At 65.6% G+C, this 57,671-nt stretch carries 47 protein-coding genes and 3 tRNA genes (2 of these 50 running past the window's edge); 20 read left to right on the top strand and 30 right to left on the bottom strand.

The features are described 5' to 3' along the window. Positions 1-3,331 carry the 5' portion of a phosphoribosylformylglycinamidine synthase gene (gene purL / locus AC56LN_RS11510; protein ID WP_499571814.1) on the bottom strand. It extends 701 nt beyond the left edge of the window, so the window shows 3,331 of its 4,032 coding nt (coding positions 1-3,331); its start codon is at positions 3,329-3,331; the stop codon falls past the left edge of the window. A 234-nt stretch (positions 3,332-3,565) separates the two neighbouring features. On the opposite strand from purL, the gene AC56LN_RS11505 reads away from it, so the two are divergent. The 3 genes from AC56LN_RS11505 to AC56LN_RS11495 all read left to right on the top strand — a co-directional run bounded on the left by AC56LN_RS11505 (position 3,566) and on the right by AC56LN_RS11495 (position 7,668). After that, entirely contained in the window at positions 3,566-5,197 is a 1,632-nt protein-coding gene (locus AC56LN_RS11505) for a response regulator (protein WP_499571813.1), read from the top strand. A gap of 5 nt (positions 5,198-5,202) precedes the next feature. Continuing rightward, a complete protein-coding gene (locus tag AC56LN_RS11500; protein ID WP_499571812.1) occupies positions 5,203-6,516 on the top strand; it encodes a TonB family protein in 1,314 nt (437 codons plus the stop codon). A 183-nt stretch (positions 6,517-6,699) separates the two neighbouring features. Next, on the top strand, positions 6,700-7,668 hold the full coding sequence (locus AC56LN_RS11495) for a YdcF family protein (RefSeq protein ID WP_499571810.1): 969 nt from the start codon (positions 6,700-6,702) through the stop codon (positions 7,666-7,668). Here AC56LN_RS11495 and AC56LN_RS11490 read toward each other — a convergent pair. Together AC56LN_RS11490 and AC56LN_RS11485 are read right to left on the bottom strand one after the other, a co-directional pair. Next, entirely contained in the window at positions 7,665-8,132 is a 468-nt protein-coding gene (locus tag AC56LN_RS11490) for an FKBP-type peptidyl-prolyl cis-trans isomerase (protein WP_499571808.1), read from the bottom strand. The two genes, AC56LN_RS11495 and AC56LN_RS11490, sit on opposite strands and share 4 nt — an antisense overlap. Positions 8,133-8,215: 83 nt before the next feature. Then, positions 8,216-11,815 (bottom strand): hydantoinase B/oxoprolinase family protein, encoded by a 3,600-nt coding sequence (locus AC56LN_RS11485; RefSeq protein WP_499571807.1) that lies wholly within the window; start codon positions 11,813-11,815, stop codon positions 8,216-8,218. A gap of 109 nt (positions 11,816-11,924) precedes the next feature. Here AC56LN_RS11485 and AC56LN_RS11480 point away from each other — a divergent pair, with 109 nt between their 5' ends. Beyond that, complete coding sequence (locus tag AC56LN_RS11480; RefSeq protein WP_499571805.1) at positions 11,925-13,433, top strand: NAD(P)H-hydrate dehydratase; 1,509 nt, start codon at positions 11,925-11,927, stop codon at positions 13,431-13,433. Between the two features lie 4 nt (positions 13,434-13,437). On the opposite strand, the gene AC56LN_RS11475 is transcribed toward AC56LN_RS11480, so the two are convergent. After that, positions 13,438-14,115: an ABC transporter ATP-binding protein gene (locus AC56LN_RS11475; protein WP_482900217.1), complete on the bottom strand. Its 678-nt coding sequence runs from the start codon at positions 14,113-14,115 to the stop codon at positions 13,438-13,440. A 49-nt stretch (positions 14,116-14,164) separates the two neighbouring features. Between AC56LN_RS11475 and AC56LN_RS11470 the strand changes: the two genes are divergently transcribed. Together AC56LN_RS11470 and mnmH are read left to right on the top strand one after the other, a co-directional pair. Continuing rightward, positions 14,165-14,821, top strand: coding sequence for an arylesterase (locus AC56LN_RS11470; protein ID WP_499571803.1), 657 nt, complete (start codon positions 14,165-14,167; stop codon positions 14,819-14,821). Then, positions 14,818-15,879: a tRNA 2-selenouridine(34) synthase MnmH gene (gene mnmH / locus AC56LN_RS11465; protein ID WP_499571802.1), complete on the top strand. Its 1,062-nt coding sequence runs from the start codon at positions 14,818-14,820 to the stop codon at positions 15,877-15,879. The genes AC56LN_RS11470 and mnmH overlap by 4 nt, the downstream gene beginning before the upstream one ends. Positions 15,880-15,881: 2 nt before the next feature. Here mnmH and AC56LN_RS11460 read toward each other — a convergent pair whose 3' ends face one another. The 12 genes from AC56LN_RS11460 to AC56LN_RS11405 form a co-directional block, all read right to left on the bottom strand. Continuing rightward, entirely contained in the window at positions 15,882-18,026 is a 2,145-nt protein-coding gene (locus tag AC56LN_RS11460; protein ID WP_499571800.1) for a beta-glucosidase, read from the bottom strand. A 143-nt stretch (positions 18,027-18,169) separates the two neighbouring features. Continuing rightward, on the bottom strand, positions 18,170-20,089 hold the full coding sequence (locus tag AC56LN_RS11455) for a SurA N-terminal domain-containing protein (protein WP_499571798.1): 1,920 nt from the start codon (positions 20,087-20,089) through the stop codon (positions 18,170-18,172). Positions 20,090-20,205: 116 nt separating this feature from the next. Next, a tRNA-Asp gene (locus AC56LN_RS11450) sits at positions 20,206-20,282 on the bottom strand. 25 nt (positions 20,283-20,307) lie between these two features. Then, positions 20,308-20,384 (bottom strand) — tRNA-Asp (locus AC56LN_RS11445). 81 nt (positions 20,385-20,465) lie between these two features. After that, positions 20,466-20,738 (bottom strand): HU family DNA-binding protein, encoded by a 273-nt coding sequence (locus AC56LN_RS11440; RefSeq protein ID WP_499572484.1) that lies wholly within the window; start codon positions 20,736-20,738, stop codon positions 20,466-20,468. Between the two features lie 208 nt (positions 20,739-20,946). Next, on the bottom strand, positions 20,947-23,361 hold the full coding sequence (gene lon, locus AC56LN_RS11435; protein ID WP_499571796.1) for an endopeptidase La: 2,415 nt from the start codon (positions 23,359-23,361) through the stop codon (positions 20,947-20,949). A 269-nt stretch (positions 23,362-23,630) separates the two neighbouring features. Further along, on the bottom strand, positions 23,631-24,899 hold the full coding sequence (clpX, locus tag AC56LN_RS11430; protein ID WP_343028154.1) for an ATP-dependent Clp protease ATP-binding subunit ClpX: 1,269 nt from the start codon (positions 24,897-24,899) through the stop codon (positions 23,631-23,633). A 181-nt stretch (positions 24,900-25,080) separates the two neighbouring features. Beyond that, entirely contained in the window at positions 25,081-25,698 is a 618-nt protein-coding gene (gene clpP / locus AC56LN_RS11425; RefSeq protein ID WP_499571794.1) for an ATP-dependent Clp endopeptidase proteolytic subunit ClpP, read from the bottom strand. Positions 25,699-25,776: 78 nt separating this feature from the next. Then, positions 25,777-27,117 carry a trigger factor gene (tig, locus tag AC56LN_RS11420; RefSeq protein ID WP_499571793.1) on the bottom strand — a complete coding sequence of 447 codons (1,341 nt, stop codon included), beginning with the start codon at positions 27,115-27,117 and terminating at the stop codon, positions 25,777-25,779. A 31-nt stretch (positions 27,118-27,148) separates the two neighbouring features. Beyond that, positions 27,149-27,235: transfer RNA gene (locus AC56LN_RS11415), tRNA-Leu, on the bottom strand. Positions 27,236-27,393: 158 nt separating this feature from the next. Beyond that, positions 27,394-30,492, bottom strand: a complete 3,099-nt coding sequence (locus AC56LN_RS11410) for an efflux RND transporter permease subunit (RefSeq protein WP_499571791.1) — start codon at positions 30,490-30,492, stop codon at positions 27,394-27,396. Next, positions 30,489-31,634 (bottom strand): efflux RND transporter periplasmic adaptor subunit, encoded by a 1,146-nt coding sequence (locus AC56LN_RS11405; RefSeq protein ID WP_499571790.1) that lies wholly within the window; start codon positions 31,632-31,634, stop codon positions 30,489-30,491. Before AC56LN_RS11405 ends, AC56LN_RS11410 begins: the two co-directional genes overlap by 4 nt. Before the next feature lie 143 nt (positions 31,635-31,777). Here AC56LN_RS11405 and hpnC point away from each other — a divergent pair, with 143 nt between their 5' ends. The 6 genes from hpnC to AC56LN_RS11375 all read left to right on the top strand — a co-directional run bounded on the left by hpnC (position 31,778) and on the right by AC56LN_RS11375 (position 36,750). Then, on the top strand, positions 31,778-32,587 hold the full coding sequence (gene hpnC / locus AC56LN_RS11400; RefSeq protein WP_499571788.1) for a squalene synthase HpnC: 810 nt from the start codon (positions 31,778-31,780) through the stop codon (positions 32,585-32,587). Between the two features lie 105 nt (positions 32,588-32,692). Beyond that, the gene (gene hpnD, locus AC56LN_RS11395) at positions 32,693-33,526 is read left to right on the top strand and encodes a presqualene diphosphate synthase HpnD (RefSeq protein ID WP_499571786.1); all 834 of its coding nucleotides are present in this window, start codon (positions 32,693-32,695) and stop codon (positions 33,524-33,526) included. Next, a complete protein-coding gene (gene hpnE / locus AC56LN_RS11390) occupies positions 33,513-34,916 on the top strand; it encodes a hydroxysqualene dehydroxylase HpnE (protein WP_499571785.1) in 1,404 nt (467 codons plus the stop codon). The genes hpnD and hpnE overlap by 14 nt, the downstream gene beginning before the upstream one ends. A 32-nt stretch (positions 34,917-34,948) precedes the next feature. Continuing rightward, on the top strand, positions 34,949-35,098 hold the full coding sequence (locus tag AC56LN_RS11385) for a hypothetical protein (RefSeq protein WP_482898672.1): 150 nt from the start codon (positions 34,949-34,951) through the stop codon (positions 35,096-35,098). Between the two features lie 15 nt (positions 35,099-35,113). Then, positions 35,114-35,938, top strand: coding sequence for a DUF1700 domain-containing protein (locus AC56LN_RS11380; RefSeq protein WP_499571783.1), 825 nt, complete (start codon positions 35,114-35,116; stop codon positions 35,936-35,938). A gap of 5 nt (positions 35,939-35,943) precedes the next feature. Beyond that, entirely contained in the window at positions 35,944-36,750 is an 807-nt protein-coding gene (locus AC56LN_RS11375; protein WP_499571781.1) for a GIN domain-containing protein, read from the top strand. Between the two features lie 184 nt (positions 36,751-36,934). Here the strand turns inward: AC56LN_RS11375 and AC56LN_RS11370 are convergent, their stop codons facing one another. Next, a complete protein-coding gene (locus AC56LN_RS11370; RefSeq protein WP_499571780.1) occupies positions 36,935-38,152 on the bottom strand; it encodes a YeeE/YedE family protein in 1,218 nt (405 codons plus the stop codon). Positions 38,153-38,327: 175 nt separating this feature from the next. On the opposite strand from AC56LN_RS11370, the gene arfB reads away from it, so the two are divergent. Continuing rightward, positions 38,328-38,735, top strand: a complete 408-nt coding sequence (gene arfB, locus AC56LN_RS11365) for an alternative ribosome rescue aminoacyl-tRNA hydrolase ArfB (RefSeq protein ID WP_482898668.1) — start codon at positions 38,328-38,330, stop codon at positions 38,733-38,735. Between the two features lie 3 nt (positions 38,736-38,738). Here the strand turns inward: arfB and AC56LN_RS11360 are convergent, their stop codons facing one another. The 3 genes from AC56LN_RS11360 to AC56LN_RS11350 form a co-directional block, all read right to left on the bottom strand. Beyond that, entirely contained in the window at positions 38,739-39,086 is a 348-nt protein-coding gene (locus tag AC56LN_RS11360; protein WP_499571778.1) for a hypothetical protein, read from the bottom strand. A gap of 52 nt (positions 39,087-39,138) precedes the next feature. After that, positions 39,139-40,329, bottom strand: a complete 1,191-nt coding sequence (locus tag AC56LN_RS11355; RefSeq protein ID WP_499571776.1) for a tetratricopeptide repeat protein — start codon at positions 40,327-40,329, stop codon at positions 39,139-39,141. A 64-nt stretch (positions 40,330-40,393) separates the two neighbouring features. Beyond that, positions 40,394-41,650 carry a TIGR03862 family flavoprotein gene (locus tag AC56LN_RS11350; protein WP_499571774.1) on the bottom strand — a complete coding sequence of 419 codons (1,257 nt, stop codon included), beginning with the start codon at positions 41,648-41,650 and terminating at the stop codon, positions 40,394-40,396. A gap of 137 nt (positions 41,651-41,787) precedes the next feature. Between AC56LN_RS11350 and AC56LN_RS11345 the strand changes: the two genes are divergently transcribed. The 5 genes from AC56LN_RS11345 (at position 41,788) to dctP (ending at position 44,779) form a co-directional block, all read left to right on the top strand. Beyond that, positions 41,788-42,198, top strand: a complete 411-nt coding sequence (locus AC56LN_RS11345; protein WP_499571772.1) for a hypothetical protein — start codon at positions 41,788-41,790, stop codon at positions 42,196-42,198. Further along, a complete protein-coding gene (locus AC56LN_RS11340; protein ID WP_482898663.1) occupies positions 42,195-42,398 on the top strand; it encodes a helix-turn-helix transcriptional regulator in 204 nt (67 codons plus the stop codon). The genes AC56LN_RS11345 and AC56LN_RS11340 overlap by 4 nt, the downstream gene beginning before the upstream one ends. Continuing rightward, positions 42,395-43,330: an alpha/beta fold hydrolase gene (locus AC56LN_RS11335; protein WP_499571770.1), complete on the top strand. Its 936-nt coding sequence runs from the start codon at positions 42,395-42,397 to the stop codon at positions 43,328-43,330. The genes AC56LN_RS11340 and AC56LN_RS11335 overlap by 4 nt, the downstream gene beginning before the upstream one ends. 14 nt (positions 43,331-43,344) lie before the next feature. Further along, positions 43,345-43,569 carry a hypothetical protein gene (locus tag AC56LN_RS11330; RefSeq protein WP_499571769.1) on the top strand — a complete coding sequence of 75 codons (225 nt, stop codon included), beginning with the start codon at positions 43,345-43,347 and terminating at the stop codon, positions 43,567-43,569. A gap of 169 nt (positions 43,570-43,738) precedes the next feature. Further along, positions 43,739-44,779 (top strand): TRAP transporter substrate-binding protein DctP, encoded by a 1,041-nt coding sequence (dctP, locus tag AC56LN_RS11325; protein ID WP_499571767.1) that lies wholly within the window; start codon positions 43,739-43,741, stop codon positions 44,777-44,779. A 14-nt stretch (positions 44,780-44,793) separates the two neighbouring features. Here dctP and moaD read toward each other — a convergent pair whose 3' ends face one another. From moaD to kbl, 6 genes are all read right to left on the bottom strand, one after another. Then, complete coding sequence (moaD, locus tag AC56LN_RS11320; protein ID WP_499571765.1) at positions 44,794-45,051, bottom strand: molybdopterin converting factor subunit 1; 258 nt, start codon at positions 45,049-45,051, stop codon at positions 44,794-44,796. Positions 45,052-45,058: 7 nt separating this feature from the next. Further along, on the bottom strand, positions 45,059-46,306 hold the full coding sequence (locus tag AC56LN_RS11315) for a molybdopterin molybdotransferase MoeA (protein ID WP_499571764.1): 1,248 nt from the start codon (positions 46,304-46,306) through the stop codon (positions 45,059-45,061). Between the two features lies 1 nt (position 46,307). Beyond that, positions 46,308-47,783, bottom strand: coding sequence for a threonine synthase (gene thrC, locus AC56LN_RS11310; RefSeq protein ID WP_499571762.1), 1,476 nt, complete (start codon positions 47,781-47,783; stop codon positions 46,308-46,310). A gap of 148 nt (positions 47,784-47,931) precedes the next feature. Next, positions 47,932-49,314, bottom strand: a complete 1,383-nt coding sequence (locus AC56LN_RS11305; protein ID WP_499571760.1) for an L-serine ammonia-lyase — start codon at positions 49,312-49,314, stop codon at positions 47,932-47,934. A gap of 36 nt (positions 49,315-49,350) precedes the next feature. After that, positions 49,351-50,313, bottom strand: coding sequence for an NAD-dependent epimerase/dehydratase family protein (locus AC56LN_RS11300; RefSeq protein WP_499571758.1), 963 nt, complete (start codon positions 50,311-50,313; stop codon positions 49,351-49,353). 26 nt (positions 50,314-50,339) lie between these two features. Further along, positions 50,340-51,545 carry a glycine C-acetyltransferase gene (kbl, locus tag AC56LN_RS11295; RefSeq protein WP_332532680.1) on the bottom strand — a complete coding sequence of 402 codons (1,206 nt, stop codon included), beginning with the start codon at positions 51,543-51,545 and terminating at the stop codon, positions 50,340-50,342. Positions 51,546-51,719: 174 nt separating this feature from the next. Here kbl and AC56LN_RS11290 point away from each other — a divergent pair, with 174 nt between their 5' ends. Next, entirely contained in the window at positions 51,720-52,295 is a 576-nt protein-coding gene (locus AC56LN_RS11290) for a helix-turn-helix domain-containing protein (protein WP_482898654.1), read from the top strand. Between the two features lie 78 nt (positions 52,296-52,373). Here the strand turns inward: AC56LN_RS11290 and AC56LN_RS11285 are convergent, their stop codons facing one another. The 4 genes from AC56LN_RS11285 to AC56LN_RS11270 all read right to left on the bottom strand — a co-directional run bounded on the left by AC56LN_RS11285 (position 52,374) and on the right by AC56LN_RS11270 (position 57,389). Further along, a complete protein-coding gene (locus tag AC56LN_RS11285) occupies positions 52,374-54,539 on the bottom strand; it encodes a prolyl oligopeptidase family serine peptidase (protein WP_499572482.1) in 2,166 nt (721 codons plus the stop codon). A 99-nt stretch (positions 54,540-54,638) separates the two neighbouring features. After that, positions 54,639-55,286 (bottom strand): tetratricopeptide repeat protein, encoded by a 648-nt coding sequence (locus tag AC56LN_RS11280; RefSeq protein WP_499571756.1) that lies wholly within the window; start codon positions 55,284-55,286, stop codon positions 54,639-54,641. A gap of 138 nt (positions 55,287-55,424) precedes the next feature. Continuing rightward, positions 55,425-56,084 carry a 3'-5' exonuclease gene (locus AC56LN_RS11275; RefSeq protein ID WP_499572480.1) on the bottom strand — a complete coding sequence of 220 codons (660 nt, stop codon included), beginning with the start codon at positions 56,082-56,084 and terminating at the stop codon, positions 55,425-55,427. Between the two features lie 39 nt (positions 56,085-56,123). Further along, the gene (locus AC56LN_RS11270) at positions 56,124-57,389 is read right to left on the bottom strand and encodes an Hsp70 family protein (RefSeq protein ID WP_499571754.1); all 1,266 of its coding nucleotides are present in this window, start codon (positions 57,387-57,389) and stop codon (positions 56,124-56,126) included. Positions 57,390-57,627: 238 nt separating this feature from the next. On the opposite strand from AC56LN_RS11270, the gene AC56LN_RS11265 reads away from it, so the two are divergent. Further along, positions 57,628-57,671, top strand: the 5' portion of a protein-coding gene (locus AC56LN_RS11265) for an isoaspartyl peptidase/L-asparaginase (protein WP_499571752.1). 868 nt of this gene lie beyond the right edge of the window; 44 of the gene's 912 nt are visible here — the first part of the coding sequence; the start codon lies at positions 57,628-57,630; its stop codon lies off the right edge, out of view.

Below are 57,671 nucleotides of genomic sequence, written 5' to 3'. Positions count from 1 at the left end.
CCCAGGCCGTCTCGATGTGCGAGTTGACGCCCTGCTCGCGCAGGATCGCCACGCGCGGACGCTTGCCGGTCGCGATGAACGGTGAAGCGACATCCTCGTCCAGGTTGAAGCTGATCTTCGGCGTCATGCCGATATCGTGCTCGTCCAGCAGACGATCGTATTCGGCGTCTGCGCATTCCGGATTGTCGCGCAGGCGCGCGATGCGCCAGCTGGTCTCGCTCCACAGGCGGTGCAGGCTGCTGCGCTTTTCGTTGTAGATGACTTTCGCGTCGCGCGTGAATTCGATCGCGCCACGGTCATTCAGCTTGCCGATGATATGGCTGCAGGCACCCAGACCGGCTTCGCGCAGCACGTTCATGACGGCCGTCTTGTCATCCGTACGCACCTGGAATACGGCGCCCAGTTCTTCACTGAACAGCGCGCGCAGCGTCATTTCGTTGCGGCGCTCGGCCACCTGGCCGGTCCAGTTCTTGGCATCGCCCCAGTCGGCGCCATGCCCGCTCTCCATCGTCAGGATGTCGAGGTTGACCGACACGCCGGTACGGCCGGCGAAGGCCATCTCGGCCAGCGTCGCGAACAGGCCGCCGTCCGAGCGGTCGTGGTAGGCCAGCAGCTTGCTGTCCTTGTTCAGCGCCTGAATCGCACCGAACAGCGCCTTCAGGTCGTCCGCCGAATCGACGTCCGGCACCGAGTCACCCAGTTGCTGCGTGACTTGCGCCAGGATCGACGCGCCCAGGCGGTTCTTGCCCCGGCCCAGGTCGACCAGGATCAGGGCCGTCTCGCCCGCGTCCGTACGCAGTTGTGGCGTCAGCGAGCGGCGGATATCCGCCACCGGTGCGAATGCCGAGACGATCAGCGATACCGGCGAGATCACGGCTTTCGATTCGCCAGCGTCGTTCCAGGTGGTGCGCATCGACAGCGAATCCTTGCCGACCGGGATCGACACACCCAGCGCCGGGCACAGTTGCATGCCGACGGCTTTCACGGTGTCAAACAGTGCGGCGTCCTGGCCCGGCTGGCCGCAGGCGGCCATCCAGTTGGCCGACAGCTTGATGTCCGAGATGTCGTTGATCGCGGCGGCCGCGATATTCATGATCGACTCGGCCACAGCCATCCGGCCCGATGCAGCGGCGTCGATGACGGCCAGCGGCGTGCGCTCGCCCATCGCCATCGCTTCGCCGAGGAAGCCTTCGTAGGCCATTGCCGTGACGGCGCAATCGGCCACCGGCACCTGCCACGGGCCGACCATCTGGTCGCGCACCGTCATGCCGCCGACCGTGCGGTCACCGATCGTGACCAGGAACGATTTGTCGCCCACCGTGGGATTCTGCAGCACGCGGCGCGCCGCTTCGACCAGCTCGATGCCGGTCAGGTCCACCGGCGGGAACGTGTTCTGCACGTGCTGCACGTCGCGCGTCATCTTCGGCGGCTTGCCGAGCAGGACGTCCATCGGCATGTCGACCGGCGACGCATTCGGGCCACCGGCCTGCTCGTCGTCGAGCAGGCGCAGCTGACGCTCTTCGGTCGCGGTGCCGACGACGGCAAACGGGCAGCGCTCGCGCTCGCACAGCGCGGCGAACTTCGCCAGACTTTCAGGCGCGATCGCCAGCACGTAGCGTTCCTGCGATTCGTTCGACCAGATTTCTTTCGGCGCCAGGCCGCTTTCTTCCAGCGGCACCTTGCGCAGATTGAAGATCGCGCCGCGCTTGGCGTCGTTGACGATTTCCGGGAAGGCGTTCGACAAGCCGCCCGCGCCCACGTCGTGGATCGAGATGATCGGATTGTGCGCGCCCAGCTGCCAGCAGCCGTTGATCACTTCCTGTGCGCGGCGTTCCATCTCCGGGTTGCCGCGCTGGACCGAGTCGAAGTCCAGGTCGGCCGTGTTGGTGCCGGTGGCCATCGACGACGCGGCGCTGCCGCCCATGCCGATACGCATGCCGGGGCCACCCAACTGGATCAGCAGGCTGCCGACCGGGATCTCGTCCTTGTGCGTGTGCGCGGCCGAGATGCTGCCGATGCCGCCGGCGATCATGATCGGCTTGTGATAGCCGTAGACCGCGCCTGCTGCGCCGACGTTCTGTTCATAGGTGCGGAAATAACCGCCCAGGACCGGCCGGCCGAATTCATTGGAAAACGCAGCGCCGCCGATCGGACCATCGATCATGATCTGCAGGGGCGAAGCAATGCGTTCCGGCTTGCCGTACAGGGCGTCCGAGCGCACCTGGCCCGTCACGTCCGACGCGTTTTCCCACGGCCGCACGGCATCGGGGATCACCAGGTTCGACACCGTGAAACCGGTCAGGCCGGCCTTCGGCTTGGCGCCGCGGCCCGTTGCGCCTTCGTCGCGGATTTCGCCGCCGGCGCCGGTGGAGGCCCCCGGGAATGGCGAGATCGCGGTCGGGTGATTGTGCGTCTCCACCTTCATCAGCGTGTGCACGAGCTCCGTCGACGGGCCGTATTCTTCGCCGTCGCGCGGGAAGAACCGGGTCACGGTCGCACCTTCGATGATCGACGAGTTGTCGCTGTAGGCGACGACGGTGCCGCGCGGGTTCAGCTGGTGCGTGTTCTTGATCATGCCGAACAGCGAGATGCACTGCTTTTCGCCGTCGATGACCCAGTCGGCATTGAAGATCTTGTGGCGGCAGTGCTCCGAGTTCGCCTGGGCGAACATCATCAGCTCGACGTCGGTCGGGTTGCGCTGCGCCTTCGTAAACGCGTCGTTCAGGTAATCGACTTCGTCGTCCGACATCGCCAGACCGAGTTCGGTGTTGGCGCGCTCCAGTGCGGCGCGGCCAAGACCCAGCACGTCGATGCTCTCGAGCTGCTTGCCCTCGAGTTCATTGAACAGGTGCTGCGCATCGTCGGCATTGCGCAGGACCGTATCGGTCATGCGGTCGTGCAGCAGGCCGATGACTGCCTGCAGCTCGTCGTCTGCCAGCTTCTTGGGCGCGCCGAAGCTGCTGCCGAGGATGCCGGTCTTGAGCACGACGGTGTAGCCGATGCCGCGCTCGATGCGGTGGACATGGCCCATGCCGCAGTTGCGGGCGATATCGGTCGCTTTCGAGGCCCATGGCGAAATCGTGCCAAGGCGCGGGATGACGAAGAATGCTTCGGTCACGCCGTCGTACAGGGTCTCCGGCGCAGGCTCGCCATAGGTGAGCATGGCCGACAGGCGCGACGTGTCGTCGATGGACAGTGGCGCGCTGGTGTCGATGAAATGGTAGAAACGGCCCTGGACGGCAGCGATCGACGGGGCGACAGCTTGCAGTTGGCTCAGGAGACGTTGGCTACGGAAGGCGGACAGGGCATTGGAACCCGGCAGAATCAACATGGCTTGGACAGTCGGTTGATGCAGCGTCGCTGCTAGGGTGGAAGATAGGCCGGTATTATACAGCCTCGCCCCTCTGGCCGGGCCGCCATCGACGACCGGCTGGCAGCGCGCGCACGCAGCGCACCGGTTTCCTTGATCGATTCGGCACTTGCCGGTATCTTAACGCTGAACAATCTTGCGATGTGCGCCGTCCGGTGCACGCGGCCAGGACAGACAAGAGCGACGAGAGCGACGATGCAAGAAAACGCGAACCTGGCAGTGCTGGTGATCGATCCGAATCCGGGCATGCGCACCAGCCTGCAAAACATGCTGGGCCTGGCCGGCATCACGAAGGTCGAACACGCGGTCAACGCTGGCACGGCCATCCGTCAGCTGCAGCAGCGCGCCTTCGACATCATCCTGTGCGAATACGACCTGGCCAGCGGCGCCGGCGAAGGCCAGGACGGCCAGCAACTGCTGGAAGACCTGCGCCAGCATCGCTTGACCACGCCCTCGACCATTTTCATCATGCTCACGTCCGAGGCCGAGCGCGACAAGGTCGTCAGCGCCGCCGAACTGGCGCCGACCGACTACATCCTCAAACCATTTACGGTCGACCTGATCAGCACGCGCATCAAGCGCGCCCTTGACCGGCGCGGCGCCCTGCTCCCGGCCTGGCAACTGGCGGCGCAAGGCAGGCTGCGCGAAGCAATCACCGCATGCGCCGACGGCGCACAGGCGCAGCCGCGCTTTGCCGCCGACTTCGCGCGTGTGCGCGCCGAACTGCACACGACGCTGGGCGACCATCCCGAGGCGGCCGCCGTCTACCGCGACGTGCTGGCCGAACGCCCGGTCGGCTGGGCGGCCCTGGGCCTGGCGCGCGCGCTGCTCGCGCTGGGCCAGCCGGACGACGCCCGCGCAATCCTCGAAGAACTGCTGGCGGCCAACCCGCGCCTGATGGCCGCCTACGATCTGCTGGCGCACTGTCTCGCGTCGAGCGGCGAGCCGGCACTGGCCCAGAGCGTGCTGGCCGACGCGGTGGCCATCTCGCCGCACGTTGTAAAGCGCCTGCGCACGCTGGGCGACCTTGCGCTGGCCACCGGCGACATGGCCGTGGCCGAGACGTCGTTCCGCCAGGTCGTCGCCAGGGCGCGCTACTCGGCGTTTCGCGATCCCGAAGACCACGTCAGCCTGGTCAGGACGCTGGTAGCGCGCGGCGAACTGCTGCAGGCCGCCGGCGTGATCCGCGACCTCGAACGCTCGCTGCGCGCCGCGCCGGGCTACGAGGCTTGCCATGCCTATGCGAACGCGCTCCTGTTCGACCGGTCTGGCAACGACGGCGCGGCCGTGGCCGGCCTGCAGAACGCCGTGTCGGCGGTGCGCGCCAACAATGCGCTGTCCTCCGGCCTCAAGGTCGAACTGGCGCGCTCCTGCCTGGCGCACCGGCTCGACGACCAGGCGGCCGGCGTGATGCTGACGGTGGTGAACGACGCCGGCAGCGGCCTGTCGCCCGACCAGGCGATGACGGTGTTCGTCGACGCCGGCCGTGCCGACCTGCTCGAGAACATGGGCCAGCAACTCAAGGCGCAGGCGCAGATCCTGCTGGGCGTGGCCGACGAAAAACGCAATATGGGCGACGTGCGTGGCGCGGTCCAGACGCTGCGCGAAGCGCTGCACCTCGCGCCGCGCAACCTGCAGGTGATGGTGGCCACCGCCGGCGGCATCCTCCGCCAGATCAATGAGCTGGGCTGGGACCATCCGCTGGGCCAGACCGCCGCCGGGCTGCTCGACGAGATACGGGCCCAGGATGCGCAGCATCCGCGGCTGGCCACGCTGACCGAAGAATACCAGGCGGCGCGGCGCAAGTACGGGATTGCGGCGGGCTGAACGACGTGCTCACGCCCCGCATCCAGGCCATCCTGCGCCATATCGCCATCGGCGCCGCTGCCATCACGGGATGCGGCACGGCCTGCGCCGCCGACGCGCAGTCCGCCCTCAAGTTCGATTTGTACGCCTGCCAGCGCCCCGTGTGGCCCGCCGCCGCGCTGGCACAGCATGCCAGCGGCACGACCACGCTCGAAGCACGCATCCATGAACAAGGCTATCTCCTCGAAGCGCGCGTCACCGGTTCCGCGGGCCGCGCCGACCTGGATGACGCTGCGCTCGACAGCCTGCGCGGCTGCACCTATCACGCAGTGGTGTCCACGGGCGAGGCGCCGGGCGGGTGGCTCAAGACGCAGTTCAGATGGTTTCACACTGGCGCATTCCCAGCGCCCGATCCGGCGCGCCTTGTCACCACCACGGCGCAGGCGACCGGCGGCGATCCGGTGGCCCAGAACCGGCTCGGCGCCTGGTACGAGCGCGGCACCCACGTCCGGACCGACCTTGCACAAGCCGCGCTCTGGTACGAACGGGCGGCGCGGGCCGGCAATGCGCATGCACAGAACAATCTGGGCGTCCTGTTCTGGCGCGGTGCCGGCGTGCCGCGCGACCCATACAGGGCAACCTGGTGGTACGCACAGGCTGCGGCGCAGGGACATGGCTGGGCGCAGGCCAACCTGGCCTGGAGCTACCAGCACGGCCTTGGCAACGACCCCGACCCCAAACTGGCCCTTGACTGGCTGACGCAAGCCGCCGAGGGTGGCCTGCCTGACGCCCAGGTCCGGCTCGGCACCATGCTGATGCGCAGCGCAGTCAACGACGATGAACGCCATACCGCTGCCGGCTGGCTGGCGCGCGCTGCGGCGCAGGATGACCCGTCCGGGCTGTACCTGCTGGGCCGCACGTTCGAACTGGGGCTCGGCAATGTACAGGATGATGTGGAGGCGGCTGCGCTGTACCGCAGGGCGCTGGGCCGCAGCGCAGGGCGCGCCGAGACTGCCCTCGGCATCCTGCTTGATACGCTGCGCGCGCAGCCGCAGCATGCCGATGAAGCGGCGCACCTGTACGAGCGCGCCATGAGCGCGCGGCACCCGGCCGCGTTCTACCGGTATGGGCTGCTGATGGAACAGCGCGGCGAGGACGCACTGGCGCTTGCCCTGTACCAGCATGCCGCCGCGCAGCGCAACTTCGATGCCGTGCTCAAATATGTGCAATTGCGGCCCGCGGCGCTGCTGGCCGATCCCCGGGACAGCCATCCGCCGCGTTGGGCGCAGCAACAACGCGGGTGCAGCACCGACCCCGCCATGCAGCCGCGCTTCGAATGATCCTGCAACCGTACCACGACCACCTGCCATGGCACTGCTCTGCCTCGTTCTGACGCTGCTGTTGGTGCTGGCCTTCTGGCTCGCGGTCCCGACCGCGTCCCGGGCCGTCAACTTGACGCACTGCACAAGTTACGGTCTACTGTCGGTGTCATTATTACTACAGCGCCCCGATCGCCTTCCATTTTGCTCGATCTAATCAACGCCCTTCCCCGCAATCTCTTCCTGCCTCCCACCAGCCTGTTCCTGATCATCGCGCTGGGTTTACTGGTGTGGCGTTTCCGGCCTCGCGCCGGTCGCATCGTCGCCGGCACTGGCCTGGCCTTGCTGACCTTAATGTCGAGTAACGCCGGATCGAGCTTCCTGGTCGGACCGCTGGAGCAAAGGACCAAACCACTCGCGCGGCCCGAAAGTGCCGGCGCCGAGGCCATCGTCGTGCTGGCGGCGGGCCGTTTGAGCAGCGCAGGCGAATACGACAACCGGGACATTCCCGACCACACGGCGCTGGCGCGGCTGCGCTACGGCGCGCATCTGCAGCGGCGCACCGGCCTGCCGATCCTCGTCACCGGCGGCAATGGCGGCAGCGGCGCCGATCCGGCCACGATCGACATGGGGTACACCAAGGCCGACGCCATGGCACGGGCACTGCGCGAGGATTTCGGGGTGCCGGTCAAGTGGATCGAACGGCGCTCCCGCGATACGGGCGAGAATGCCATCTACAGCAATGTGATGCTGCGCAAAGCCGGCGTGAAACGAATCTTGCTGGTGACCGATGCGATGCACATGCACCGTGCACGCAATGTGTTCCAGCGCGAAGGTCTCGATGTGGTCGAGGCGCCGACGATGTTCGTGTACAACCCGCACTACGGATTCGATGCCTGGCTGCCGAGCGCGGAAGGCATGCGGCGCTCGTGGTATGCCACTTATGAATTGCTGGGCCTTGCCTGGTACCGCATCCGGGATCGCGAAGCGCCGGGCGCGAAACAGGACCCGGTGGCCGCGCCGCCGCGCCGCGTGGCGCTGCCACCGGCATTGACGCCAACGCTGGCACCGGCATTGACACCGGCACCAGCACAGGCACCCGCACCGTCACAAGCGCCAGCGCCAGCGCCAGCAAAAGCCCCGGCAACCGCGCCGGCGCCAGTCGCGGATTAACGCACGTCGAGCAGCTCGACCTCGAACACCAGCGTGGCGTTCGGTGGAATCGGGCCTGCGCCGCCGGCGCCATAGCCCATGTCGGCCGGCACGATCAGCGTGCGCTTGCCGCCGACCTTCATGCCCTGCACGCCCACGTCCCAACCCTTGATGACCTGGCCGGCGCCAACCTGGAAGCTGAACGGCTCGCGGCCGATCGACGAATCGAACTCTTTGCCGCGCTGCTGCGTGGCGGCCGGCTCGTACAGCCAGCCGGTGTAGTTGACGACGGCAGTCGAGCCGGACGTGGCTTCCTTGCCGGTGCCGATGACAGTGTCGATCTGTTGCGAGGCAACGGCCGGAGCGGTAGCGGCCGCGCTGCTGGTTTCAGCAGCCGGCGTGGCCGGGGCTTCGGCGCGCTTGCAGGCGGTTACCGTCAGCAGCATTGCCGCCACCAGGGCGGAGCAGGTCAGTACACGTTTCATGGTTTCTCTCGTGGTTAGTGGTAAAAAGCGATGCTGGTGCAGCATACAGGGCGCGCGGGCGGGCCACAATATGCTGCCCCGTGCTAGGGCTTGCCGTAACCCCCGCCGCCCGGCGTCTCGATGACGAACACGTCGCCGGCGGCCATGTCGATCTTGCCGATATGCCCCAGTGGCTCGACGCGGCCGTCGGCGCGCTCGACGCTGTTCCTGCCGCGCGCTGCTTCGCCGCCACCGGCCATGCCGAACGGCGCGTGGATGCGGTTGTTCGACAGGATCGCCGCCGTCATCGGCTCCAGAAAGCGTACCCGCCGCACGCCGCCATTCCCGCCGTGCCAGCGCCCTGCCCCGCCGGAACCGGGCCGGATCTCGTACCGTTCGAGCCGCACCGGGAAGCGGAATTCGAGGATTTCGGGATCGGTCAGGCGCGAGTTGGTCATATTGGTCTGGACCACGTCGGTGCCGTCGAAACCATCGCCAGCGCCGGAGCCGCCCGAGATGGTCTCGTAGTACTGATAGCGGTCATTGCCGAACGTGAAGTTGTTCATGGTGCCCTGCGCCGCTGCCATCACGCCCAGCGCGCCATACAGCGCGTTGGTGATGCAGGTCGAGGTCTCGACATTGCCCGACACGACCGACGCCGGATAATGCGGATTGAGCATCGAGCCAGGCGGGATGATGACCTCCAGCGGTTTCAGGCACCCGGCGTTCAGCGGAATCTCGTCGTCGACCAGCGTGCGGAACACGTACAGCACCGCCGCCATGCACACGGCCGACGGCGCATTGAAGTTGTTCGGCAGCTGGCCGGACGTGCCGGTGAAGTCGATCTGCGCGCTGCGCGCCGCGGCGTCCACGCGGATCGCGACGTCGATGTGCGCGCCATTATCGAGCTGGTAGTGGAAGCTGCCATCCTTGAGCGCCGAAATCACGCGCCGCACCGCTTCTTCTGCATTGTCCTGCACGTGCCCCATGTAGGCCCGCACGACCTCCAGGCCAAAGTGCGCGACCATCTTGTGCAGCTCTTCGACGCCCTTCTGGTTGGCTGCCACCTGCGCGCGCAAATCGGCCAGGTTCTGGTCCGGATTGCGCGCCGGGTAGCGCGCGCCCAGCAGCATGGCCCGCAGCGCCTCTTCGCGCAGCACGCCGTCCTGCCCGTCGATCAGTTTGAAGTTGTTGATCAGGACACCCTCCTGCTCGATGTGGCTCGAGTCGGGCGGCATCGAACCCGGCGTGGTGCCGCCGATGTCGGCGTGGTGGCCGCGCGAGCCGACGTAGAACAGGATCTCGGCGCCCGCTGCGTCGAACACGGGCGAGATCACCGTCACGTCGGGCAGGTGCGTGCCGCCGTTGTACGGGTCGTTCAGGATGTACACGTCGCCCGCGTGCATGCGGCCCGCGTTCTCGCGCATCACGGTCTTGATGCTCTCGCCCATCGAGCCCAGGTGCACCGGCATGTGCGGCGCGTTGGCCACCAGGTTGCCGTCCTGGTCGAAGATCGCGCAGCTGAAGTCCAGGCGCTCCTTGATGTCGACTGAGTGCGCCGTGTTCTGCAGGCGCAGGCCCATCTGCTCGGCAATCGACATGAACAGGTTGTTGAAAATCTCGAGCATCACCGGATCGGCCGTGGTGCCGATCGCGCGGCGTTCCGGCAGCGCTTCCACCCGCTGCAGCACCAGATGGTTGAAGGGCGTCACGCGCGCTTCCCAGCCCGGCTCGATGACGGTGGTCGCATTGTCTTCGGCGATGATCGCCGGGCCGCGCACAGCGTGCCCCGGCTGCAGCGCAGCGCGTGCGTAGACACCGGTGTCGTGCCAGCAGCCCGCGCTGTACATGCGCACGCTGTCCTGCGGGGCCGCTTCACCGACCGGCGTCGTGGTGGCCACCACCTGCTCCGGCGGTGCATCGGACTGGCCGATGGCCTCGACTGACACCGCTTCGACGATCAGCGCGCGCGCCGGCATCAGGAACGAATAGCGCCGTTTGTAGGCTTGCTCGAACTGTGCGGTCATCGCCGCCATGTCGCCCGCAAGCACAACCAGCGCCGAATCGGTGCCTTCGTAGCGCAGGTGCACCCGTTCGACGAGCGTGATGCGCGCCGGCGCCACGCCCTGTGCCAGCAACTGCGCGCGTGCAGCTTCCCCCAGCACCCCGAGGCGCGCGGCCAGCGCCGGCAGCACCGCATCGGCGAGGCGTTCTTCGACGGCCTGCTCGCGCATCGCGCTCTGGTCGGCCAGGCCCATGCCGTAGGCCGACAGCACGCCAGCCAGCGAGTGGATGAACACCGTCTGCATGCCCAGGGCGTCGGCCACGAGGCAGGCGTGCTGGCCGCCGGCGCCGCCAAAGCTGGTGAGCACGTAGTCGGTCACGTCGTGCCCGCGCTGCACCGAGATCTGCTTGATCGCGTTGGCCATATTGCCCACTGCGATGGCGATGAAGCCTTCAGCCACGGCTTCCGGTGCGGGACGCTCGCCGGTGGCGGCGCCGATCTCGCCCGCCAGCGTATCGAAACGGCGGCGCACGGTGATGACGTCCAGCGCTTCATTGCCGCGCGGGCCAAACAGGTGCGGGAAGTAATTGGGCTGCACCTTGCCGAGCATGACGTTGCAGTCGGTGACGGCCAGCGGGCCGCCGCGCCGGTAGCTGGCCGGACCGGGATTGGCGCCGGCACTGTCGGGCCCCACGCGATAGCGGCTGCCGTCGAAATGCAGGATCGAGCCGCCGCCGGCAGCGACGGTGTGGATGCTCATCATCGGCGCACGCATGCGCACGCCGGCCACCTGGGTTTCGAAGACGCGTTCAAACTCGCCCGCGAAGTGCGAGACGTCGGTGGACGTGCCGCCCATGTCGAAGCCGATCACGCGCTCGAAGCCGGCCTGCCGGCTCGCGCGCACCATGCCGACGATGCCGCCGGCGGGGCCGGACAGGATGCTGTCCTTGCCCTGGAACGCGCGCGCATCGGTCAGGCCGCCATTGGACTGCATGAACTGCAGGTTCACGCCAGGCAGTTCGTCGGCCACCTGGTCGACGTAGCGGCGCAGGATCGGCGACAAATAAGCGTCGACGACCGTCGTGTCGCCACGCGCGACCAGCTTCATCATCGGGCTTACTTCATGCGAGACCGACACCTGCGTGAAGCCGATGGCGCGCGCGATGCGGGCCACCGCGGCTTCGTGCGCGGTGTAGCGGTAGCCGTGCATGAAGACGATGGCCAGCGAACGCAGGCCAGCGTCGAACGCCCCCTGCAAGCTGGCCTGCGTGGCGGCTTCGTCGAGCGCCTGCACGATGTCGCCATGCGCGCCGATCCGTTCGTCGATCTCGATTACCTGTGCGTACAGCAGCTCGGGCAGCACGATGTGGCGGTCGAACAGGCGTGGCCGGTTCTGGTAGGCGATGCGCAGCGCGTCGCGGTAGCCGCGCGTGATGGCCAGCACCGTCGGCTCGCCCTTGCGTTCGAGCAGCGCATTGGTGGCCACGGTGGTGCCCATCTTGACGGCCTCGATGCCGGCCGCCGGCAGCGGCGCATCCGGCGCAACGCCCAGCAGGTGACGGATGCCGGCGACGGCCGCATCGCGGTATTGTTCGGGGTGCTCGGACAAGAGCTTGTGCGTGACGAGTTGTCCATCCGGGCGGCGCCCGACGATATCGGTGAATGTGCCGCCACGGTCGATCCAGAACTGCCAATCCATACTCACTCCCTGTGCTGACCAGATGATGGCAGCCATTGTAGTGCGGACGGCGCGCCAACGTTGGCGCGAATGCACGACAATGGGGGCATTCTCATTCACGCAAACGACCATGGCACACCCTCTCTACACCGTCGCGCAGCTGCGCGCCATCGAACACGCGGCCAGCAGCACGCTGGCGCCGGGCAGCCTGATGACCCGCGCCGGCAAGGCCGCTGCCGACTACGCGCTTCAAATTCTGGGCGAATCAGGGACTGACCTGCGTGGCGCGCCGGTGCTGGTGCTGGCCGGTCCCGGCAACAATGGCGGCGATGCGCTGGAGGTGGCGGCCAACCTGGCCGAAGCGGGCGTCAACGCCACCGTGCTGCACTTGCCGGGCGACGGCAATGACGACGCCTCGAGCGAAACCGCTGCCGCCTATGAACGCGCGCGTTCCGGCACCGTGGGCTGGCTCGACATGCTGCCGCCCGATGGCGAGTGGGCGCTCGTCGTCGACGGCTTGTTCGGGATCGGCCTGACCCGCCCGCTCGCGGGCGACTACCGTGACGTCGTCGCGGGCCTCGACGGCCTGCGCTGCCCGGTCCTGGCGCTGGACGTGCCAAGTGGCCTGGACGCCGATACGGGCGCCGTGATCGGCCCCGATGGCGTCGCCGTGCGCGCCACGCACACGATCACGTTCATCGCCGACAAGCCAGGCCTGCACACGGCCGACGGGCGCGATCACGCCGGCGTGGTGCGCGTGGACACGCTCGGCGTGGATGCAGCGGCCACGCCGGCATCGGCAGCCATGAATGGGTTGCCGACGTTTGCGCACTGCTTCGCGGCGCGCCGCCAGAACTCGCACAAGGGCAACTTCGGTGACGTCGCCGTCATCGGTGGCGCGCACGGCATGGCCGGTGCACCGGTGCTCGCCGCGCGCGGCGCGCTGTATGCCGGCGCGGGCCGCGTGTATGTCGCGGCATTGAACACGCCGCCCGGCTACGACAGCAGCCAGCCCGAAATCATGTTCCGCGCCGCCGACGACCTGGATTTCTTTGGCCGCACGCTGGTGCTCGGGCCGGGCATGGGCGACTCGGTCGACGCGATGCGGCTGGTGGCCAAGGCACTCGACAGCGACAGCCCGCTGGTGCTCGACGCCGACGCATTGAACCTGGTCGGCGCCAGCCCGGACCTGCAGGCGCGCCTGGCGCAGCGCAGCGCCCCGGCGGTGCTCACGCCGCACCCGCTGGAAGCAGCGCGCATGCTGGGCATGACGGTCTCGGTGGTGCAGGCCGACCGCCTGGCCAGCGCGCGCGAACTGGCGCAGCGCATGCATGCGGTCGTGATTCTGAAGGGCTCGGGCACCGTGATCGCCGGGCCGGATGGCGCGGTGCTGATCAATCCGACCGGCAACGCAGGTCTCGCTACCGCGGGCAGTGGCGACGTATTGGCGGGGATCTGCGGCGCGCTGCTGGCGCAGGGGTGGCCGGGCAAGGAGGCGGCAGCGGCGGCGGCCTGGCTGCATGGCGCAGCCGCTGACGCGCTGGTCGACGATGGCGTGGGGCCGATCGGCCTGACCGCCGGCGAGCTGCCAGCGGCGGTGCGCAAGGTACTCAACGCGCAGGTGCGCGCAAGTAGCTGATTAATCAGCCGACGAGGCGGCCGGCGGCGATCGTGATCGTGCGGCCGCAACGCGCGGCCATGCCCGGATCGTGCGTGACCAGCACCAGCGTCGAGCCGCGTTCGCGATTGAGTTCGAACATCAGCCCGATGATGGATTCACCGGTGGCCGCATCGAGGCTGCCGGTCGGCTCGTCGGCAAACAGCAGTGGCGGCTGCGTGACGAAGGCGCGGGCCAGCGCCACGCGCTGCTGCTCGCCACCCGACAGAAACTTGGGATAGTGCTTCAGGCGGCTACCCAGGCCAACGCGGCCCAGCATGTCGGCGGCCTTTTCGCGTGCACCGGATTCGCCCCGCAATTCGAGGGGCAGCATCACGTTCTCGAGCGCGTTCAGGTGCGTCAGCAGCTGGAACGACTGGAACACGAAGCCCAGCTTGGCCTTGCGAAACGCCGCGCGGCCGTCTTCATCGAGCGCGAAGATGTCGGTGCCATCGAGGCGCACGGTGCCGGACGATGGCGTGTCCAGACCTGCCAGCAGGCCAAGCAGCGTCGACTTGCCCGAGCCGGAAGCGCCGACGAGCGCGAGCGTCTCTGCCGGTTGCACGGTAAAATCAATCTCTTGCAGGATGGTCAGCTCGCCGCTGGCGTCAGCGACCTTCTTCGACAAGCCGCTGACCTGGATCGCGGGCGGCCGGCCTGTCATTACATTGACGTCAGTGACGTCATTTTTGAATGCCTCGGGATGATCACGCATGCTTGCTTTTCTTAAGAACGCAGTTCTCGGTAAATTGATTGTCGGCGCTGCACTGGGCGCGAGTCTCACGCTGGCCGCGACGGCGAACGCTTATTCTGCACCAAAAACCGTTCTCGTGGTGGGCGACAGCCTGTCGGCCGAATACGGCATCGCACGTGGCGCCGGCTGGGTCGCGCTGCTCGAACAAAAAATGAAGCTTGAGAAAATCGACGCGAAGGTCGTCAACGCGAGCATCAGCGGCGAGACCACCAGCGGCGGCAAGGCGCGCCTGCCCGCCCTTCTGGGCCAGCACAAGCCGGACCTGGTCGTGATCGAACTGGGCGCCAACGACGGCCTGCGCGGCCTGCCGGTGCCGTCGGCCGAAGCGAACCTGCGCGCGATGATCGCCGCAGCGCAGGCGCAGAAAGCGCGCGTGCTGCTGGTGGGCATGCGCATGCCGCCGAACTACGGGCGCGCCTACACCGAGCGCTTCTTCGGCATGTTCAAGACCGTGGCGACATCGACGAAGTCACCGCTGGTGCCGTTCATGCTGGAGGGCGTGGCCGACAAGCCGGCGCTGTTCCAGCAAGACCGCCTGCACCCGACCGCGCAGGCGCATCCGATCATCCTGAACAATATCTGGCCAACGTTTGAAAAAATGGTGAAACAACCATGAAGTATCCGGAAGTCGCAGGGTTCGACGCCCTGCTCCCGCGCCTCGGTGAATTCGATGCGATCATCGACGTGCGCAGCGAAGCCGAATTCGCACTGGACCACATCCCCGGCGCGATCAACTGCCCGGTCCTGAACAACGACGAGCGCATCCTGGTCGGCACGCTGTACAAGCAGACCAGCGCATTCGACGCCAAGAAGGCCGGCGCGCCGATCATCGCGCGCAATATCGCGCACCATATCGACACGCTGTTCCACGACAAGCCGCGCGACTGGCGCCCGCTCGTGTACTGCTGGCGCGGCGGCAACCGCAGCGGCGCGATGGCGCTGATCATGGCGCGCATCGGCTGGCCGGTGGCGCAGCTGGAAGGCGGCTACAAGAATTACCGGGCCTGGGTCAGCGCGGCGCTGGCCGAACCGCCCGCTGTCGATTTCCGGGTCGTCTGCGGCCCCACCGGCAGCGGCAAGAGCCGCCTGCTGGAAACGCTCGACGGCATCGGTGCGCAGGTGCTCGACCTGGAGCAACTGGCCGCGCACCGGGGTTCGGTACTGGGCCACTTGCCGAACGAACCGCAGCCAAGCCAGAAACTGTTCGAGACACTGGTGCTGGCAAAGCTGCGCAGCTTCGACCTCGCGCGCCCCGTGTTCGTCGAGGCCGAAAGCAAGAAGGTCGGCAACCTGCGCGTGCCGGATGCCGTGATGACGCGCATGCGCGCCGCGCCCTGCATCGACCTGCAACTGGCGCGCCCCGAGCGCGTGCGCCTGCTGATGGAAGACTACCGGCACTTCTGCGCCGATCCGTCGGTGCTGGCCGATCAGCTGGTGCACCTGACGCTGGTGCATGGCCGCGCCAAGATCGCCGACTGGCAGGCGATGGCGCAAGGCGGCGCGCTGCCGGCGCTGGTCGACGAACTGCTGGTGCAGCACTATGACCCGGCCTACCTGCGCTCGATCGACCGCAACTTCGTCCAGTATCCGCAGGCGCAGGTGGTGGAACTGGCCGATATCGGCACCGAGGATTTCCTGGCCGCAGCACGCCGCCTGCACGACGCGCCGGCCTGACGCTATGGCGTGAGCTGGCGCAAGTCGTCGATCTCGATATCCTGCCAGAGCGCGTCGTCGCCCGCGTGCTGCGCCGCCCACACGCGGTACACGCCGGGTTCGATGGCAAAGCCTGGCGCGTCGCCACCCACCCGGTAGCGTGCCAGGATGCGCGGCTCGAGGCCGATCTTGACGCTGCTGCGCTCTCCGGCGGCCAGCGTTGTTTTGGCGAAGCCTGCCAGGCGCCTGACGAAACCGTCCGCGCCCGGTCTGGCGACATAAATCTGCACCACGACCGAGCCAGCGCGCGTGCCGGTATTGGCTACCTCAATGCTCGCCGTGTAACGCCCGTCGACATGCACGCGCAGACCGCTCAAGGCGAATGTCGTGTACGACAAGCCGAACCCGAACGGGAACAGCGGCTGATGCCCTTCACGCGCGAACCAGCGGTAACCGACATCCGACCCGTCGATATCGTAGTCGAGCGGGATGATGCCGCCCTTGCGCGGCGTGGCCGGGTTCGACGTTGTGGTCTCCGGATCGATCTGCACGGGACGCGGCAACTGCGCTTCGCTGGCCGGGAACGTCACGGGCAAACGGCCGGACGGATTGACGCGTCCGAACAGCACGCCTGCCACGGCCGGCCCGCCGCCGGATCCCGGGTACCAGGCCGCCAGGATCGCGGCCACGTCATCACGCCATGGCATCGTGACGGGACCACCTGACTGGATGACGACGATCGTCGCCGGGTTGACGCCGGCAATCGCCGCGATCAGCGCATCCTGGTCGTCGGGCAGCGCGAGGCCAACGGCGTCGAGGCCTTCCGAGCGCCATTCCTGCGCGAACACGATCACCGCATCGGCCTTGCGCGCTTCGGCGAGCACCTGTTGCCGATCGGTGCCGCCGACGAACACGACGTCGTGGGCGCCGCTTTCTTCTTCGATAGCGGAGACGAGCGACGACGGCTGGACGACCTTGGCCACGTCCATCCCCATGATGCTGGTGCCGGGCAGTTGCAGGCTGCCGATCGGCGTCACGGCCGACGAACCGCCGCCACACAGCACGCCATGGTCGACATGCTCGCCGACGATCAGCAGGCGGTCCAGGCGCTGTGGCAGCGGCAGCGTGGCGTCCCGGTTCGCGAGCAGCACGATGCCTTCTTCGGCCTGGCGCTGCGCAATCAGCTTGTGCTGGCTGAAGTCGATCGGCTGCCTGCGCTCGTCAAGCGGCGCTGCATCCAGCGCGCCGACGTCGATCAGGCCCGTGAGGATGCGCGCAACCATATTGTCGATGCGCGATTGCGGCACCTGGCCGTCGCGCACGGCATCGCGCAGGGCCTGGCCAAAGTAATGCGCGTCGTCGAGATTGGCGCCTGATTGCACGTCCAGTCCGGCCAGCGCTGCCTTGACGGTCGAATGGGTGGCGCCCCAGTCCGACATGACCCAGCCGGGATAACCCCATTCGTCCTTGAGCACCTGCTGCAGCAGGAACGCGTTCTCGGACGCGTAGTGGCCATTGACCAGGTTATAGCCGGGCATGACGGCGCCCGGCTTGCCGGTTTCGATCGCGATCTGGAACGCCAGCAGGTCCGATTCGCGCAGCGCCGCTTCGGCCAGGTTCGCACTGACCATCACACGCCCCGTTTCCTGGCCGTTGGCGACGAAATGCTTGACGGTCGAGACCACACCCTGCGCCTGGATGCCGGCGACCGAGTGGCCGGCCAGCACGCCAGTGAGCAGCGGGTCTTCGCTGATGTATTCGAAATTGCGCCCGCCGCGCGGTTCGCGGATCAGGTTGGCGCCACCCGCGAGCTGCACATTGAAGCCCTTGGCGCGGGCCTCGCGCCCGACCAGTGCGCCGCTGTCGTGGGCGAGCTGGCGGTTGAAGGTTGCGCCCAGCAGCAGCGAGCTGGGCAACCCCGTCGCATGGTCGCCCGGACGCACGCCGCCGATATTGCTGATCCCGAGACTGGCATCGGCCTGCTGCATCGCGGGGATGCCCAGGCGCGGGATGCCGGGATAGAACGCGGCCGAACCGATGGCGCCCTGCGCTGCCAGTTCATCGGTCAGGGGGATGGCCATCGGGCCGGACAGCCAGGCGAACTTTTCGTCTCCGGTCATGCGCGCGACGAGGTCCCGGGCGCGCTGACGGCTCGTGGTGGTGGTCATTGGAACGATCCCTTCGTGGTTGGCAGCAGTCAATACCGCCAGTGTTCCAGATGTCACGTCCCACGTCGGTTAAGCACATCGCAAAAAAGCCCGGCTGCTTGCGCAGCCGGGCTTTCCCAGGTCAGGTAACGGTACGCGACGACTTATTGCGCGTCGGTGTTCCCGCTCAGCTGCGACGGCGTGGCCGTCACCTTGGCCTTGGCCTTGACCTTCAGCGCTTCGACATAATCGACCATCTGCTGCTGGCCCATCATGCTGCCGATCTGGTCGGCTTCCTGCTTGCGACGCGCCGCATCGAGCTGCGCCGGCTGCGAGACCTTGTTGATGCGGTAGACGGCGTAGCCCTGGCCCGGGACATCGACACCGACATACGCCGGCAGTTTGGTCGCATCCGCCTTGAGTACGGCAATGGCGCCGGGCTGGTTGATCGTCGGCTGCTTGGTCCGCGACACCACGACCGGTGCGCCGAAACCGGTCGCATCGCCTGCTGCCTTGGCCGCAGCCAGCTTGGCTTCACCCGCCTGGCGTGCCAGGCGCACGGCTTCTTCAATCGTTACGCGCTGACGAATCTGCGCCTCGACGTCGGCCAGCGGACGCTTGGCAGCCGGACGCAGTTCAACCACGCGACCTGCCACCAGCACGCTTGGCGCCACTTCCACGGCTTCGGTATTGCGCTTGTTCTTCAGCGCGTCATTGCCGAACAGCGCAGTCAGGAACTTGGCGTTGTTGAACGGTGCATCGCCCAGCGCCGGATTCGGGGTACGGGTCAGGTTGTCGACGGTCTGGATCTGCAGCTTGAGCTTGTCAGCCACTGGCTTCAGGCTATCGGACTGGTCATACGCCGTCTCGGTGAACACGCCAGCCAGTTCGGTGTACTTGGCGGCCATCTTCTGCTTTTTGAGGTCGCCTGCGATCTGTTCGCGTGCCGTGTCCAGCGACTTTTGGGTCGCCGGCTTGACCGAGTTCAGCTTGATGATGTGCCAGCCGAATTCCGACTGCACCAGGCCGCTCGTTTCGCCCTCTTTCAACGCGTAGATCGCGTCTTCGACCGACTTGACGAACAGGCCCTTCTCGACCACGCCCAGATCGCCGCCGGCCTGGGCCGAGCCCGGATCCTGCGAGTTGGCTTTGGCAATGGCGGCAAAATTGGCCGGCGCTGCGCGCACTTGCGCCAGCACAGCTTCCGCTTTCGTCTTGGCCGCAGCCTGGTCGGCTGGCTTTGCATCCTTGGCCACCGTGATCAGGATGTGGCTGGCGCTGCGCTGCTCGGGCGTCGTGTAGTTCTTCAGGTTCTTGTTATAGAAGTCGCTGATTTCGGCGTCCGACACCTGCACCTGGTTTTCGACGGTGGCGGCGTTGAAGACGACATACTCGGCCTTGACCTGTTCCGGGATCTGGAACAGCGTCGCGTTCTTGTCATAGTAGGCCTTGACCATCGCGTCGGTGACTTTCACCTGCGGCAGGTAGGTCGCGATCGGGAACACGATCTCCTGCACTTCACGCTCCTGGTCATTGATGTTCGACAGGCGCGTTGCGACGCTGCGCGGTGCAAATGCGGTGGCCTGGATCGAACCGGTCAGCTGCTGCACGGTGAGGTCACGGCGCAGGCGCTGGTCGAACATCGCCGGCGTCATGCCTTGCGCTGCCAGGGCGGCCTTGTAGCCTTCCATGTCGAAGCCACCGTCCGGCTGGCGGAACTGCTGGATCTCCATGATGGTCTTTTGCAGCGTTGCATCGCTGACGTTCATGTGCGAGCGGGCGATCTCGGTGCTGATGGCGCGTTCGCCGACCAGATTGTTGAGGATCGTTTTTTTCGCTTCGGCGGTTTCGAACATCTTCTGGTCGAACTGGGCGCCCATCATCTGGCGCGCCTGGTCGATCTGGCGGCGCTGCGCGTCTTCCCATTCCTGGCGCGAGATCTTTTCGCCGCCAACGGTGGCGACGTGCGTTCCCGCATCATTACTCTGGTAACTCTCCATCCCGACAAACACAAACGATGGGACGATCAAAAGAAGCAGGATCCCGTACATCCAACGCTTGTTGTTCCGAATAAATTCAAACATGGTCAGCCATTCAAGGTTGAGAATGCAATAACAGCACAAGTTAAAAAAAAAGGCGAACTCGCGTTCGCCTCTTCTGGCGGAGCTACCCCGAAGGGCACTCCATACTACTCGAATTCTGGCGGAGCGGACGGGACTCGAACCCGCGACCCCCGGCGTGACAGGCCGGTATTCTAACCAACTGAACTACCGCTCCAGACATACTGTCTGTGCGTTTTTTGTGGCGGAGCGGACGGGGCTCGAACCCGCGACCCCCGGCGTGACAGGCCGGTATTCTAACCAACTGAACTACCGCTCCAGCAAAAAACACACCAACGAACATCAGGGACTACACAACAACCCCTGTTGCTTTCCTTCGCTTGTCACCGCGAAGAAGGCATTAGTTTACAGCATCTTTCAGCGCTTTACCAGCCTTAAATTTCGGGACGCGTGCGGCCTTGATTTTGATGGGCTCCTTGGTGCGCGGATCGCGGCCCGTGCGTGCGGCGCGTTCACCGACCGAGAACGTGCCAAAACCGACCAGCGTGACGCTGTCGTTCTTTTTCAGGGTCTCGGTCACGGCGTCGATCACGGCGTCGAGGGCACGCGCTGCCGATGCCTTGGTAATATCCGCGGACTTCGCGATTTCTTCGATCAGTTCTGTCTTGTTCACTCGTTCCCTCGTTTCCCGTTCGTGACGCACGCGCGCCGCTGCTGCAAAAGTGCAGGCCGTATTAAACAAGGGCAACATGGCGCTGTCAAGCGAGGCCGCTTCAACGCAGGTTCATCTGTGGCATATGGCGCGCCAACACGACGCCGCAAAAAAAAACAGGCGCCACACGGGCGCCTGTTTCAGGAAGCTGCAAGCAGCTCCATACTATTTAATGCTTGACCACTTCGGGCTTGGCTTCCACCGGCGCTGGCGCAACGGCCACCGCAGGATCGTCCACCAATGGCTGCGGCTGGCGTTCCAGTGCGATCTCCAGCACTTTCTCGATCCAGCGCACCGGCACGATCTCGAGCTTGTTCTTGACGTTGTCCGGAATCTCGGCCAGGTCCTTCACGTTCTGCTCGGGGATCAACACCGTCTTGATGCCACCGCGATGCGCTGCCAGCAGCTTTTCTTTCAGGCCGCCGATCGGCAGGACTTCACCGCGCAGCGTGATCTCGCCCGTCATTGCCACATCGGCGCGCACCGGGATGCCCGTAAAGGCCGACACCAGCGCCGTCGTCATGCCGATACCAGCCGACGGTCCATCCTTCGGCGTCGCGCCTTCCGGCACGTGGATGTGGATATCGGTCTTCTCGAACGCCTCGTTCTTGATACCGAGGCGCGCGGCGCGGCTGCGCACCACGGTGCGGGCAGCTTCGATCGATTCCTTCATCACGTCGCCCAGCGTACCGGTGCGGATGATGGCGCCCTTGCCCGGCACGTTGACGGCTTCGATCGTCAGCAGATCACCACCGACTTCGGTCCACGCCAGACCCACCACCTGGCCGACCTGGTTGTCTTTCTCGGCCACGCCAAAGTCATAGCGACGCACGCCCAGGAACTTGTCCAGGTTCTTGCCGTTGACGATGACGCGCTTGTCGACGCCCGTGCCCGGCTTCTTGAGCAGCAGCATCTTGACGACCTTGCGGCAGATCTTCGAGACTTCGCGCTCGAGCGAACGCACGCCGGCTTCCCGGGTGTAGTAACGGATGATGTCGCGGATCGCCGTCTCTTCGACCTTGATTTCCTCTTCCTTCAGGCCGTTGTTCTTCAACTGCTTCGGCAACAGGTAGCGCAGCGCAATGCTGGTCTTTTCATCTTCGGTGTAACCCGACAGGCGAATGACTTCCATGCGGTCCAGCAGCGCCGGCGGGATGTTGTACGAGTTCGAGGTCGCCACGAACATCACGTCCGACAGGTCGAAGTCCACTTCCAGGTAATGGTCCGAGAACGTGTGGTTCTGTTCGGGGTCCAGCACCTCGAGCAGGGCCGACGACGGATCGCCACGGAAATCGGCGCCCATCTTGTCGATCTCGTCGAGCAGGAACAGCGGGTTGCGGACGCCGACTTTCGCCAGCGATTGCAGGACCTTGCCCGGCATCGAACCGATGTACGTGCGGCGGTGACCGCGGATCTCGGCTTCGTCACGCACGCCACCCAGGGCCATGCGCACGAACTTGCGGTTCGTCGCGCGGGCGATGGACTGGCCAAGCGAGGTCTTGCCGACGCCCGGAGGACCGACGAAGCACAGGATCGGTGCTTTCAGCTTCTCGACGCGCTGTTGCACTGCGAGGTATTCCAGGATGCGTTCCTTGATCTTGTCCAGGCCATAGTGGTCCTGCTCGAGGACGGCTTCGGCATTGGCCAGGTCGATGGCGACCTTCGACTTCTTGCGCCATGGGAGCGACACCAGTGTGTCGATGTAGTTGCGCACGACGGTAGCCTCGGCCGACATCGGCGACATCAGCTTGAGCTTGCGAATTTCAGCCTGGGCTTTTTCCATGGCTTCTTTCGGCATCTTGGCGGCGACGACCTTCTTCTCGAGTTCCTCGATGTCGGCGCCCTCTTCCCCTTCGCCCAGCTCTTTCTGGATCGCCTTGACCTGCTCGTTCAGGTAGTACTCGCGCTGCGACTTTTCCATCTGGCGCTTGACGCGGCCACGGATGCGCTTTTCGACCTGCAGGATGTCCAGCTCGCCTTCGAGCTGGCCGAGCAGGTGCTCGAGGCGCTTGGCGACGTTGAAGATCTCCAGGATCACCTGCTTCTGCTCGAGCTTGAGCGGCAGGTGCGCCGCGACGGTATCAGCCAGGCGGCCTGCATCATCGATGCCGGCGAGCGACGCCAGGATTTCTGGCGGAATCTTTTTATTGAGTTTGACGTACTGGTCGAACTGCTGGACGATCGCGCGGCGCATTGCCTCGACTTCGGAGTCGTCGCCGACTTCCGATTCGACTGGCGTCAGTTGCGCCGTGAAGTGGGTGGCGCCGTCATTGATCGTATCGATGCGTGCGCGCTGCGAACCCTCGACCAGGACCTTGACGGTGCCGTCGGGGAGTTTCAGCATCTGCAGAATATTGGCAACGCAGCCGATCTCGTAGATGTCTGCGGCGGACGGTTCGTCCTTGGCGGCGGCCTTCTGGGCGGCCAGCATGATGCTCTTGCCCTGCTCCATCGCGGCTTCCAGAGCCTTGATCGATTTAGGGCGGCCAACGAACAGAGGTATCACCATATGCGGGAACACAACCACATCGCGCAACGGCAGAAGTGGCAGCGTCGTTTGCTCGGTTAATTTCGAAGTTGTCATGGCATACCTTATAAAAAGCGTGTTCTGAACTTGGGCACTGGACGGCCAAAACACAAGACCGGCCGGTAAAAATATATTCTGTAAGTAAAAGAAAAGTGACTTGTCAGAGCATATAGCCGTTCCAATAAAAAACCCGCTGAAAATGAAAAAGCCACCGCGCGGCGTACCGCGAGTGGCTTTTCGAATGAAGCCGGGATCTCTTATTGAGATTGATTGTACCGAGTTGAATCCGTGCGGCAAGCAATTTGTCGCTTGCGCCCGGATTTTTTTCAGTTTTCTCCCGATGCTTTCGCCGTTTCGCTATAAATCAGCAAAGGTTTCGCGCCGTTCGTGATCGTATTTTCATCGATCACGACTTTCACGACATTCGTCTGGCCTGGCAATTCATACATCACGTCAAGCAGCGCATGTTCGAGAATCGAACGCAGACCACGCGCACCCGTTTTGCGTGCCAATGCCTTCTTGGCAATTGCGTGCAATGCTGCCGGACGAATCTCCAGTTCGGCGCCTTCCATTTCGAGCAATTTCGAATATTGCTTGATCAGCGCATTCTTTGGCTCGATCAGAATCTGGATCAGCGCTTCTTCAGTCAGCTCGGACAAGGCAGCCACCACCGGCAGACGACCGACCAGTTCGGGAATCAGGCCGAACTTGATCAGGTCTTCGGGTTCGGCCTCGAGCAGAATCTCGGCGTTGTAGCCGGAATCGAGACTCTTGACCGTGGCGCCGAACCCGATGCCGCTCTTGACCGAACGGTTCTGGATCACCTTGGCCAGGCCGTCGAACGCGCCGCCGCAGATGAACATGATGTTGGTCGTGTCGATCTGGACGAAGTCCTGGTTCGGGTGCTTGCGACCGCCCTGCGGCGGCACCGATGCCATCGTGCCTTCGATCAGCTTGAGCAGCGCCTGCTGCACGCCCTCGCCCGACACGTCGCGCGTGATCGACGGGTTGTCGGACTTGCGCGAAATCTTGTCGATCTCGTCGATGTAGACGATGCCGCGCTGCGCCTTTTCGACTTCGTAGTTGCAGCTCTGGAGCAGCTTCTGGATGATGTTCTCGACGTCTTCGCCCACATAACCGGCTTCGGTCAGCGTGGTCGCATCGGCAATCACGAACGGCACGTTCAGCATGCGCGCAAGCGTCTGGGCCAGCAGCGTCTTGCCGGAACCGGTGGGGCCGACCAGAAGGATATTGCTCTTGGCCAGTTCGACTTCGTCTTTCTTGCCCAGGTGCTTGAGGCGCTTGTAATGGTTGTACACCGCCACCGACAGGATGCGCTTGGCCGTTTGCTGGCCGATCACGTACTGATCGAGCAGTTCAGTGATTTCAAGAGGCGTCGGCAGGTCGGACTTGGTGCCCGTCACTGTTTCGACGTTCGAAGTTTCATCGCGGATAATGTCGTTGCACAGGTCGATGCATTCGTCGCAGATGAAGACCGACGGTCCTGCGATCAGCTTCTTGACTTCGTGCTGGCTCTTTCCACAGAACGAGCAGTACAACAGTTTTTCGCCGCTGGAGGATTTTTTCTCTGACATGGGGGCAGGACTCTATTGAATTGCTATGAATATAACGCTTAACCGGAGACGCAACAAGAGCGAATCCAAGGGCGCAACTGGCGCGCATGCGAACATGCTACCCGAAATAAAAAACAAACGCCCGAACGTGTTCGCGTCCGGGCGTTTTTTCCAACATCACGCTGGATGCTCGGGCAATTTCTTAGGCGCGGTGGGTCAGTACCTTGTCGATCAGCCCATACTCCACCGACTCTTCAGCCGACATGAAGCGGTCACGGTCGGTGTCGCGGTGGATCTGCTCGATGCTCTGGCCGGTGTTATCCGACATGATGCGTGCCAGACGCTCGCGCAGGTACAGGATTTCCTTGGCCTGGATTTCGATATCCGAGGCCATGCCCTGCGAGCCGCCCGATGGCTGGTGAATCATGACGCGCGAGTTCGGCAGCGAGAAACGCTTGCCCTTGGCGCCGGCTGCCAGCAGGAAGGCGCCCATCGAGGCCGCCAGACCCGTGCACAGCGTCGAGACGTCGGGCTTGATGAAGTTCATCGTGTCGAGGATCGCGAGACCGGCCGAAACCGAGCCACCCGGCGAGTTGATGTAGAGCGAGATATCCTTGTCAGGATTTTCGCTTTCCAGGAACAGCATCTGGGCGACGATCAGGTTGGCCATCTGGTCGTTGACGGGACCGACCAGGAAAATCACGCGTTCTTTCAAGAGGCGCGAGTAAATGTCGTAGGCGCGCTCGCCGCGACCACTTTGCTCGACGACCATCGGCACCAAGCCGAGTGCCTGTGTATCCAGTGCTGGATTGTGCATCATACCTGTCTCGTTCCTTGTTAGGGGTTGGTCAAATGGGCCATTGAAAAAAGCCGGCCTCGAGGGGCCGGCCTGCTTTTCTTAAGCCTGTGGGACGCTGCCCATCAGTTCATCGAAAGCGACGGTCTTGTTCGAGACCTTGGCCTTGCCGAGTACGTAGTTGACGACGTTTTCTTCCAATACAAGGGCTTCGACTTCACCAAGGCGACGACGATCGCTGAAGTAGTACTTCAGGACTTCTTTCGGGTCTTCGTAGCTTTGCGAGAAATCTTCGATCTGGGCTTTCACCTGATCTTGCGTAGCTTGCAGGTTATTGTCAGCGACCAGTTGCGACAGGATCAGACCCAGGCGCACGCGGCGCTCGGCCTTGTCCTTGAACATCTCGGACGGGAATGGCAGCTTGGCCACGTCCATGCCGCGCTGTGCCATGTCCTGGCGGGTCATTTCGGCCAGGCGTTCCGAATCCTGCTCGACCATCACGGTCGGCACGTCCAGCTCGGTTGCCTTGACCAGTGCATCCATCACGGCTTCCTTGTTGCGGGCCTTGACGCGGGCGCGCACTTCGCGCTCCAGGTTGACCTTGATGTCTTCGCGCATTTTCTCGATCGAGCCGTCTTCGATTCCCAGCGACTGGGCGAATTCGGTATCGACGGCAGGCATGTGCGCCCACTCGAGTGCTTTCAGCGTGATGGTGAACTCGGCGGTCTTGCCGGCGACGTCCTTGCCATGGTAGTCCTCAGGGAATGCCAGTGGGAAGGTCTTGGCTTCGCCGACCTTCAGGCCGATCGTTGCGGCTTCGAACTCCGGCAGCATGCGCCCTTCGCCCAGCACGAAGGCATAGCCTTCGGCCTTGCCGCCGTCGAATTCGACGCCGTCCAGCGTGCCGACGAAGTCGACGGTGACGCGGTCGCCATTGGCTGCGACTGGCTCGCCGCCGGTGCCGTGTTCGCCTTCTTCACCCTTGGTGTGGTAGTGCACGCGCTGCTTGCGCAGGATGTCGATGGTCTTGTCGATTTCGGTGTCGGACACTTCGGTCACGACGGTTTCGACTTCAACCGCTGCCAGGTCGCCGATGACGACTTCTGGATAGACTTCGAAGGTAGCGTTGAATTCGAGGACGCCTTCAGGGGCGTCGTCTTTTGGCTCGATTTTCGGGAAACCGGCAACGCGCAGTTCATTCGCGACAGCGGCTTCGTTGAATGCGCGGCCAACTTTGTCGTTGAGCACGTCCGATTCGATCTGGTAGCCGTACTGGGCAGCGACCATCTTGAGCGGCACTTTGCCCGGACGGAAGCCAGGCGCCTTGGCCGTCTTGGCCTGCTGTTTCAGGCGCTTCTCGACTTCAGTGCGGACGTCAGCGACCGGAAAAGAGATCGTCAGGCGACGTTCGAGTTTACCCAGGGTTTCGACTGCAGTTGCCATTGTAAAAATCGTCCAAAAAAATAATTATTCGTGGTGCGAGGAGGGGGACTCGAACCCCCACACCATTGCTGGCGTCAGGACCTAAACCTGGTGCGTCTACCAATTTCGCCATCCTCGCTCAGGATTGCAATATCGCCTCAAAAACAAAGGGCGCCCGACAGTAGAACCCGGCCGCCCTGCACTCCATTGTTTAGGGGCTACAACTTCAATCGATTATTTTACTGGAATTTCTGACACTATTGGGCATCATTTTTTCCAGTGCGGGGGTGGATGCATTCATTTGCCGCCCGCCCCTGCCGGCTTTTTCACGCGGAACCACGCCGCATACAAGGCCGGCAGGAATAACAGCGTCAATGCCGTCGCCACCATCAGGCCGCCCATGATCGCCACCGCCATCGGACCCCAGAACGTCGAGCGCGACAGCGGGATCATCGCCAGCGCCGCTGCGGCGGCCGTGAGCAGGATCGGCCGGCAGCGGCGCACGGCCGCTTCGACGATCGCATCCCACGGATGGCTGCCGGTGGCAATGTCCTGCTCGATCTGGTCGACCAGGATCACGGAATTGCGGATGATCATGCCGAACAGCGCGATCACGCCGAGATTCGCGACAAAGCCGAACGGCCGGTCGAGGATCAGCAGCGCCATCGCGGCGCCCGCCACGCCCAGCGGGCCGGTCAGGAACACCAGCAGCGAGCGCGAGAAGCTGTGCAATTGCAGCATCAGCAGCGCGAACACGATGAACAGCACCAGCGGCACATTGGCGGCAATCGATGCTTCGGCATCCGCGCTGTCAGCAGCGGCGCCCTCGACCGTCAGGCGGTAGCCGGCCGGCAGCGACGCGCGCAGCGCGGCCAGCTGCTTGTCGACCTGCGCCGTCACGGTCGGCCCCTGGATGCCGTCGACCACATCGGCCTGGACCATGATTGCCCATTCGCGCCCCTCGCGCCAGACGACGCCCGGCTCCCAGACGAAGCGCACGCGCGCCACCTGGCTGATCGGCACGGCCTGCCCGCCGGCGGTGGGCACCAGCGCTTCGGACAGGCGCGTGATGGTTGCGCGCTCTTCAAGCGGCTGGCGCACGACCATGTCGATCAGGCGGTTCGATTCGCGGAGCTGGCCAACCGTGGTGCCGGTGAGCGTCGTGTTGACGGTGCGGCGCACGGCCTGCGACGTCACGCCCAGCGCGCGCAGCTTGTCCTGGTCGAGGTCGAGGCGCAGCACCTTGATCGACTCGTTCCAGTTGTCGTTGACGCCCAGCGTGCTCGGATTGGCCAGCATCGTCGCCCGGACCTGGTCCGCGATGGTGCGCACGGTGCCGATGTCCGGCCCCAGCACCTGGAACTGTACCGGGTACGGCACCGGCGGGCCATTCGCCAGCAGCCTGACGCGCCCGCGCACCTCGGGAAAGTCATGCCTGAAGATGTCGACGATCTTCAGGCGCAGCGCGTCACGCGCCTTGTTATCGACCGGCAGCACGACCACTTGCGAGACGTTCGACTGCGGGAAGATCTGGTCCAGCGGCAGATAGAAGCGCGGGCTGCCGGTGCCGACGTAACTCGTCACGCTGTGCACGCCCTGCTGCTTGGCCAGGAATGCCTCGAAGCGCTTGACGGTGGCCTCGTTGGCGGCAAAGCTGGTGCCCTCGGGCGACCACAACTCGACCATCAACTCGGGCCGGCTCGAGTCCGGGAAGAACTGCTTTTCGATGAAGGTGAAGCCGAAGATGCCGAGCGCGAACACGCCGAGCGTCAGCGCAATGGTGGTCTTGCGCCACTCGACGCACCAGGTCACGATGCGCCGGAAGCGCCGGTAGGCCGGGGAGTCGAACACGTCGTGGCCACTGTCGCCATCAGCATGCGGCTTGACCTTGAGCAGCATGAAACCGATGTATGGCGTGAACATCACCGCCACCACCCACGAGATCAGCAGCGCCAGCCCGTTGACCGAGAACATCGAGAACGTGTATTCGCCGGCCGCCGATTCGGCCAGGCCGATCGGCAGGAAACCCGCCGCCGTGATCAGCGTTCCGGTCAGCATCGGCATCGCCGTCGACGTGTAGGCAAAGGTGGCAGCCTCGAAGCGCGACATGCCCTCTTCCATTTTGCGCACCATCATCTCAACGGCGATGATGGCATCGTCGACCAGCAGACCCAGCGCAATGATCAGTGCGCCCAGCGAAATCTTGTGCAGCGAGATGTCGAGCATGCGCATGGCCAGGAACGTAATGGCCAGCACCAGCGGGATCGACAGCGCCACCACCAGGCCCGGGTAGATATCGATGCGCCATTTGGGCTTGCTGTGCAGGCCCAGTGCCAGAAACGACACGACCAGCACGATCACGACCGCTTCGATCAGCACCTTGATGAATTCGCCGACCGACTGCTTGACGGCCTGCGGCTGGTCGGCCACCCGTTCAAGCTCGATCCCGACCGGCAACTGCGCGCGGATACGGGCCACGGTTTCGGCCAGCCCCTTGCCCATCGTGATGATATTGCCGCCCTTTTCCATCGATACGCCCAGGCCGATCACTTCCTTGCCATTGAAGCGCATCTTGTCGGCCGGCGGGTCCTGGTAGCCGCGCTTGACGGTAGCGAAGTCGCCGAGACGGAATGTGGTGCCGCCAGCGCGCAGTTGCAGCGCCTCGATCTGGTCGAGCGTACCGAGCGCGCCCGTCACGCGCACCGACAGATTGTCCGTCGGCGTGACCAGCACGCCGCTGGCCTCGACCGCGTTCTGCGTGGCGATCTGGTTCACGATCTGCTCGAACGGCACGCCCAGCCGGGCGAATTTCTTGCTGGAGAACTCGATATAGACTTTTTCGTTCTGCACGCCGAACTGCTCGACCTTGGACACCAGCGGCACGCGCAGCAGTTGCTGGCGCACGAAGTCGGCGTAGTCACGCATTTCGCCATACGTGAAACCGTCGCCCGACAAGGCGAAGATCGAGCCGTAGGTATCGCCGAATTCGTCGTTGAAGAACGGGCCGATGACGCCTTGCGGCAGCGTGACGGTCATGTCGCCGATTTTCTTGCGCACCTGGTACCACGCCGCGCTGGTTTCCTTGGGCGGCGTCGATTCACGCAGCTCGATCAGGATCGTGGTCTCGCCCGGCTTGGAAAAACTGCGGATACTCTTGACGTAGGGTGTCTCCTGCAGCTTGCGCTCGAGCGGATCGGTCACCTGCTCGGCCATCTGCAGCGCGGTAGCGCCCGGCCACACGGCGCGCACGACCATCGCGCGGAAGGTGAAGGGCGGGTCTTCGTCCTGCCCGAGTTCGAAGTAGCTCAGGATGCCGAACAGCAGGCAGGCCGCGATCAGGAAGCGCGTGAGGGGGATGTGTTCCAGCGCCCAGCGCGACAGGTTGAAGCCCTTCATTGCGCGGCCCCATCCTTGGCGCTCATGGCCGCTTCGGCATCAAGCCGGCGCGCGACATCCGCGGTGAGGATGCGCACCTTCTGGCCCGGCTTGAGCAGGTTCACGCCGGCCGTGACCACGTTCTGCCCGGCGCGCACGGCGCCCGCCACCAGCACGTCGTTATCGACCTGGCCCGTCACCTGCACCCGCACCAGCTTGACGGCGCCGTTTTCGACGAGCCAGACGCTGCTTGCGCCCTTGTGGTTGACCAGCGCGCTCAAGGGCACGCGCAGGCCGCCTGTCGATACCGCGCCCGTGGCCAGTTCCACCGTTGCGCTCATCCCCAGGCGCGCGTCGGCGCGCTCGGGCAACGCGACCTTCACGGTGTAGGTGCGGGTTGCCGCATCGGCCATCGGGGCAATCTCGCGGATCTTGCCGGGAATGGTCTGGCCGGCATCGGCCCACAGGCGCACGGTGACCTCGGCCGCCTGGCGCAGGCCCGCCACCTTGTCTTCCGGGATGCCGATCACGACGTCCTTTTCGGCAGTGCGGGCGACACGGACCACGGGCGTGCCGGCCTGGACGACCTGCCCCACTTCGGCATCGATCGCCGTAACGACACCGTCCACGTCGGCCACCAGCGTCGTGTAATCGGCCTGGTTCGACTGGCCGCGCAAGCCGGCGCGCGCTGCTTCGACATTGGCCTGGGCGGCCTTGAGCGCGCTCTGCTTGGCGTCGAGCACGGCCTGGCTGACGAAATTCTCGGACCGCAGGTTGACATGCCGCTTGTAGTCGGCGGCGGCCAGTTCGCGCTCGGTTTCGGCGGCGCGCAGCGTGGCGCGCGCCTGGGTTTCGGCCAGCTTCAGGTCTTGCGGATCGAGCCGCATCAGGACCGCGCCGCGCCTGACGGTCGCGCCCACGTCCACCTTGCGCTCGATGATCTTGCCGCCGACCCGGAACCCCAGCTGCGATTCGTAGCGCGGCCGCACGTCGCCCGCGAACTGCGACTGCTGCGCGCCCGCATCCGCCACGAGCTTGACGACCCGCACCGGGCGGATGTCCTCGGCCGGCGGCGCCGGCTTCGAGCAGGCAGTCAGGACGCCGGCGGCGCACAGGGCAACCACGGCCGCCCGCAAGGTTGGGGAAGAAAAACGGACTGACACGGTGGTGATCCTTTGACTTGGCAGGCGGCGTCTCGCGCCAACGCTGGCTGCGCGCCGCATGCTGCGGTGGCGCCAGTTTGTAATTCAGCAATTATAATCATGCAAATAGACAATGTGACGACTTTAGCGTCTTCCCTCTAAACATGGCCGTTGACCACTACGAGAACTTTCCTGTTGCGTCGATTCTGCTGCCGCGCCGCCTGGTGCCGGCGGTGGAGGCGATCTACGCCTTTGCCCGCAGTGCCGACGACCTGGCCGATGAAGGCGACGCGACGCCCGGTGAACGGCTGGCCGCGCTGCAAGCCTATGACGCGCAGTTGGACCGCATCGAGGCCGGCAGCGTTCCCGATGAGCCGATGTTCGCGCGGCTGGCGCATGTCGTGGCGCAGTACCGTCTGTCGGTCGAGCCGATGCGCGCCCTGCTGTCGGCCTTCCGGCAGGATGTCGTCACGCCCCGCTATCAGGAATACGCGAGCCTGCTCGATTACTGCCACCGTTCCGCCGACCCGGTCGGGCGCCTGATGCTGGCCCTGTACGAGGCCGACGACGCGGTCAACCTGCGCGATTCGGATGCGATCTGCAGCGCGCTGCAACTGATCAACTTCATCCAGGACGTCGCGATCGACCTGACCAAGGGCCGGATCTACCTGCCGCTGGAAGATCTCGCGCGCTTCCAGGTCAGCGAAACGGCCCTGAAAGCCGGCATCGTCGATGCCCCGTTCCAGGCCCTGATGCGCTTCGAGGTCGAGCGTGCCCGCGCGCTGATGCTGTCGGGCGCACCGCTGGCGCGGCGGCTGCCGGGACGCATCGGCTGGGAGCTGCGCATGATCGTCCAGGGCGGGCTGCGCATCCTCGACCGGATCGAGCGCGCCGGTTACGACGTGTTCAAACGTCGCCCGACGCTGGCCACCGCGGACTGGGTTGCCGTGGGCTGGGGCGCGCTGCGCATGTAAAAGTCACGGCGCACATCGCCGGCTGCGCTGTCTGGCCTGCTAGAATGCTCGCCTGACGGCACAGCCGTGCCGCAGCCGCCCAACCCGCACTCCACGACGATTTTCATGTCTCCAGACGAATACTGCCAGCAAAAGACCGTTCAAAGCGGCTCCAGTTTCTACTACAGCTTCCTGTTCCTGCCGCCGGAACGCCGGCGCGCGATCACGGCGTTGTACGCCTTCTGCCGCGAGGTGGACGACACGGTCGATGAAGCCACCGACGGTTCGGTTGCGCGCATCAAGCTGGCCTGGTGGCGCACCGAGGTCTCGAAGATGTATGCGGGCACCCCGACGCACCCGGTGATGCTGGCGCTGCAGCCGCATATCGCGGTCTACAAGCTCGAAGAACAACACCTGCAGGCGATCGTCGACGGCATGGAGATGGATCTCGACCAGAGCCGCTACCTCGATTACCCGGGCCTGCAGCGCTATTGCTGGCACGTGGCCGGCGTGGTGGGCATCCTGTCGGCCAGCATCTTCGGCTACACCAATCCGCAGACGCTCGCGTATGCCGAGAAACTGGGCCTCGCGTTCCAGCTGACGAACATCATCCGCGACGTGGGCGACGACGCGCGCAAGGGCCGCATCTACCTGCCGGTCAACGAACTGCAGCAGTTCGGCGTCACGGCAAACGACCTGCTCAAGCTCCAGCACAGCGACAAATTCGAGGCGCTGATGGCATTCCAGGCCAAGCGCGCCCAGGCCATCTACGACGAAGCACTGGCCCTGCTGCCGAAGGAAGACCGGCGCGCGCAGCGCCCGGGACTGATGATGGCGTCGATCTACCGCACGCTGCTCGATGAGATCCAGCGCGACGGCTACCACGTGCTGAACCAGCGCATTTCACTGACGCCGCTGCGCAAGCTGTGGCTGGCGTGGAAGACGTATGTCCGCACCTAGGCTGCGCGTCGCAGTCGTCGGCGGGGGCTGGGCCGGCTGCGCGGCGGCCGTGACGCTCGCGCGCAAGGGCGTTGACGTCATCCTGTTCGAAGCGGCGCGCACCCTCGGCGGGCGCGCCCGCGGGGTCGAGGTGCGCGGCCTGGCGCTGGACAACGGCCAGCACATCCTGCTGGGCGCCTACGCCGAATCGCTGCGCATGCTGCGCCAGGTGGCCGTCGATCCCGATGCGGCGCTGCTGCGCCTGCCGGTGCAGATGCGCTATCCGCCTGGTGGCACCGGCATGGATTTCGTCGCGCCACGCCTGCCCGCGCCGCTGCACCTCGCATTCGCGCTGCTGCGCGCGAAAGGCCTGGCGCGCGCCGACAAGCTCGCGCTGGCCCGCTTCAACAGCGCCGGACGCTGGATGGGCTGGGCACTGGACGTCGATTGCACGGTGGCCGAGCTGCTCGAACGCTTCGACCAGACCGAGCGCCTGACCACGCTGATGTGGCGCCCGCTGTGCATCGCGGCGCTCAACACGCCGCCCGAACGCGCTTCAGCGAATGTATTTCTGGCCGTGCTGCGCGACAGCCTGGGCGCAAGCCGTCGCGCGGCCTCGGACATGCTGCTGCCGCGTGTGGCGATGGGCGCCCTGTTCCCGGAACCTGCCGGCGCCTGGCTGGCCGGTGAAGGCCATGCGGTGCGGCCGGGCGTCAAGGTCACGGCGCTCGCGCGCGATGGCGCTGGCTGGTGCCTGACGACGGGCGCCGGCGACGAGCGGGTCGATGCCGTGGTGCTGGCCACGCCGGCATCCACCAGCGCGACGCTGCTGGCGCCGTTTGCCGACTGCGCCGCACTGAGCGCGCAACTCGATGCGTTCACGTACGAACCGATCGCCACCTGCTACCTGCAGTACGCACCGGGCACGCGCCTGGACCTGCCGTTCTGGGCGCTGCTGGACGATCCGCAGGCGGGGCGCTGGGGCCAGTTCGTGTTCGACCGCGCCCAGCTCGATCCCGGCCAGGACGGCGTGTTTGCCGTGGTCGTCAGCGCCGCCGCCGAGGCTGCCGCGCTGCCGCGCGAAACGCTTGCCGGCGCCATCGCGGCGCAACTGGCGCACGACTTTGGCCGGCCCGAACTGGGCACACCTGTCTGGACCCAGCTGATCACGGAAAAGCGCGCCACGTTCACCTGCGCGCCCGGACTGGTGCGCCCAGGCAACGTCACGCCGCTTCCGGGCGTGGTGCTGGCCGGGGACTACACGGCCAGCGACTACCCGGCGACGCTGGAGACGGCGGTGCGCAGCGGCCAGGCGGCGGCGACGGCCATCCTCGCCCACGGCGCCCTGCCCCGCGAAAAGCGCAGCCTGTCGCACGGTCATGGTGCAGCGGCGCCCGGCGCCGTACAGTAGCACCATCGAAATCACGCCTGATGGACACCACCATGACACCCCGACTCGGACTGCGTACGGCCGCCCTGCTGCTTCTTGTGGCGGCCAGCACGCTCGTACTCGTCATGCCCGAACTGATCGGTGGCGCCGCGCCCGGTACGGCAAGCGCGATCGGGGCGATTCCCGTCCTCGGCCACCACTAGCCCAACGCGCATCGTATGGCGTACTTTTTCTCCAAACTTGATTACCTCGACGCGCTCAAGCGGGCGTTGATGGGCCTGCCGCCCGACGTGCAGGCCAAGACGCTGGCCTGGTACGAGCAGCGCTTCGTCGATGGCGCAGCCGTCGGACGATCCGAACCGGATGTGGCCAGGGAACTGGGCGACCCGCGCGACGTCGCGCTGACCCTGCGCACCAACGCCCATTTTGCGCAACTGAGCCACAAACCGGCGCCAACCAGCAGCGTGGCGCGCACTGTGGTGTCGGGCTTCGGCCTGCTGGTGTTCAATCTGTTCATGCTGATTCCGGCAGCGGTATTCGCGTCGCTGCTGATGGCGCTGTACATGTCGGCCTTCGGCGTCTACGTGTCGGGCATCGCCGTCACGGCCAGTGGGCTGGCCGGCTCGAATGAGCTGGTTCTGAGCGCGCCGCTCAGCCGCATGGACGCGACGAACGACGACGGTGCGGGCGAGACGCAGACGCGGGTCTCGATCGGGGAGCATGGCATCCAGGTGTATGAGGAGCCCGTGCTGCGGCCCGATCTGCGGCCCGAGGCTGGTGACAATGAGCCGGCCGCCGACGTGGTCGTCGACGACCGTGACCGGCGCTCGCGCGTGCTGCGCGGCGCCGAAGCGGTGGCCGAGCGCCGCATCCAGATCACGACCGACCTGGATCCCGATTCGCGCACGACGCAGGTCGTGCTCGGGTGCGGACTGATCGTTGGCGGTATCGCGCTGTTCCTGCTGTCGCTGGTGTTCAGCAAGTACACGATCGCCGGCATCCGCCGCTACGTGAACATGAACATGTCACTGTTGAAGGGGTAATCGCCATGCGCTCACTGATGAAAGTTGGCTTCAGCCTGCTCGTGCTGGCGGCGGTGCTCGTCGCGCTGAGCTACAGCATGCTCAAGGCCAGCGGCACGGTCAGCGCTGCCGAGGGCCGCGTCGTGGCGCACGATACGCGCCCGGTGCCGGCCGGCGTGGAGATCGTCGAAGTCGACGGCCCCATCAACCTGAACCTTCGCTACGGCGCCACGCCGATGCTGCGGGTCAGCGGCGAGCAGCGCATGCTGGGCAATGTCGAAGTCACGGGTGACGGCAAGGTGCTGCGCATCGGCATCCGCGGCATGGTGCTGCGCCACCGTGAACCACTGGTGGTCGACCTGGTACTGCCGGTGCTGACGTCGGTGACGATCGAAGGCAGCGGCGACAGCACGATCAACGGTTTCTCGGGCGATGCGATTGCAGTCCAGCTCAACGGCTCGGGAAGCGTGCGCTTCAATGGCCGTTTCCGCGATGCCACGGTCGGCCTGACCGGCAGCGGCGACCTGGACGTCAATGGCGGCGCCGCGATGGAACGCATGGAAACCCGCCTGATGGGTTCGGGCAGCATCACGGTCTCCGGCACCACCCGCGCGCTGGAAGCCGACACGACCGGCTCCGGCCGCCTCGACGCCGAACACCTGCGCGCCAGCGACGTCACGCTCAGCCAAAGCGGCTCCGGCGACAGCGCCGTCCAGGCCCGCGACAACATCCGCATCACCCTGAGCGGCAGCGGCGACGTCGAAGTCTACGGCAACCCCGCCGAACGCAGCACCAGCCGCACCGGCAGCGGCAGCGTCACCTACGAAGAATAACCCCCCAACAAATAGGGTCAGTGTCGAATTGTTTGACAACTTCAGCGAATCAGTTGCTCAATAATTCGACTCTGACCCCAATTGTTGGGCAATTGTCTTTTGGATAAATAGGGTCAGAGTCGAATTGTTTGACAACTTCAGTCAATCAATTGATCAATAAATCGACACTGACCCTACTTTTTGCTTAGCAGGCGGTGGGTTTGAGGCGCTCGACTTCGAGGCCGAAGAAGGGGCGCAGGCGGGTGCCGACCACGTTGCCGATGAAGGCGACGACCAGCCACAGCCAGCCGTGCAGGCTGCCCGACAGGATGCCGCTGAAGTACGCACCGATATTGCAGCCGTAGGCCAGGCGGGCGCCGTAGCCCAGCAGCAGACCGCCGACGATGGCAGCGATCAGCGAGCGCAGGGGCAGGCGCCAGACGGGCGCGTAGCGGCCGGCCAGCGCCGCTGCCAGCATCGCGCCCAGCACGATGCCGATGTCCATGACCGACGTGACGTCCTGCGAGATCGGCGAGGCCAGCGCGGCGGCATTGGCTTTCGTGGACCAGTAGGCCCAGCTGGCCGTATCGATACCCATCACTGCGGCCGCTTTCGCGCCCCACAGTGCGAAGGCCGAGGTGACGCCCCACGGGCGGCCGGACAGCGCCAGCGTCGCGAAGTTGAGCACCACCAGCGCGAGCGCGCCAGCCAGCAGCGGCCACGGGCCATGCAGCCAGGGCGAGCGATGTGGCGGCTGCACATGCGCCGGGACCAGCTTGCCGTGACGGCGCTTTTCGACGACGATCGTGATGAACGCGATCAGCGCGAAGATGCCCCAGTTCAGCGCCAGCGCCGGCGCCAGGCCCAGTTCCTTGACAGCCGACAGCGGGGCCAGTTGCGGCATCGAGGTCCAGAACGGCATGTGCGCCGTGCCGATCAGCGAGCCGATGATGAAGAACAGCAGCGTGACGATCATGCGCGTGCTGCCGCCACCGACCGTGTACAGCGTACCGGAGGCGCAACCGCCGCCCAGCTGCATGCCGATGCCGAAAATGAACGCGCCGAAGATCACCGACGTGCCAGCCGGCTGCACCAGGCCCGTCACCGGGTTGCCGAACAGCGTGCCGGCAGCCAGCGCCGGGAAGAACAGCGCCACCCCGACGGCCAGCATGACCATCTGCGCGCGCAGGCCGGCGCCGCGGCCATCGGCGATGAACACGCGCCAGGCCGACGTGAAGCCGAACGCCGCGTGGTACAGCGCCACGCCGAGCAGCGCGCCGACGATGTACAGCGCCGACTGGCGGCCGCTCACTGCCTGCGCCAGATACCACGCGCCGAGGACGAGCAGGAACAGCGCCACGCCAAGCGGGCGCACATTGAGGTCGACGCGGGGCGCCATCGACAGACTGGAAGAATTGGACATGACAGCACCGTGCAAAAGAAAGTAGGCCGGTATTGTCGTCGCTTTTGACAATCATTGCTGGCAACGTGCCCGTTTTGCGCGATGAAGGCACCGCATGCAGCAGGCCGGCACGCCAGCGCTTACAATGCGCCAGCTGCCGCGAACCTGCACGGCGCATCATGCAACCAGGACGAAGATGGCCGCACTCACTCCACAAGTCAATCCGGCCGAGGTCGAATTCAGCGCGATCCGGGCCCAGGGCCCGGGCGGCCAGAACGTCAACAAGGTCTCGTGCGCCGTGCATGCGCGCTTCGATATCGTGGCCTCGTCACTGCCACAGCCGGTCAAGGAGCGGCTGCTGGCGCTGCGCGACGCGCGCATCACGCAGGAAGGCGTGCTGGTCCTCAAGGCTCAGCAGTCGCGCAGCCTGGAACAGAACAAGGAAGATGCGTTACGGCGCCTGCAGGAGCTGGTCGACAAGGCAGCGGTCGTGCCAATCACCCGCCGCCCCACCCGGCCGACACGCGGCTCGCAACTGCGGCGGCTCGACGGCAAGACCCGGAGCAGCCAGACCAAGGCACTGCGGGGCAAGGTCACTGACTGACCATTACGCGGGCGCGTGCGACGCCGCATCAAGCCCCGCATACCACGCCGCATATGGCGTATTCACCGCCATGCGCCGGTTGTAGTCCGGAGCACCATCAGTCCACCAGACCGGCCCGCGCTCGCCCAGCGCCCGCTTGGCCGCATCGACATCCGCGCGGGCCGCGCGCTCGGCCGCGTCATCGCGCGCCTTGAGCGCCGTCCCGACCTGCCGCCGCGCATCCATCAATCGATTGACCAGTTGCTGGCGTTCGTCCGGCGCCAGGTGCGGATTGCTGCTGCGCCAGAGGCGGCCCTTGACGACGAAATAGCGGCCGTCCGGCGTGTTCGGATAACGGGAAGAAGAAGGCATGGTGTCGACTATACCCGCCGGCCCGGGATGCCAGCGTCCGGCTGCAGAGTCCTCAAGGCATCACGCCAAACCGGTCGATGAAATACTTGACCCCGCCCGGATTGGCCGCCATCCACGCCTGCAGGGCCGGCCGGTACGCCTGTCTGAACATCAGCAGCAGGATCGCCGGTTCGAGCTGCCCCTCGCGCGCCAGCGCCCTGACCTGCAGCAGGCCCGGATCGGTCAGCCCCGCGCCGCCGCTGGCCTCGGCCTCGTCGGCGATCTTCAGTGCCTGGCGCCAGCTGGCGAGTTCGATGTCGAAGGCCGACTTGCGCCGGTCCTTGTCGTCCGTGCGCAGCTGCGCTTCGGTCATGCCCAGCGCCAGCCGGATCGCGTGGTCGGGCGTCTTTTCCGCGTCCGTCTGCGGGTCGAGCGTGATCACGTACTTGCCGTCCGCGTTCTCCGAAACGCGCACGCCCCGGCGCAGGCCCAGCGCCTTCAATGGCAAGCCGGCGCCGGCCCGGTAACTGGCCAGCTTGCCCCAGTTCGGCCGCTGCGACGGATCCGCTTCGATCGCCTTGTACAGCGCCGCTTCGGCGGCGGCTCGCTTGTCCTGGTAGAACAGCGCGTCGGACAGGTAGCGCCAGGCCTGCGAATTGTGCGGCTCGATGACGGTCGCCGCGCGAAACAGCGCCTCGGCACGGGTAAAGTCCCGTTGCATATAGTGGCAATTTCCGGCAGCGACCCAGGCGCTGGAATACTGCGGATCGGCCAGCATCGTCGCTTCGTACTTTGCCAGCGCGGCCTTGCAGTCCTGGCGCGCGAACGCCGCCTCGCCGTCGGCCATCAGCTTCGCGGCCCGGGCATTGGGCTGATGCAGCGGTGGCGGCGCCGGATCATCGAGCATGCGCAGGACTTCCTGCGCCACCGGGTCATCCGCGGCCAGCGACGCCGCGCGCTCGGCCAGCGCGCGCGCCATGTCGCGCAGCTGCGGCGCCTTGTCCTGCGGCGCCACCGTCGAGAGTTTCAGTACCAGGCCAGCGGCCAGCGACAATGGTATCGAGGCAGTCGGATCGGCCTGCTCTGCCGCCTTGTATTTCGTCAGCGCTTCCTGATAGCGGGCGCTGCCTTCCAGCGCCTGCGCTTCGAGCACCAGGCCGCGGCATGGCTGGCCGCAGCCGATGTCGGCACGCGCGCTGGGGGCAGCGGCAACCTGCAGGACGGCGAGAAGGGCTGCGAGCGTCAGGACGCGGGGAAGTGTCATGGAGTTGCCGTGGCGCGAAACGGTTATCTTACCAAGCGCGCGCGCCTGAATAAATCACGCAATGTCACTGCACGCCCGCACTCAGCCAGGCCAGCGCGCTGCGTCCTGCTGCGCGGCCACTGGCAAAGCAGGCAGTCAGCAGGTAGCCGCCGGTCGGCGCTTCCCAGTCCACCATTTCGCCGGCGACGAACACGCCGGGCCGCGCGCGCAGCATGGTTCCCTCACCCTCCAGCGCAGCAAAGCACACGCCGCCCGCGCTGCTGATTGCCTCATCGATCGGCCGCGGGCGCAGCAGCGTCACCGGCAGCGCCTTGATCGCCGCGGCCAGCCGCGCCGGATCGGTATAGTCTTCCTTCGACAGGCACTCGTGCAGCAGCCCCGCCTTGACGCCCTTGATCCCGAGCCGGCTTTGCAGGTGGCTCGCCATCGAGCGCGAACCGCGCCCGCGCGTGACCTCGTCGAACACCCGTTCGGCACTGTGATCCGGCGCCAGGTCGAGCCACAGTGTGGCCGTGCCATCGCGCGCGATCGCGTCGCGCAGCGGTGCCGACAACGCGTACACCAGACTGCCTTCGACGCCCCCTGCCGTGACGACGAACTGGCCCTTGCGCCAGGCGATGGCGCCATCTTCGCCACGCACGCCGGCCGCCACCGTCAACAGCGGCGCCCCGGCGAAACGGCTGCTGAAATGCGCGCTCCACGCGGTATCGAAGCCGCAGTTGGCCGGCACCAGCGGCGCCACCTCGACACCCTGCTCCATCAGCAGCGGCACCCAGGCGCCGTCCGAGCCCAGGCGCGCCCAGCTCGCGCCGCCCAGTGCCAGGATCGTCGCATCCGCGTCGACCAGCCGTTCGCCATCCGGCGTGGCAAAGCGCAGGCGACCTTCCTGCCAGCCCAGCCAGCGCTGGCGCATGTGAAAGCGCACGCCGCTTTCCTTGAGCCGGTGCAGCCACGCGCGCAGCAGTGGCGCAGCCTTCATCTCGAGCGGGAACACGCGGCCCGACGTGCCGACAAAGGTCCCGATGCCGAGGTCGTGGATCCAGGCGCGCACGGCGTCGGCGTCAAACCCGTCGAGCCAGCCGGCCACGTGCACCGAGCGGTCGCGATAACGCCGCACGAAGTCGGCATACGGCTCCGAATGCGTGATGTTCATGCCGCCCTTCCCGGCCAGCAGGAACTTGCGGCCGACGCTGGCCATCGCATCGTGGACGTCGACCTGCACGCCCGCTGCGGCCAGGATCTCGGCCGCCATCAGGCCCGCGGGGCCGCCGCCGATCACGACAACACGGGGCGAAACGGCAGGATTGGCAGGCTGGGTCATGGTGAACAACGAGAAAAAGCGGGACCCGCATTGTAGTCGGTTTCAGGTCCCAGAAAACCATGTAAAGGATGCTTGACATCGCAAAATAACGGGCCTACGATGTAAAGCATCCTTTACTAACCACCGAGAGGCACCAGATGGCTGCGAGCAAGCACGAGAAGCGGGTTCACAAAGCATACCTGCGCGAGATGGCCGGCGCGTTCCTGGTCTACGCCGTCCTGTTGATGGCCTCCATCCGTTTCGGCCGGCCGATGGACGACGGCCCGTTGCGCGTCCTGGTGCTGCTCTCGCCGATGATCGGCTTTTGCCTGGCGCTGTGGGCCATCGCGCGCCATCTGGGCCGGGTCGACGAATACCTGCGCAGCTTCCTGCTCGAATCGTTCGCGCTGGCCGCTGCACTCACTGCCGGGCTGACGTTCAGCTATGGCTTTCTCGAGACGGCCGGCTACCCGCGCATCTCGATGTTCTCGGTCTGGATGGTACTGTGCGGCGCGACCATGCTCGTCTGCCTGGTACGCTCGGTGCACACGAAGCTGCAGACGCGATGAAAAACAGGATCCGCGAACTGCGCGCCACGCACGGCTGGAGCCAGGCCGACCTGGCCGAGCGCCTTGACGTCTCGCGCCAGAGCGTCAACGCGATCGAAACGGGCCGCTACGATCCCAGCCTGCCCCTTGCCTTTGCCATTTCACGGCTGTTCGGCCTGCCGGTCGAAGCCATCTTCACACCTGATCAGGAGACCGCATGAAAGCTGCACTGTTGCTCACCCTGGCGCTTGGCGCCGCCCCCTTCGCTGCAGCACAGTCTCCGGCGCCGGCGCCCCAGAGCGCGAACCGCTTCGCCGCCAGCATCAAGCCGGCGGAAACCTTCGAATCCGGTTCGCTGCTGGTCGAGCGCCACGGCAGCAAGGGCCGCCCGGTGATCCTGATTCCCGGCCTGGCCAGCGGCCCATGGGTGTGGCAGGACGTCATCCGCCAGTTCAAGGACGAGTTCACGCTGTACGTGGTAACGCTGCCCGGTTTCGATGGCCGCCCGGCGCCCGCCGGCGAGCCATTCGAAGGCGCGCGCGCCGCGCTGGCGGGCCTGATCGCGCAGCGCAAGCTGAACAAGCCGATCCTCGTCGGCCACAGCCTGGGCGGCACGCTGGCCTATGCCGTGGCGCAGGACCTGGGCAATGGTGTCGGCGGCGTCGTGGCGCTGGACGGCCTGCCGGTGTTCCCCGGCACCGAGAACATGCCGCCCGCGCAGCGCCCGCAGGCGGCGCAGCGGGTGCGCGACACGATGGCCGTCAACGACCCGAATGCCTGGGCGGCCCAGCAGCGCCAGTACATGCGCGGCCAGGGCGTGCTCGATGTCGGCAAGGCCGACGACATCACGCCGCTGCTGCTGCGCAGCGACCGCGCCGCCGTCGGCGCCTACGTGGCCGATGCACTGGCGCTCGACCTGCGCCCGGGATTGGCGAAAATCACCGCGCCGGTGCTGGTCGTGGCGCCGTTTTATCAGTACGATGGGGCGCAGGACGCCATGACGGCAGACGACAAGGTAGCGCATTACCGCAGCCTGGTCGACGGCATTCCCTCGGTCGAGGTGGTGCCGATCGCGCCGTCCCGGCATTTCCTCATGATCGACCAGCCGCTGGCCCTGGCCGGCATCCTGCGCCGCTTTTTCGACCGTCGTTGAAAGGAGTCCTTCCCATGCGCCCTGCAACCTACTGGATCGGCCAGTACCTGCTGGCCACCGGCACCATGTTCCTGCTGCTCGCAGCCGTCGACCTGATGCGCGGCGACAGCCTGGCTGCGACCTGGCCCACGACGCTGGGCTGGTCGGCAGCGGCGGCGGCGATCTTCGTCGCCTCGCGCTGGCGCCAGGCCAGCCGCGGGATCGCGTGCGCCGTCTGCAAGGATGAGCAGGTGCGCTGACGGCGACGGTCCGCCAGGATCGTCCCTTTGTCAGATCTGCAATATTCTGCTTGACATGCCGCGCAGCAGGCATATTCTTGTCGTGGCCAGCTGCGAACGATGACGCCCGCATTGACGAGGCCCGCCACGATTCGCCCGGCAGTCCGTTACAACATCTTGGAGGATGTATATGTCGGTAGAAATCGAATCGTTCGCTACGCGCAGGACAGTACTCGGTGCGCTCGCCACCAGCCCGCTCTGGATGAGCTCGGCCTGGGCACAGCCAAACAATCTCAAGATCTCGCACCAGTTCCCCGGCGGCAGCATCGCGCGGGGCGACTTCCGCGACCGCCTGTGCCGCATGTTCGCGGCCGAGGTCGAAAAGCGCACGCGTGGTGGCGTGAAGTTCTCGATCTACCCGGCCTCGACCATGATGCAGCCGGGCGCCCAGTTCGGCGCGCTGCGCAGCGGCAAGCTCGACATGGCGCTGGTGCCGCTGTCGTACGCGGGCGCCGAAGCGCCGGAAGCCAATATCGGCCTGATGCCGGCGCTGGTCACCTCGTACGAACAGGGCTATGGCTGGCGCAATGCGCCGGTCGGGCGTGAACTGTCGCGCATCCTCAACGAGCAGGGCCTCGTGATCGTCAGCTGGATCTGGCAGGCGGGCGGCGTGGCCTCGCGCGGCGACCCGATCATCACTCCCGAAGACGCGCGCGGCCTCAAAGTACGCGGCGGCTCGCGCGAAATGGACATGCTGCTGCAGAACGCGGGCGCCACGGTCGTCAACATGCCGTCCAACGAAATCTACAACGCCCTGCGCAGCGGCGCGCTCGATGCGGCGCTCACGTCATCCACATCGCTGATCTCGTTCCGCCTGCAAGAGACCGCCCGCTCGCTGACCACGGCGCGCGGCGGCTCGTACTGGTTCATGTTCGAGCCGTTGATGATGTCGCGCAGCGTGTTCGAGCGCCTGACCAAGGCGCAGCAGCAGGCCGTGATGACGGTCGGCGCCGACCTCGAACAGTTCGCGATGAATTCGGCGCGCATGGACGATGCCGAAGTCGCCACGGTCTACCGCGGCGTCGGCGCGCGCGTCGTCGACCTCACGCCGGACGCACTGCGCGGCTGGCAGGAAGTGGCGCGCAATACGGCCTGGAAAGACTTCGCGGCCCGCAACAGCAACTGCGCCAAACTGATGGCGCTGGCCGAGCAGTCGATCGCCGCGATCTAGCTGAGCGAGAGGACTTACCCGCCCGTCACGGGCGGGAAGAACGCCACTTCGGCGCCCGCTGCGACGGGCGTGCTGCCATCGCACATCACCTGCTGATGGGCCATGCGCACGGCGCGCTCGGGCGCCAGCGCCTCGGCCCAGACACCACCGCGCGCGCGCAGCAGTTCGCGTACCGCACCGACGGTGGTCACTTCCGGCGGCAGGTCCAGCTGCTCCTGCCCGGTACCGACCGCTTCGCGCAGTGCGGCAAAATACTTCACATTGATCTTCATGACTTTCCTAATGCTGTAGTTCGGCGAACGGGATGAAGCGCACCAGGTCGCCCGCGGCAATGGCATTGCCCGGCGGGTTATCGATCAGGCCATCGCCCCACACGGTCGACGTCAGCACGCCGGAACCCTGGTTCGCAAACAGTTCCAGACCACCGCCTGCATTCAGGCGCGCGCGCAGGAATTCGTTGCGGCGATCACCCTTGGGCAGGTCGAAGTCGGCCCGCACCAGATACCCGCGCGGCTCGACCGGACCACGCACACCCTGCAGGCGCAGCAGGAATGGCCGCACGAACAGCAGGAAGGTGACAAAGCTCGACACCGGATTGCCCGGCAAGCCGATGAAGAAGGCATTATCACCGTCACGGCGCACTTCGCCGAACGCCAGCGGTTTACCTGGCTTGACGGCAATCTGCCACATCGACAGGCGCCCTTCCGCCTCGACGGCCGGCTTGATGTGGTCTTCCTCGCCCACCGACACGCCGCCCGACGTGATGATCAGGTCATGCGCCTGCGCGGCATCGCGCAGCGTGGCGCGCGTGGCATCCAGCGTGTCGGGCACGATGCCGAAGTCGGTGATCTCGCAGCCGAAGTTTTCCAGCAGCGCGCGCAGAGTGAAACGGTTCGAGTTATAGATCGCGCCCGGTGGCAGGTCGCGCGCCGCCACTTCGCCCGGCATCGCCAGTTCGTCGCCGGTGAAGAACACGGCCACGCGCAGGCGCCGGTGCACGGGCAGCGTGGCCAGGCCTACCGAAGCGGCAAGCCCCAACTCCTGGCTGCGCAGGCGGGTGCCCGCCGTCAGGATCGCGCTGCCGGCGCCAATGTCTTCGCCCTGGCGGCGGATCCACTCGCCGTCGACGGGCGCGTGGCGGATCGTCACGCTGTCGCCAGCGGCCTCGCATTGCTCCTGCATGACGACAGCGTCGGCGCCCGGCGGAATCAGGGCGCCGGTGAAGATGCGCGCCGCCGTACCCGGTTCGAGCGGCTGGCCGACATGGCCGGCCGGGATGCGCTGGGCCACGCGCAGCGTCGCCGCGCCGCTCGCGCAGTCGGCAGCGCGCACGGCGTAGCCATCCATCTGCGTGTTGTCGGCCGATGGTACGTCAATGGTGGCGAGCTGGTCGCCTGCCAGCACGCGGCCGTTGGCGTCGAGCGTGGGAATTGTCTCGGTGTCCGTGACGGGCCGCGCTGCGACGAGCAGCACGTCCAGCGCCTCGCGCACCGTCAGCATGGGCGGTCGTTGTCCTGGTGCGTTCATGTTACAGGCCCGTGTGGTCGGCGATGTACGCCTTCATCTGGTCCACATCGGCAGGCATCACGACGTAGCGCTGCGGCAGCGCCTCGATGTCGTCGAAACCGGCCGGGCGCGGGGCGTCGGTGCCCAGCGCTTCGAGGATCGCCTCGTTGAACTTGGCGGCCAGCGCTGTTTCCAGCACGATCATCGGCACGCCCGGCTTCATGTGCTCGCGCGCGACCTTGATGCCGTCGGCGGTGTGGGTGTCAATCGTGATGTCGTAGTCGTCGGCCACGTCGCGGATCGTGTCGACGCGGTCGTTGTGCGTCGAACGGCCCGACGCGAAACCGAAGCGGACCACCTGCTTGAATTCGTCGCCATCGCTGCCAGGCGCGCCGGACAGGTCAAAGCCGCCATGCGTGTCGACCTTGCGGAACAGCGCGTGGGTGCGTTCGGCGTCGCGGCCCACCAGGTCATACACGAAGCGCTCGAAATTCGACGCTTTCGAGATGTCCATCGACGGGCTGCTCGTGTGGTACGTCTCGGACGCCTTGCGCACGCGGTACACGCCGGTGCGGAAGAATTCGTCGAGCACGTCGTTTTCGTTGGTGGCGGCCACCAGCTTGTCGATCGGCAGGCCCATCATGCGGGCAATGTGGCCGGCGCAGATATTGCCGAAGTTGCCGGATGGGACGGTGAACGAGACCTTCTGGTCGTTGCTGGTGGTGGCCGCCAGGTAGCCGCGGATGTAGTACACGACCTGCGCCACGACGCGTGCCCAGTTGATCGAATTGACGGTGCCGATCTTCTGGCGCGCCTTGAACGTGAGGTCGTTCGACACCGCCTTGACCAGGTCCTGGCAATCGTCGAAGTTGCCCTTGACGGCGATATTGAAAATGTTCGGGTCTTGCAGGCTGAACATCTGCGCGGTCTGGAATGCGCTCATGCGCTCGTGCGGCGACAGCATGAAGACACGTACGCCCTTCTTGCCACGCATCGCGTATTCGGCCGCGCTGCCGGTGTCGCCCGAGGTGGCGCCAAAGATGTTGAGCGCGTCGTCGTTCTTGGCCAGCGCATACTCGAACAGGTTGCCAAGCAACTGCATCGCCATGTCCTTGAACGCGAGCGTCGGGCCATTCGACAGCCCCTGCAGAATCAGCTTGCCATTGCGGCCGTTTTCCAGCACGCGCAGCGGGGTGATCTCGGTGGCCGACTCGTCGGCGCGGGCATTGCAATAGACGGCGGGCGTGTAGGTGCGCGTGGTGATGGCCTTGAGGTCGGCGTCCGGGATGTCGGTGGCAAACTTGCGCAGGATCTCGTAAGCCAGGTCGGCGTACGACAGCGTGCGCCACGCATCGAGCTCGGCGCTCGTGACCTGCGGGTACTCGGCCGGCAGGTACAGGCCACCATCCGGGGCGAGGCCGCCCAGCAGGATGTCACAGAAATTGTCGGGATTGCGTGCTGCGGACGCGCTCGTCGCGCGGGTGGACACATAGTGCATACGGTTGTAGATCCAGTTGGCTCGGGTGGATCGTCAATTATAGTGGGAGCCAGAGAAATTGTATGCTGTGCTGCAAAAAAGTCATGTCACCCAATAAAATTGGGCGGCCGATGCCCTGGCCGCCCAACAATTGCCGAACCGATGTAAATCAGCAGGCGGCGTGATTGACCGTCACGACGTGGATGGCCAGGCCGCCCAGCGACGTTTCCTTGTACTTGACCTGCATGTCCGCGCCCGTCTGGCGCATCGTCTCGATCACGCTGTCCAGGCTGACGAAGTGCACGCCATCGCCCTTGAGCGCCAGCGACGCCGCCGTGATCGCCTTGATCGCACCCATGCCGTTGCGTTCGATGCACGGGATCTGCACCAGGCCGCCGATCGGGTCGCACGTCATGCCAAGATGGTGTTCGATGCCGATTTCAGCGGCGTTCTCGATCTGCTCGTTGGTGCCGCCCAGCGCTGCGACGAGGCCCGCCGCCGCCATCGCGCAGGCCACGCCGACTTCGCCCTGGCAACCCACTTCGGCGCCCGAGATCGACGCGTTCTTCTTGCACAGCATGCCGATCGCCGCCGACGTGAGCAGGAAGTCGCGCACGCCGCGCTGCGGATCGATCGGCCGGCAGTCTTCGGCGTAGTAGCGCAGCACGGCCGGGATGATGCCGGCGGCGCCATTGGTCGGCGCCGTGACGACACGGCCACCGGCGGCGTTTTCTTCGTTGACGGCCATCGCGTACAGGCTAACCTGCTGCACGGCGTCGTGCGGCAACGCGTTCTGGGGCTGGGTTTCCTGCGCCTGCTTCCACAGGGCGGCCGCGCGGCGGCGCACGTTCAGGCCGCCTGGCAGGCGCCCTTCCGTCTTCAGGCCCTGGCAGATACAGTCGCGCATCACGCGCCACAGGCGGTCCAGGCCGGCATCCAGGTCGGCGTCGCTCATGCGCACGCGCTCGTTCGCGCGCAGCATGTGCGGGATCGTCAGGCCGTGCCTGCGGCCGTGTTCGAGCAATTGCACCATCGTGTCGAACGGGTACGGCACCGGGGTGCCCACCGGTTCTGCCGCGCGCGCCTGCGCTTCGCCGGCCGCGGTGATGAAGCCGCCGCCAACCGAGTAATAGATGCGTTCGATGATGCTGCCGTCCCGCAGTTGCAGCACGAAGCGCATGCCGTTCGGGTGTTCGGGCAGCGTCGAGGCCTTGTGCCAGACCAGGTTCACCTTGGCATCGAACGGCACGGTCTTGATGCCCAGCAGTGCGATCTGTCCATCGAGCGCGGCAGTGTCGAGCTTGTCGTCGACCGACGCTGGATCGAGCTCCTGCGGCGTCTCGCCCATCAGGCCCAGGATCACCGCCTTGTCGGTCGCGTGGCCGACGCCCGTCAGCGCCAGCGAACCGTACAGGTGCGCCTCGACGCCGACCGCCTCGTCCAGCATGCCGCTCTCGAGCAGGAAGCGGCGTGCCGCGACCATCGGGCCCACCGTGTGGGAACTCGACGGGCCGATGCCGATCTTGAACAAATCAAACACGCTCATGTCCATCTTGTGTCTCCTGCTTTTTTATGGTGAGGCGGGGTCTTACGCTGCTGCCTTGATGCCGACATCGATATTGGCCAGCATCGAGTCGACCATTTCATCGATGCCGATGCGGGATTGCCAGCCCCAGTCCGCTGTCGCGCGGCTGTCGTCCAGGCTTTTCGGCCACGAGTCGGCGATCTGCTGGCGGCTGTCCGGCGCGTAGGCGATGGCGAAATCCGGGCGCGCCTTCTGGATGGCAGCCGCCAGTTCGCGCGGGTTGAACGAGACGCCGGCCACGTTGTACGACGAACGGATCACCACCTGTTCGGCGGGCGCTTCCATCAGCTCGATGGTGGCGCGGATCGCGTCGGGCATGTAGATCATCGGCAGCGTGGTCTCGGGGCCGAGGAAGCATTCGTAGGTCTCGCCGCGCAGCGCCGCATGGAAGATGGCGATCGCGTAATCGGTGGTGCCGCCGCCCGGTGGCGACTTGTAGCTGATGATGCCCGGATAGCGGATGCTGCGCACGTCCACGCCATACTTGCTGTGATAGTACTCGCACAGGCGCTCGCCGGCCAGCTTGCTGATGCCGTAGATCGTGGTCGGGTCCATGATCGTGAACTGCGGAGTCTGTTCGCCCGGCGTGTTCGGGCCGAAGGCGGCGATCGACGATGGCCAGAAGACTTTCAAAGGCTTTCCCTCTTCGCCACGCTCACGCGCGATTTCCAGGATGTTGAGCAGGCCGTCCATGTTCAGGCTCCAGGCCTTGAGCGGCGCTTTTTCGCCGGTGGCCGACAGCATCGCGGCCAACTGGTAGACCTGGGTGATGTCTTCGTCGGCGATCAGGCGTGCCAGCGCATCCTGGTCGAGCACATTCAGGCGGGTATAGCGCGCGGCGCCGTACAGGTTGTTCTCGCCGATGTCCGATGCGATGACGTTCTGCGCGCCGTGGCGCTCGGCCAGCGCGCTGACCAGTTCACTGCCGATCTGGCCGTTGGCGCCGATGATGAGGATGCGTTCCATGCTGTGATTCCTTGCGTGTTTATTTATTATTGTTGCTTGATGATGCCCAGCTCGCGGCCGGCTTGTTCAAATGCCTTGAGCACGACGTCGAGCTGTTCGCGGGTGTGCGCGGCCGACAGTTGCACGCGCACGCGCGCCTGGCCCATCGGCACCACCGGATAGAAGAAGCCCGACAGCAGCACGCCCAGTTCGAACATGCGCGCTGCGAATTGTTGCGCGACCGGCGCGTCGAACAGCATCACCGGCACCACCGGGTGCGTGCCCGGCTTGATGGTGAAGCCGATGCGCTCGATCTCGGCGCGGAAGTACGCGGTGTTTTCCATCAGGCGGTCGCGCAGTTCGGTCGATTTCGAGATGCGCTCGAGCACCGCGAGCGAGGCCCCGGCAATCATCGGTGCCAGCGTGTTCGAGAACAGGTACGGGCGCGATTTCTGGCGCAGCGTCTCGATCACTTCCTTCTTGCCCGACGTGAAGCCGCCCATCGCGCCGCCCAGCGCTTTGCCCAGCGTGCCGGTGATGATGTCGATCTTGCCGATCACGCCGCAGTGTTCGTGCGTGCCGCGGCCGGTCGCGCCCATGAAGCCCGATGCGTGGCACTCGTCGATCATGGTCAGCGCGCCGTATTGCTCGGCGAGTGCGACGATCTTGTCCAGCTGGGCGATCGTGCCGTCCATCGAGAACACGCCGTCCGTGACGATGATCTTGTGGCGCTTGCCCGCTTCGGTGGCGGCGATCAGCTGCTTCTCGAGGTCGGCCATGTCGTTGTTGGCGTAGCGGTAGCGCGCCGCCTTGCACAGGCGCACGCCGTCGATGATCGACGCGTGATTCAGCGCGTCCGAGATGATCGCGTCGTTCTCGTCGAACAGCGGCTCGAACACGCCGCCATTGGCGTCGAACGCGGCGGCGTACAGGATCGTGTCTTCGGTGCCCAAAAATGTCGACAGCGCCGCTTCCAGTTCCTTGTGCACGGTCTGGGTGCCGCAGATGAAGCGCACCGATGACAGGCCATAGCCGTACTTTTCAAGCGCGGCGGCGGCGGCTTGCTGGGTTTCCGGGTCGCCCGCCAGGCCCAGGTAGTTGTTGGCGCACATATTGATCAAGGTGCGGCCATCCTGCGCGACCACTTCGGCGCCCTGGCGCGAGGCCAGCACGCGCTCCGGCTTGAACAGGCCATCGCTACGCAGGGTATCGAGTTTTTGCTGCAGGCCGCTGTAGAAAGTTTGGTCGCTCATGGTGTTTTTCCTGTTCCGTGGATGGTCCGGCTTGACCGGCAGTTGGCGGATGCTGTACCGTTGGTTTGTTCGATGTAGAAGACTAATCCTGTATATCGAACATAAATTCAATATAGTGGATATTACCCGCGCCCAATCGACTTGGCAAGCAGGTCCTCATAACCTTATGCGGCAATGAATACAATTTCAACCAACAACGCGCCACCCGAAGTCGGCGCCACACTGCAACGCCTGCGCCTGGCCCGAGGACTGACGCTCGAAGACCTGTCGCGCATTGCCGGCGTATCGAAATCGATGCTGTCGCAGATCGAACGCGAAAAAGCCAACCCCACCATCGCCATCACCTGGCGCCTGGCCAATGCGCTGGGTGTGCAGATTGGCGAACTGCTGTCATCCGAAGTGCGCCCGACGGAACTCATCCGGCTGGTGGACGCGCATGAAATCCCCACCCTGCCCGGCGCGCACGCCGGCTATTCGCTGCGCATCCTCGGTCCGATGGACCTGGCAGGCAAGTATGAATGGTATGAGCTGACGCTGGCGCCCGGTGGTGAACTGGCGTCGCAGGCACATGATCCCGGCACAGGCGAACACCTGACGGTGATCACGGGGACCGTGGAACTGGAAGTGGGACCAGAAAAGAAAAAAGTGCGCCACGGCGCGACGGCGCGCTACCCGGCCGACCAGAACCACGTGATCCGCAATACGGGCAAGACCGAGGCCAAGGCGGTGCTGGTGGTCGTGCACCGGTAACAGAGGCGCCAGGCGACAGACACACAAAACGACATGGCCGCCGGATCGCTCCGGCGGCCATGTTTGCATTTGCCGGTATTACTTGGCGCCGGCAGCCGTTACGGCGGCGTCATTCATGTGCAGCTCGCGCGACAGGAAGCCCCAGCGATCGGCCACTTCCTCGATCTGCTTGCTGGTCGGCTTGCCCGCACCGTGACCGGCCTTGGTGTCAATGCGGATCAGGATCGGCGCGCTGCCGGCCTGCGCCGCCTGGGCGGCGGCGGCGTACTTGAAGCTGTGCGCCGGGACCACGCGGTCATCGTGGTCGGCCGTCGTCACCATCGTGGCCGGGTAGCAGGTGCCGGCTTTCAGGTTGTGCAGCGGCGAATACTTGACCAGTGCCTTGAATTCGTCCGGGTTCTCGGACGAACCGTAATCCGACGTCCACGCCCAGCCGATCGTGAACTTGTGGAAGCGCAGCATGTCCATCACGCCAACCGACGGAATCGCGGCCGCGAACAGGTCCGGGCGCTGCGTGGTGGCCGCGCCGACCAGCAGGCCGCCGTTGCTGCCACCGCCAATGGCCAGCTTTTGCGGCGACGTGACCTTGTTCTTGACCAGCCACTCGGCCGCGCCGATGAAGTCGTCGAACACGTTCTGCTTCTGCAGCTTGGTGCCGGCCTGGTGCCAGGCTTCGCCGTATTCGCCGCCGCCGCGCAGATTGGCCACGACATACACGCCGCCCATTTCCATCCAGGCCAGGTTGGCCGGCGAGAAGCCCGGCGTCAGCGAGATATTGAAGCCGCCATAGCCGTACAGGTAGGTCGGGTTCTGGCCATCCATCTTCAGGCCCTTCTTCGACACGATGAACATCGGGACCTTGGTGCCGTCGCGGCTCGTGTAGAACTGCTGGCGCGTTTCATAGTCCGCCGGGTTGAACGCGACCTTCGGCTGGCGGAACACCGTGCTCTGGCCCGTCGTCATGTTCAGGCGGTAGATCGTGGTCGGGCTGGTGAAGCTCGTGAACGAGTAGAAGGTCTCGGTGTCGCCACGCTTGCCCGACAGGCCGGCAACGGTGCCGATGCCCGGCAGTGCGATCTCGCGCACCGGCTTGCCGTCGAGCGAAACGACGCGCACGACGCTGCGGGCATCCTTCAGGTACTCGAGCACCAGCTGGTTGTTGACGATGTCGGCGCCGGTCAGCGTGTCGGCACTTTCGGCGACGATCTCTTTCCAGTTCGATTCTGCAGGCTTGCTGACATCGATCGCGATCACGCGCTTCTTGGGCGCCTTGCGGTCGGTGCTGAAGTAGAACACGCTGCCGACGTTATCGATGAAGTCGTAGCCGGCGTCGAAGTTGTCGATCAGGTCGACCACTTTCGCGTCCGGCTTCGACAGGTCCTTGTACGACACGCGGTACTTCGGCGCGGTGCCCTTGGTCGTCGTGATGATCAGGTAGCGGCCGTCGTCCGTCGTCTGGCCGCCGAAGCCCCATTCCTTCTGGTCCGCACGGTCGTAGACCAGCGTGTCGGCGCTTTGCGGCGTGCCGATGCGGTGGTAGTACAGCTTCTGGAAGTAGTTCACGTCGGCCAGCTTGGTCGCTTCCTTCGGCTCGTCGTAGCGGCTGTAGAAAAAGCCCTTGCCATCCTTCGTCCACGCGGTGCTCGAGAACTTGACCCACTTGATGTGATCCGGCAGGTCCTTGCCGGTCTCGATGTCGCGCAGCTTGATCTCGTTCCAGTCCGAACCGGACGCAGCGATGCTGTAGGCCAGCAGTTTGCCGTCGGGGCTCACTTCAGTGCCGGCCAGGGCGACCGTGCCGTCGGCAGCCAGCGTGTTCGGGTCGAGCAGCAGGCGCGGCTCGTCATTCAGTTTCTTCAGCGTGTACAGGACCGCCTGGTTCTGCAACCCGTCGTTGCGCGTGTAGAAGTAGCGGCCGCCCTCCTTGCCCGGCACGCTGTAACGCTCGTAGTTCCACAGCTGCGTCAGGCGCTGGCGGATCGCTTCGCGTTGCGGGATCTGGGCCAGGTAGGCCTGGGTCACCTTGTTCTGGGCATCGACCCACACCTTCGTCTCGGCGCTGTTGGCGTCTTCGAGCCAGCGGTACGGATCGGCGACCACGGTCCCGTGGTAGTTGTCCGTCTGGTCGACTTTCTTCGTTACCGGATAGGTGGGCGCAGTGCCCTTGGTGGAACAGCTTTGTGCGAGCACCGGATTGGCGCTGAAGGTCGTGGCCAACACGGCGGCAAGCGTGGCAAGTTTCATGTGCATGTTGTTCTCGGTCTGTGAATGATGAGGTGGGCTTGTGGCCGCAGGGCATCATAGCGCGAAACGACAACAGTGCAAACCGCCCGCCGGCGGTGCCTACAGCAGGCCGAGCGCCCGCTGCGCGACCGGGTTGCCGGCCCCGGCCGCATGGCGGAACCAGTACAGCGCCTGCGCGCTGCTGGCCGCCACGCCCAGGCCGCGCGCGTACATGTGCGCCAGCTGGACCTGCGCGGCCACGTGCCCCTGCAAGGCGGCCTTGCGATACCACGCCATCGCCAGCGGATGGCTGACGGTGACGCCCAGCCCATACAGGTAGCCATGCGCCAGTTGCGCCTGGGCACGCGCCATGCCCTGCTCGGCGGCCCGGTAGAACCAGGTCAGCGCCGCCATGTGCGACAGCGCCACGCCGCGGCCCTTGCGGTACAGCAGCCCCAGATTGAATTGCGCCGCGCGATCGCCCTGCTGCGCTGCCCGCAGGAACCAGCGCGCCGCGAGGACGTGATCGGGATGGACGCCGCGACCGCTGTAGTACAGGGCGCCGAGGTGGTTCTGGGCATATGCCAGGCCGCTGGCCGCCGCGCGTGCCAGCCAGGCGGCCGCCTGCACGTCGTCGCGTTCGACGCCGTGGCCGCGCAGGTAGAGCTGGGCCAGGTTGAACTGGGCATACGCGTTGCCGCGCCAGGCGGCGCGGCGGTACCAGGTGAACGTCGCGGCACCGGCGCGGGCGGCATGGTCGGAGTTCATCCAGATCCTTTCGGCAAGTCGTGCGAACGGCTGCAGGCGCAGCCGGTTCCATTGCCAAAAGTTTAAGTAGATCGGGGATGTGCGGTTTGCGAGCGCACAATCAGGGCGTCAGGCGCGATCAGCCGCAATCAGGAACCATCAGCTGCCATTGAGCGCAGCGGCCATCTGGCGTTCGCGCACGGTGGCGGCGTATTTTTCGAGAAAGACGGGAATCTTGGCGGCAGCGACCTTGTTGATCGAAACCAGCAGGCTCGGCTCGACGCGATCGATGCCGCAGGTGCGGCCGAGATGGCGCGCCGCATGCAGCAGTACGTCGGCGGCGACCTGGGCATCGGCCTCGGCCCGGTGGGCGGTGCCGGCAAACGGAATGCCCAGCTGGCTCGACAGCTGGCCCAGCTTGTAGCTGACCAGGCCGGGGAACAGGCGCCGCGACAGTTTCAGCGAGCAGACCAGACCCATGTGCTGCGTGGTGCGGCCCAGGCGCGCGCCCTCGGCCTTCAGGAACTTTTCGTCGAAACTCGCATTGTGCGCCGACAGGACGTCGCCGCCGATGAAATCGATCAGCTCGGGCACGACCTGGTGCGCTGGTGGTGCGCTGTCGACCATCTGCTGGGTGATGCCCGTCAGGGCCGTGATGAACGACGGCACGCGCACGCCGCAATTGACGAGCGAGACATAACGCTCGGTCACTTCGCCGCCGACGATGCGCAGTGCCGCCACTTCCGTGATGCGGTCGCCCATGTCGGGCGACAGGCCGGTGGTCTCGAAGTCGAGCATCACCAGCGGTCGGTCGTACATACTCATCCTTGCTCCTTTGTGTGCTGTTCCAGCTGAGCGTCAGCCAAACTTGCGCAGCGCGTCGAGCGCCAGGCCGGTGCCGATACTGCCGAACAGGTCGCCCTCGACGCGGCGCGCATCCGGCACCATCGCACCAATCCGCGCGCGCAGCAAGCCCACGCCGCTCGAACCGCCGGTGAAAAAGACCGTATCGACGTCGCCAGGGCGCACGCCGGCATCGACGAACAGCTTGCCGACCGTCGTGGCCACCTGCTCGACCAGCTGCGCGATCGCCGCTTCGAACTGCGCGCGCGCGATGTCCAGCGACTCGGGCGGCGACAGGCGATCGAGCTGCAGCTTGACCATGTCGGCGTCGGACAGCGCAATCTTGGCACCCTCGACCTGCATCGCCAGCCAGTGGCCGGCGCGGTCTTCGATCAGGTTCTGCAGGCGTGCGATGCGGGCCGGCTCGGCCGCGTCGCGCGCCAGATCGTTCAGCTGCGTGACGCTCTTGCGGGTGTAGGCCTGGTTGATCGTGTGCCAGGTGGCCAGGTTGAAATAGTAGCTCGACGGGATTTCGGCGCCCGAACGCAGCTTGCTGCCGTAGCCAAGCAGCGGCATCACGCTCGCCAGGCTCAGGTATTTGTCGAAATCGGTACCGCCGATGTGCACACCGCCATTGGCCAGGATGTCGTCGCGGCGGTCGGGCCGGCCCGCGCGCTCGGGGCCGAGGCGCACCAGCGAAAAGTCGGACGTGCCGCCGCCGATGTCGGCGATCAGGACCAGTTCTTCGCGGTCGATGCGCGATTCGTAATCGAAGGCGGCGGCGATCGGCTCGTACTGGAAGCCGATGTCGCGGAAGCCGACCGAGCGCGCGACATCGAGCAGCGTATCCTCGGCCAGCTGGTCGGCCCTGGCGTCGTCATCGATGAAGAACACGGGGCGACCGAACACGGCGCTGTGAAATGGCTGGCCGGCCTGGTCTTCGGCGCGGCGCTTCACCTCGCCAATGAACTGGGCCAGCAGCGAACGGAATGACACCGAGCGGCCCGCGACCTCGGTCTGGCCGTCGATCAGGCTCGTGCCCAGCAGGCTTTTCAGCGAGCGCATCAGGCGACCTTCATAGCCTTCGAGATATTCGGCAAGCGCGGCGCGGCCATAGCTGACGCGCTCGTCGTCGGCGTTGAAGAACACCACCGATGGCAGCGTGGGCTTGCCGTCCTCGAGCGTCAACAGCGCCGTTGGGGCGGATTGCATCATGCCGGGCCGATACCAGCCGACCGTGGAATTTGACGTGCCGAAGTCAACGCCGCAAGCGAGCACCATAGGAACCTTTATCTTGAAGGGGCGGTATGGTAACAGATTCCGTGCGGTATCGCTTTGCGCGATTCCGGCTGTGGCAGACAGGCGACGCCTCCCTGTAAGCAAGCTCTTACAGGGAGGCGGCGAGCGTACCGATACGGCGCCATGCGTGAACACCGGATAATCTGCTCATCAATGCGCCGCGGGCGCTGTCAGTGCTGCAAACTGGCGATTACAACAATAAAGACGAAAGATTGACCGCATGAGCATTACCCCCCAAGCTGGCGCCGTCGTTGTTCACGGCGG

It is taken from the genome of Telluria sp. ZT3P26, assembly GCF_059686035.1.
Note: the sequence above shows the minus strand (reverse complement) of the source record. Positions and strands in the feature narration are given on the sequence as shown.

Excerpts from the sequence above, each read along its gene's own strand:
- AC56LN_RS11505 (WP_499571813.1), top strand. The coding sequence starts at position 3,566 with ATGCAAGAAAACGCGAACCTGGCAGTGCTGGTGATCGATCCGAATCCG.
- AC56LN_RS11490 (WP_499571808.1), bottom strand. The coding sequence starts at position 8,132 with ATGAAACGTGTACTGACCTGCTCCGCCCTGGTGGCGGCAATGCTGCTG.
- AC56LN_RS11485 (WP_499571807.1), bottom strand. The coding sequence starts at position 11,815 with ATGGATTGGCAGTTCTGGATCGACCGTGGCGGCACATTCACCGATATC.
- AC56LN_RS11480 (WP_499571805.1), top strand. The coding sequence starts at position 11,925 with ATGGCACACCCTCTCTACACCGTCGCGCAGCTGCGCGCCATCGAACAC.
- AC56LN_RS11475 (WP_482900217.1), bottom strand. The coding sequence starts at position 14,115 with ATGACAGGCCGGCCGCCCGCGATCCAGGTCAGCGGCTTGTCGAAGAAG.
- AC56LN_RS11470 (WP_499571803.1), top strand. The coding sequence starts at position 14,165 with ATGCTTGCTTTTCTTAAGAACGCAGTTCTCGGTAAATTGATTGTCGGC.
- mnmH (WP_499571802.1), top strand. The coding sequence starts at position 14,818 with ATGAAGTATCCGGAAGTCGCAGGGTTCGACGCCCTGCTCCCGCGCCTC.
- AC56LN_RS11460 (WP_499571800.1), bottom strand. The coding sequence starts at position 18,026 with ATGACCACCACCACGAGCCGTCAGCGCGCCCGGGACCTCGTCGCGCGC.
- AC56LN_RS11455 (WP_499571798.1), bottom strand. The coding sequence starts at position 20,089 with ATGTTTGAATTTATTCGGAACAACAAGCGTTGGATGTACGGGATCCTG.
- lon (WP_499571796.1), bottom strand. The coding sequence starts at position 23,361 with ATGACAACTTCGAAATTAACCGAGCAAACGACGCTGCCACTTCTGCCG.
- clpX (WP_343028154.1), bottom strand. The coding sequence starts at position 24,899 with ATGTCAGAGAAAAAATCCTCCAGCGGCGAAAAACTGTTGTACTGCTCG.
- clpP (WP_499571794.1), bottom strand. The coding sequence starts at position 25,698 with ATGATGCACAATCCAGCACTGGATACACAGGCACTCGGCTTGGTGCCG.
- tig (WP_499571793.1), bottom strand. The coding sequence starts at position 27,117 with ATGGCAACTGCAGTCGAAACCCTGGGTAAACTCGAACGTCGCCTGACG.
- AC56LN_RS11410 (WP_499571791.1), bottom strand. The coding sequence starts at position 30,492 with ATGAAGGGCTTCAACCTGTCGCGCTGGGCGCTGGAACACATCCCCCTC.
- hpnC (WP_499571788.1), top strand. The coding sequence starts at position 31,778 with ATGGCCGTTGACCACTACGAGAACTTTCCTGTTGCGTCGATTCTGCTG.
- hpnD (WP_499571786.1), top strand. The coding sequence starts at position 32,693 with ATGTCTCCAGACGAATACTGCCAGCAAAAGACCGTTCAAAGCGGCTCC.
- hpnE (WP_499571785.1), top strand. The coding sequence starts at position 33,513 with ATGTCCGCACCTAGGCTGCGCGTCGCAGTCGTCGGCGGGGGCTGGGCC.
- AC56LN_RS11385 (WP_482898672.1), top strand. The coding sequence starts at position 34,949 with ATGACACCCCGACTCGGACTGCGTACGGCCGCCCTGCTGCTTCTTGTG.
- AC56LN_RS11380 (WP_499571783.1), top strand. The coding sequence starts at position 35,114 with ATGGCGTACTTTTTCTCCAAACTTGATTACCTCGACGCGCTCAAGCGG.
- AC56LN_RS11375 (WP_499571781.1), top strand. The coding sequence starts at position 35,944 with ATGCGCTCACTGATGAAAGTTGGCTTCAGCCTGCTCGTGCTGGCGGCG.
- AC56LN_RS11370 (WP_499571780.1), bottom strand. The coding sequence starts at position 38,152 with ATGTCCAATTCTTCCAGTCTGTCGATGGCGCCCCGCGTCGACCTCAAT.
- arfB (WP_482898668.1), top strand. The coding sequence starts at position 38,328 with ATGGCCGCACTCACTCCACAAGTCAATCCGGCCGAGGTCGAATTCAGC.
- AC56LN_RS11360 (WP_499571778.1), bottom strand. The coding sequence starts at position 39,086 with ATGCCTTCTTCTTCCCGTTATCCGAACACGCCGGACGGCCGCTATTTC.
- AC56LN_RS11355 (WP_499571776.1), bottom strand. The coding sequence starts at position 40,329 with ATGACACTTCCCCGCGTCCTGACGCTCGCAGCCCTTCTCGCCGTCCTG.
- AC56LN_RS11350 (WP_499571774.1), bottom strand. The coding sequence starts at position 41,650 with ATGACCCAGCCTGCCAATCCTGCCGTTTCGCCCCGTGTTGTCGTGATC.
- AC56LN_RS11345 (WP_499571772.1), top strand. The coding sequence starts at position 41,788 with ATGGCTGCGAGCAAGCACGAGAAGCGGGTTCACAAAGCATACCTGCGC.
- AC56LN_RS11340 (WP_482898663.1), top strand. The coding sequence starts at position 42,195 with ATGAAAAACAGGATCCGCGAACTGCGCGCCACGCACGGCTGGAGCCAG.
- AC56LN_RS11335 (WP_499571770.1), top strand. The coding sequence starts at position 42,395 with ATGAAAGCTGCACTGTTGCTCACCCTGGCGCTTGGCGCCGCCCCCTTC.
- AC56LN_RS11330 (WP_499571769.1), top strand. The coding sequence starts at position 43,345 with ATGCGCCCTGCAACCTACTGGATCGGCCAGTACCTGCTGGCCACCGGC.
- dctP (WP_499571767.1), top strand. The coding sequence starts at position 43,739 with ATGTCGGTAGAAATCGAATCGTTCGCTACGCGCAGGACAGTACTCGGT.
- moaD (WP_499571765.1), bottom strand. The coding sequence starts at position 45,051 with ATGAAGATCAATGTGAAGTATTTTGCCGCACTGCGCGAAGCGGTCGGT.
- AC56LN_RS11315 (WP_499571764.1), bottom strand. The coding sequence starts at position 46,306 with ATGAACGCACCAGGACAACGACCGCCCATGCTGACGGTGCGCGAGGCG.
- thrC (WP_499571762.1), bottom strand. The coding sequence starts at position 47,783 with ATGCACTATGTGTCCACCCGCGCGACGAGCGCGTCCGCAGCACGCAAT.
- AC56LN_RS11305 (WP_499571760.1), bottom strand. The coding sequence starts at position 49,314 with ATGGACATGAGCGTGTTTGATTTGTTCAAGATCGGCATCGGCCCGTCG.
- AC56LN_RS11300 (WP_499571758.1), bottom strand. The coding sequence starts at position 50,313 with ATGGAACGCATCCTCATCATCGGCGCCAACGGCCAGATCGGCAGTGAA.
- kbl (WP_332532680.1), bottom strand. The coding sequence starts at position 51,545 with ATGAGCGACCAAACTTTCTACAGCGGCCTGCAGCAAAAACTCGATACC.
- AC56LN_RS11290 (WP_482898654.1), top strand. The coding sequence starts at position 51,720 with ATGAATACAATTTCAACCAACAACGCGCCACCCGAAGTCGGCGCCACA.
- AC56LN_RS11285 (WP_499572482.1), bottom strand. The coding sequence starts at position 54,539 with ATGAAACTTGCCACGCTTGCCGCCGTGTTGGCCACGACCTTCAGCGCC.
- AC56LN_RS11280 (WP_499571756.1), bottom strand. The coding sequence starts at position 55,286 with ATGAACTCCGACCATGCCGCCCGCGCCGGTGCCGCGACGTTCACCTGG.
- AC56LN_RS11275 (WP_499572480.1), bottom strand. The coding sequence starts at position 56,084 with ATGTACGACCGACCGCTGGTGATGCTCGACTTCGAGACCACCGGCCTG.
- AC56LN_RS11270 (WP_499571754.1), bottom strand. The coding sequence starts at position 57,389 with ATGGTGCTCGCTTGCGGCGTTGACTTCGGCACGTCAAATTCCACGGTC.